This is a genomic window from Actinacidiphila sp. bgisy160, from assembly GCF_057707815.1.
The window spans coordinates 1-51,100 of the sequence record NZ_JBYIQW010000055.1; the positions used below are offsets into that span (position 1 = coordinate 1).

General features: G+C 73.3%; 45 protein-coding genes and 1 pseudogene. 26 read left to right on the forward strand and 20 right to left on the reverse strand.

Annotated features, from left to right (window positions below):
• Positions 1-68 precede the first annotated feature (68 nt).
• Complete coding sequence (locus AC3EUJ_RS30465) at positions 69-275, reverse strand: hypothetical protein (RefSeq protein ID WP_431967016.1); 207 nt, start codon at positions 273-275, stop codon at positions 69-71.
• Positions 276-344: 69 nt separating this feature from the next.
• Between AC3EUJ_RS30465 and AC3EUJ_RS30470 the strand changes: the two genes are divergently transcribed.
• The 8 genes from AC3EUJ_RS30470 (at position 345) to AC3EUJ_RS30505 (ending at position 11,424) form a co-directional block, all read left to right on the forward strand.
• Entirely contained in the window at positions 345-1,547 is a 1,203-nt protein-coding gene (locus AC3EUJ_RS30470; protein WP_431967018.1) for a bifunctional adenosylcobinamide kinase/adenosylcobinamide-phosphate guanylyltransferase, read from the forward strand.
• Between the two features lie 40 nt (positions 1,548-1,587).
• Positions 1,588-2,631 (forward strand): nicotinate-nucleotide--dimethylbenzimidazole phosphoribosyltransferase, encoded by a 1,044-nt coding sequence (gene cobT / locus AC3EUJ_RS30475; RefSeq protein WP_431967020.1) that lies wholly within the window; start codon positions 1,588-1,590, stop codon positions 2,629-2,631.
• A gap of 700 nt (positions 2,632-3,331) precedes the next feature.
• The gene (locus tag AC3EUJ_RS30480) at positions 3,332-4,144 is read left to right on the forward strand and encodes an adenosylcobinamide-GDP ribazoletransferase (protein WP_431967022.1); all 813 of its coding nucleotides are present in this window, start codon (positions 3,332-3,334) and stop codon (positions 4,142-4,144) included.
• A gap of 292 nt (positions 4,145-4,436) precedes the next feature.
• Positions 4,437-5,948, forward strand: a complete 1,512-nt coding sequence (locus tag AC3EUJ_RS30485; protein ID WP_431967024.1) for a leucyl aminopeptidase — start codon at positions 4,437-4,439, stop codon at positions 5,946-5,948.
• Between the two features lie 304 nt (positions 5,949-6,252).
• A complete protein-coding gene (lpdA, locus tag AC3EUJ_RS30490; RefSeq protein ID WP_431967026.1) occupies positions 6,253-7,641 on the forward strand; it encodes a dihydrolipoyl dehydrogenase in 1,389 nt (462 codons plus the stop codon).
• A gap of 51 nt (positions 7,642-7,692) precedes the next feature.
• The gene (gene sucB, locus AC3EUJ_RS30495; RefSeq protein ID WP_431967028.1) at positions 7,693-9,450 is read left to right on the forward strand and encodes a 2-oxoglutarate dehydrogenase, E2 component, dihydrolipoamide succinyltransferase; all 1,758 of its coding nucleotides are present in this window, start codon (positions 7,693-7,695) and stop codon (positions 9,448-9,450) included.
• 402 nt (positions 9,451-9,852) lie between these two features.
• Positions 9,853-10,818 (forward strand): helix-turn-helix transcriptional regulator, encoded by a 966-nt coding sequence (locus AC3EUJ_RS30500; protein ID WP_431967030.1) that lies wholly within the window; start codon positions 9,853-9,855, stop codon positions 10,816-10,818.
• A 90-nt stretch (positions 10,819-10,908) separates the two neighbouring features.
• A complete protein-coding gene (locus tag AC3EUJ_RS30505; RefSeq protein WP_431967032.1) occupies positions 10,909-11,424 on the forward strand; it encodes a DUF4240 domain-containing protein in 516 nt (171 codons plus the stop codon).
• A 46-nt stretch (positions 11,425-11,470) separates the two neighbouring features.
• On the opposite strand, the gene AC3EUJ_RS30510 is transcribed toward AC3EUJ_RS30505, so the two are convergent.
• The gene (locus AC3EUJ_RS30510) at positions 11,471-11,956 is read right to left on the reverse strand and encodes a GNAT family N-acetyltransferase (RefSeq protein WP_431967034.1); all 486 of its coding nucleotides are present in this window, start codon (positions 11,954-11,956) and stop codon (positions 11,471-11,473) included.
• A 50-nt stretch (positions 11,957-12,006) separates the two neighbouring features.
• Here AC3EUJ_RS30510 and AC3EUJ_RS30515 point away from each other — a divergent pair, with 50 nt between their 5' ends.
• Together AC3EUJ_RS30515 and AC3EUJ_RS30520 are read left to right on the forward strand one after the other, a co-directional pair.
• A complete protein-coding gene (locus AC3EUJ_RS30515) occupies positions 12,007-12,909 on the forward strand; it encodes a TIGR01777 family oxidoreductase (RefSeq protein WP_431967036.1) in 903 nt (300 codons plus the stop codon).
• Between the two features lie 109 nt (positions 12,910-13,018).
• The gene (locus tag AC3EUJ_RS30520) at positions 13,019-14,305 is read left to right on the forward strand and encodes an NAD(P)/FAD-dependent oxidoreductase (protein WP_431967038.1); all 1,287 of its coding nucleotides are present in this window, start codon (positions 13,019-13,021) and stop codon (positions 14,303-14,305) included.
• A 458-nt stretch (positions 14,306-14,763) separates the two neighbouring features.
• Here AC3EUJ_RS30520 and AC3EUJ_RS30525 read toward each other — a convergent pair whose 3' ends face one another.
• Positions 14,764-16,281, reverse strand: coding sequence for an NsdA family TPR-like regulatory protein (locus tag AC3EUJ_RS30525; protein WP_431967040.1), 1,518 nt, complete (start codon positions 16,279-16,281; stop codon positions 14,764-14,766).
• 347 nt (positions 16,282-16,628) lie between these two features.
• Here AC3EUJ_RS30525 and lipB point away from each other — a divergent pair, with 347 nt between their 5' ends.
• From lipB to AC3EUJ_RS30545, 4 genes are all read left to right on the forward strand, one after another.
• Positions 16,629-17,435 (forward strand): lipoyl(octanoyl) transferase LipB, encoded by an 807-nt coding sequence (lipB, locus tag AC3EUJ_RS30530; RefSeq protein ID WP_431967042.1) that lies wholly within the window; start codon positions 16,629-16,631, stop codon positions 17,433-17,435.
• Between the two features lie 39 nt (positions 17,436-17,474).
• Positions 17,475-18,449 carry a lipoyl synthase gene (gene lipA, locus AC3EUJ_RS30535; RefSeq protein WP_431967044.1) on the forward strand — a complete coding sequence of 325 codons (975 nt, stop codon included), beginning with the start codon at positions 17,475-17,477 and terminating at the stop codon, positions 18,447-18,449.
• A gap of 238 nt (positions 18,450-18,687) precedes the next feature.
• Complete coding sequence (locus AC3EUJ_RS30540; RefSeq protein ID WP_431967095.1) at positions 18,688-18,921, forward strand: hypothetical protein; 234 nt, start codon at positions 18,688-18,690, stop codon at positions 18,919-18,921.
• Positions 18,922-19,000: 79 nt separating this feature from the next.
• On the forward strand, positions 19,001-19,681 hold the full coding sequence (locus AC3EUJ_RS30545) for a DUF4191 domain-containing protein (RefSeq protein ID WP_431967046.1): 681 nt from the start codon (positions 19,001-19,003) through the stop codon (positions 19,679-19,681).
• A gap of 85 nt (positions 19,682-19,766) precedes the next feature.
• On the opposite strand, the gene AC3EUJ_RS30550 is transcribed toward AC3EUJ_RS30545, so the two are convergent.
• On the reverse strand, positions 19,767-20,234 hold the full coding sequence (locus tag AC3EUJ_RS30550) for an RDD family protein (protein ID WP_431967048.1): 468 nt from the start codon (positions 20,232-20,234) through the stop codon (positions 19,767-19,769).
• Between the two features lie 199 nt (positions 20,235-20,433).
• Between AC3EUJ_RS30550 and glnA the strand changes: the two genes are divergently transcribed.
• A complete protein-coding gene (glnA, locus tag AC3EUJ_RS30555) occupies positions 20,434-21,846 on the forward strand; it encodes a type I glutamate--ammonia ligase (protein WP_431967050.1) in 1,413 nt (470 codons plus the stop codon).
• Between the two features lie 253 nt (positions 21,847-22,099).
• Positions 22,100-22,558: an SRPBCC family protein gene (locus AC3EUJ_RS30560; protein WP_431967052.1), complete on the forward strand. Its 459-nt coding sequence runs from the start codon at positions 22,100-22,102 to the stop codon at positions 22,556-22,558.
• A 19-nt stretch (positions 22,559-22,577) separates the two neighbouring features.
• On the opposite strand, the gene AC3EUJ_RS30565 is transcribed toward AC3EUJ_RS30560, so the two are convergent.
• The 5 genes and pseudogenes from AC3EUJ_RS30565 to AC3EUJ_RS30585 form a co-directional block, all read right to left on the reverse strand.
• Positions 22,578-23,369, reverse strand: a complete 792-nt coding sequence (locus AC3EUJ_RS30565; RefSeq protein WP_431967097.1) for an SAM-dependent methyltransferase — start codon at positions 23,367-23,369, stop codon at positions 22,578-22,580.
• 302 nt (positions 23,370-23,671) lie between these two features.
• Complete coding sequence (locus AC3EUJ_RS30570) at positions 23,672-24,346, reverse strand: (2Fe-2S)-binding protein (RefSeq protein ID WP_431967099.1); 675 nt, start codon at positions 24,344-24,346, stop codon at positions 23,672-23,674.
• 23 nt (positions 24,347-24,369) lie between these two features.
• Positions 24,370-25,032, reverse strand: a complete 663-nt coding sequence (locus AC3EUJ_RS30575; RefSeq protein WP_431967054.1) for a GntR family transcriptional regulator — start codon at positions 25,030-25,032, stop codon at positions 24,370-24,372.
• A gap of 85 nt (positions 25,033-25,117) precedes the next feature.
• Positions 25,118-25,594: pseudogene (locus AC3EUJ_RS30580) on the reverse strand (FAD-dependent oxidoreductase); the annotation flags it as partial.
• Between the two features lie 26 nt (positions 25,595-25,620).
• Positions 25,621-26,715: a magnesium and cobalt transport protein CorA gene (locus AC3EUJ_RS30585; RefSeq protein WP_431967056.1), complete on the reverse strand. Its 1,095-nt coding sequence runs from the start codon at positions 26,713-26,715 to the stop codon at positions 25,621-25,623.
• A gap of 360 nt (positions 26,716-27,075) precedes the next feature.
• Here AC3EUJ_RS30585 and AC3EUJ_RS30590 point away from each other — a divergent pair, with 360 nt between their 5' ends.
• The 4 genes from AC3EUJ_RS30590 (at position 27,076) to AC3EUJ_RS30605 (ending at position 31,545) form a co-directional block, all read left to right on the forward strand.
• The gene (locus AC3EUJ_RS30590; RefSeq protein ID WP_431967058.1) at positions 27,076-27,618 is read left to right on the forward strand and encodes a PadR family transcriptional regulator; all 543 of its coding nucleotides are present in this window, start codon (positions 27,076-27,078) and stop codon (positions 27,616-27,618) included.
• Positions 27,615-28,427, forward strand: coding sequence for an ABC transporter ATP-binding protein (locus tag AC3EUJ_RS30595; protein WP_431967060.1), 813 nt, complete (start codon positions 27,615-27,617; stop codon positions 28,425-28,427). Before AC3EUJ_RS30590 ends, AC3EUJ_RS30595 begins: the two co-directional genes overlap by 4 nt.
• A gap of 2 nt (positions 28,428-28,429) precedes the next feature.
• The gene (locus tag AC3EUJ_RS30600) at positions 28,430-30,208 is read left to right on the forward strand and encodes an FtsX-like permease family protein (protein WP_431967062.1); all 1,779 of its coding nucleotides are present in this window, start codon (positions 28,430-28,432) and stop codon (positions 30,206-30,208) included.
• Between the two features lie 500 nt (positions 30,209-30,708).
• Entirely contained in the window at positions 30,709-31,545 is an 837-nt protein-coding gene (locus AC3EUJ_RS30605; protein WP_431967064.1) for an undecaprenyl-diphosphate phosphatase, read from the forward strand.
• Here AC3EUJ_RS30605 and AC3EUJ_RS30610 read toward each other — a convergent pair.
• Both AC3EUJ_RS30610 and AC3EUJ_RS30615 read right to left on the reverse strand, forming a co-directional pair.
• Positions 31,535-32,119, reverse strand: a complete 585-nt coding sequence (locus AC3EUJ_RS30610) for a TIGR03086 family metal-binding protein (RefSeq protein ID WP_431967065.1) — start codon at positions 32,117-32,119, stop codon at positions 31,535-31,537. The two genes, AC3EUJ_RS30605 and AC3EUJ_RS30610, sit on opposite strands and share 11 nt — an antisense overlap.
• A gap of 72 nt (positions 32,120-32,191) precedes the next feature.
• Positions 32,192-33,214: an NADPH:quinone reductase gene (locus tag AC3EUJ_RS30615; protein WP_431967067.1), complete on the reverse strand. Its 1,023-nt coding sequence runs from the start codon at positions 33,212-33,214 to the stop codon at positions 32,192-32,194.
• Positions 33,215-33,285: 71 nt separating this feature from the next.
• Between AC3EUJ_RS30615 and AC3EUJ_RS30620 the strand changes: the two genes are divergently transcribed.
• Entirely contained in the window at positions 33,286-33,462 is a 177-nt protein-coding gene (locus tag AC3EUJ_RS30620) for a hypothetical protein (protein WP_431967069.1), read from the forward strand.
• On the forward strand, positions 33,463-33,903 hold the full coding sequence (locus AC3EUJ_RS30625; RefSeq protein WP_431967071.1) for a hypothetical protein: 441 nt from the start codon (positions 33,463-33,465) through the stop codon (positions 33,901-33,903).
• Positions 33,904-33,909: 6 nt separating this feature from the next.
• Here the strand turns inward: AC3EUJ_RS30625 and AC3EUJ_RS30630 are convergent, their stop codons facing one another.
• The 3 genes from AC3EUJ_RS30630 to AC3EUJ_RS30640 are packed head-to-tail and all read right to left on the reverse strand — an operon-like array spanning position 33,910 to position 35,616.
• Positions 33,910-34,311: a hypothetical protein gene (locus AC3EUJ_RS30630; protein WP_431967073.1), complete on the reverse strand. Its 402-nt coding sequence runs from the start codon at positions 34,309-34,311 to the stop codon at positions 33,910-33,912.
• Between the two features lie 58 nt (positions 34,312-34,369).
• Positions 34,370-35,239, reverse strand: coding sequence for a Gfo/Idh/MocA family protein (locus AC3EUJ_RS30635; protein ID WP_431967075.1), 870 nt, complete (start codon positions 35,237-35,239; stop codon positions 34,370-34,372).
• A gap of 2 nt (positions 35,240-35,241) precedes the next feature.
• Complete coding sequence (locus tag AC3EUJ_RS30640) at positions 35,242-35,616, reverse strand: 5-carboxymethyl-2-hydroxymuconate Delta-isomerase (RefSeq protein WP_431967077.1); 375 nt, start codon at positions 35,614-35,616, stop codon at positions 35,242-35,244.
• A 299-nt stretch (positions 35,617-35,915) separates the two neighbouring features.
• Here AC3EUJ_RS30640 and glnII point away from each other — a divergent pair, with 299 nt between their 5' ends.
• Positions 35,916-36,935: a glutamine synthetase gene (gene glnII, locus AC3EUJ_RS30645; protein WP_431967079.1), complete on the forward strand. Its 1,020-nt coding sequence runs from the start codon at positions 35,916-35,918 to the stop codon at positions 36,933-36,935.
• 59 nt (positions 36,936-36,994) lie between these two features.
• On the opposite strand, the gene AC3EUJ_RS30650 is transcribed toward glnII, so the two are convergent.
• Positions 36,995-37,519, reverse strand: a complete 525-nt coding sequence (locus AC3EUJ_RS30650; RefSeq protein ID WP_431967081.1) for a DUF1203 domain-containing protein — start codon at positions 37,517-37,519, stop codon at positions 36,995-36,997.
• Positions 37,520-38,016: 497 nt separating this feature from the next.
• On the opposite strand from AC3EUJ_RS30650, the gene AC3EUJ_RS30655 reads away from it, so the two are divergent.
• Entirely contained in the window at positions 38,017-39,984 is a 1,968-nt protein-coding gene (locus AC3EUJ_RS30655) for a hypothetical protein (RefSeq protein WP_431967083.1), read from the forward strand.
• Between the two features lie 172 nt (positions 39,985-40,156).
• Entirely contained in the window at positions 40,157-40,663 is a 507-nt protein-coding gene (locus tag AC3EUJ_RS30660; RefSeq protein ID WP_431967085.1) for a GNAT family N-acetyltransferase, read from the forward strand.
• Positions 40,664-40,745: 82 nt separating this feature from the next.
• On the opposite strand, the gene AC3EUJ_RS30665 is transcribed toward AC3EUJ_RS30660, so the two are convergent.
• The 3 genes from AC3EUJ_RS30665 to pulA all read right to left on the reverse strand — a co-directional run bounded on the left by AC3EUJ_RS30665 (position 40,746) and on the right by pulA (position 47,529).
• Positions 40,746-41,096: a hypothetical protein gene (locus AC3EUJ_RS30665; protein ID WP_431967087.1), complete on the reverse strand. Its 351-nt coding sequence runs from the start codon at positions 41,094-41,096 to the stop codon at positions 40,746-40,748.
• 11 nt (positions 41,097-41,107) lie between these two features.
• Positions 41,108-41,884 (reverse strand): TNT domain-containing protein, encoded by a 777-nt coding sequence (locus tag AC3EUJ_RS30670; protein ID WP_431967089.1) that lies wholly within the window; start codon positions 41,882-41,884, stop codon positions 41,108-41,110.
• Positions 41,885-42,099: 215 nt separating this feature from the next.
• Positions 42,100-47,529 (reverse strand): pullulanase-type alpha-1,6-glucosidase, encoded by a 5,430-nt coding sequence (pulA, locus tag AC3EUJ_RS30675; protein ID WP_431967091.1) that lies wholly within the window; start codon positions 47,527-47,529, stop codon positions 42,100-42,102.
• Positions 47,530-47,976: 447 nt separating this feature from the next.
• On the opposite strand from pulA, the gene AC3EUJ_RS30680 reads away from it, so the two are divergent.
• Complete coding sequence (locus tag AC3EUJ_RS30680) at positions 47,977-48,126, forward strand: hypothetical protein (protein ID WP_431967101.1); 150 nt, start codon at positions 47,977-47,979, stop codon at positions 48,124-48,126.
• 225 nt (positions 48,127-48,351) lie between these two features.
• Here the strand turns inward: AC3EUJ_RS30680 and AC3EUJ_RS30685 are convergent, their stop codons facing one another.
• Both AC3EUJ_RS30685 and AC3EUJ_RS30690 read right to left on the reverse strand, forming a co-directional pair.
• The gene (locus AC3EUJ_RS30685) at positions 48,352-49,389 is read right to left on the reverse strand and encodes a LacI family DNA-binding transcriptional regulator (protein ID WP_431967093.1); all 1,038 of its coding nucleotides are present in this window, start codon (positions 49,387-49,389) and stop codon (positions 48,352-48,354) included.
• A gap of 31 nt (positions 49,390-49,420) precedes the next feature.
• Positions 49,421-51,052: a glycoside hydrolase family 13 protein gene (locus tag AC3EUJ_RS30690; protein WP_431967103.1), complete on the reverse strand. Its 1,632-nt coding sequence runs from the start codon at positions 51,050-51,052 to the stop codon at positions 49,421-49,423.
• Positions 51,053-51,100: the final 48 nt, after the last annotated feature.

Below are 51,100 nucleotides of genomic sequence, written 5' to 3' on the forward strand. Positions count from 1 at the left end.
GGGCCCCCCCCCCCCCCCGCCCCCCGCGGGGGGCGGCGGCCGGATCCCCCGGCCGCCCGGGCGCGCGGTCACTCGTCGGCGTGCAGGCTCATCGGGCCGTAGATCTTCGTGCCGTCCTCGAAGAGGTGTACCTGGTCGGCGCCTCCCTGGAGGAGGTCCTTCCAGACCTCGCCGATCCAGGACTCGGCGTCGCCTTGCGTGGTGAACTCCTCGGGCTCGACCGCGGGGGTGGCCTCCGTGCCGTCGGTCTTCTCGAAACGCCACGTCCACGCCATGTCCGTCTCCTCGTCCCTGGGGGTGCCTGCCCGGCAGCGTAGCGTGCGCGGACGCGAGAGGATCTGCACGTGGAACTGACTCTCCTCGGCACCGGCGGCCCCGGCGGCGTGCCCCTGACCGACTGCCCGTGCGCGGCGTGCGCGACGGCGGTGGGCGACCAGGCGCGGGCGGCGACCGCACTGCTCGTGGACGGGGTGCTGCTGCTCGACCTGACGCCGGGTCTCGCGCTGACCGCGGCCCGCTCCGGCCGTTCGCTCGCCGGGGTCCGCCAGGTGCTGCTGTCGCACCCGCACGACGGGCCGGCCCTGGAGATCCCGGCGGGACCGCCCGCGCCGGGCCGGGTGGCGCCCGGGCAGGAGATCACGCTGCGGACCGGGCACCGGGTCCTGGCGGTGCCGGTCGACGCGCCCGGCTCCGGGTACGAGGTGACGGGACCGGAGGGCGAACGGCTGCTGTACCTGCCGCCGGAGTGCGCCCCCGCGGGGTTGCCTGAGGCCGTGGAGCCGTACCGGATGGTGCTGCTGGACGCCGTGGGCCGGCCGGACGCGCTGGCGCGGCTGCGCGCGGCCGGCGCGGTCGGGAGCACCACCGACGTCCTCGCGGTCCACCTGGACCACCGCGTCCACCCGGGGCCGGAGTTGCGGCGCCGGCTGGCCGCGCTCGGCGTACGGGCGGTGCCGGACGGCACGACGCTGACGGTCGGCGACCTCCACGACGTGCCCGACGTGCCGCGGCGCACACTCGTCCTGGGCGGGGCACGGTCGGGCAAGTCGGTGGAGGCGGAGCGACGGCTGTCGGCCTTCCCCGACGTGGTCTACGTGGCCACCGGCGGGACGCCGGGCGGCGACCCGGAGTGGGCAGAGCGGGTGGCGCTGCACCGGGAGCGGCGCCCGCAGTCGTGGCGGACGGTGGAGACCTGCGACCTGCTGCCGCTGCTGGCCGACGGGGACGGGCCCGCGCTGCTGATCGACTGCCTGTCGCTGTGGCTGACGCACACCATGGACGCGCTCGGCGCGTGGGACGACGAACAGTGGGCGGAGGGCGCCGAGCGCGAACTGCGCCGCCGCGTCGGGGAGCTGGTGGCGGCCTGGCGCGCGACCCGCCGCACGGTCGTGGCGGTCAGCAACGAGGTCGGCTCCGGGGTCGTCCCGGCCACCGCCGCCGGACGCAGATTCCGCGACGAGCTGGGGCGGCTGAACGTCGCGCTGGCCGACGAGTCCGAACACGTGCTGCTGGTGGTCGCGGGACAGGCGGTGGCGCTGCGGGGCTGACCTCGGCGCGCGGCCCCCCGGACCGGTAGTGTTCGACCCCGTGAGCGGCCTGAACATTGATGACTTCGCGACCCTGGTGGAGCGTCCGGACGCCGGTGTGCGCCGTGACGCACGCGACCGCTGGCAGCGGCTGGTGCGCCCGGCCGGCGCGCTGGGCGGACTGGCCGAGCTCGCCGACTGGCTGTCGGCGGCCCAGGGCGTGGCGACCGTACGCCCGATCGAGCGGCCCAAGGCCGTGCTCTTCGCGGCGGACCACGGGGTGGCGGCGCTGAAGGTGTCGGCCCGTTCGGCGGGCACCGCGGTGGAGCTGGTGCGGCATGTCCTGGACGGGGCCTCGCCGGTCAATGTGCTGGCCCGTCAGTACGGAGCGGCGGTGCGGGTGGTGGACGTGGGCGTGGACGCCCCGGCCGAGGACCTGCCCGCCGACGTGACGGCGCACCGGGTACGGCGCGGCTCCGGCCGGATCGACGTGGAGGACGCGCTGACGGCCGAGGAGGCCGAGGCGGCCTTCCGGGCCGGGATGGCCGTCGCCGACGAGGAGGCCGACTCCGGCACGGACCTGGTGCTCCTCGGCGACCTGAGCGTGGGCGGCACCACGGTTGCCGGGGTGCTCATCGCGGCGCTGTGCGGTACGGACGCCTCGGTGGTGACCGGCCGCGGTTCGGGCATCGACGACATCGCGTGGATGCGCAAGTGCGCGGCGATCCGCGACGCGTTGCGCCGGGCCCGGCCCGTGCTGGGCGACCAGCTGGAGCTGCTGGCGGCGGTCGGCGGCGCGGACATGGCCGCGATCACCGGTTTCCTGCTGCAGGCCTCGGTGCGGAAGCTGCCGGTGGTGCTGGACGGTGTGGTGTCCGCGGCGTGCGCGCTGGTCGCGCAGCGGATCGCCTTCCGGGCGCCGGACTGGTGGCTGGCCGGGCAGGCCAGCGGTGAGCCCGGCCAGGTCAAGGCGCTGGACCGGCTGTCCATCGAACCGCTGCTGGACCAGAAGGTGACGGCGGGTGAGGGCACTGGTGCGCTGTTGGCACTACCCCTGCTCAAGGCGGCGGCGGCCCTGTCGGCGGAGCTGCCGGAACGTTTCTGACACGTCGCGAAACAGGCCGTTCCCCTGGGTTCCGGACCTATGGGAACGGCCTGTTTCGGTCTGGCCGAACGCGGCGCGGCGTCCACCGTCGGGTATCCGCGCATGGTCGGCCTGGCCGGCCTGCTGGGTGCCGGGCACCGCGCGAGCGCCGAGTACCGGCCGGTCCGGGAGCCGCGTCTCCTGCTCTGCGAGAAGGGCGGCGAACATCCCCGGCCGGACTGGCGAGCGCGTGGGCCGCGGGCTTCCCGGCCGCACCCCGGACGCCTCGCTGTGGCGGCGGGAGGCCGCCGGGTACGGCGAGGCCGCGACGGCCGCCGCGGTACCCGGCGGGTGCCCGCCCAGGTCCACGATGCCGTGCCGCGGACCCTGGACGAGGTGCGCGCCCGCCCCTCCGTGCGGCAGCCGGCCCTGATCACCGGGTTGCTCGGCGGCACGAAGACGATCGAGGGCCCGGAGCGGCCGACCGCCACCGCGAGCGCCGCGCCTCGACGGCCGAGGCGAGGCCTCGGCCGTCGAGGCGCAGACGCTCACCATCACCGTCCGGGGGACCGGCGCCAGCCGCCGCGCGCCCTGCCCCCAGCGGACGTGCCGGGGCCTGAGCGCCCGGTGAGGCCGCCGGTCCTGTGGCCGCCGCAACGGGCCTGGCCCGACCAGCGCGCGTCGTTCATACCGTTCCGGACCGGCCGTTACCCTGCACGCCATGACCGCCGACCCCGCCCCCGCTCCCGCACCCCCCGCCGCTTCGGCCGCCGACGGACTGCGCTTCGCCTTCGGCACGCTGACGGTGCTGCGGATCCGGGTCACCCGCTGGGACCGCCCGGCGGCCCGCGCCGGGATGCTCTGGGCGCCGCCGGCCGGACTGGTCGTGGGGCTGTGCGCGGCGGCGGCCGGCGGACTGCTGCTGCTCCTCGGCTCGGGGCCGCTGCCCGCCGCGGTCGCCGGCGCCGCCGTCCCCGCCGCCCTGACGCGGGGGCTGCACCTGGACGGGCTGGCCGACACCGCCGACGGGCTCGGCAGCGGCAAGCCCGCCGAGGACGCGCTGCGCATCATGAAGCAGTCCGACATCGGCCCCTTCGGCGTGCTCACCCTGGTCCTCGTCCTGCTGGCGCAGGTCGCCGCGCTCGCCGAACTGTACGGCCAGTCCTGGACCCGGGGCGCGGTGGCCGCCGCCCTGGCCGGGCTCACCGGCCGCGCGGCGATGACGCTGGCCTGCCGCGACGGCGTTCCCGCGGCCCGTCCCGGCGGCCTCGGCGCGGCCGTGGCGGGCGCCGTCCCCGCTCGTACCGCCTGGGCGCTCGCCGGGCTGACGGTTCTGGTGTGCGCCGCCTGCGGGGCCGCCCTCGGCCTGCCGGACGCGGTGCGCTGCGCGGTGGCCGCGGCGCTGGCGTTTGCCGCCGCGGAACTGCTGCTGCTGCGGTGCCGCCGACGCCTGGGCGGCGTCACCGGTGACGTCTTCGGCGCGTTGTGCGAGACCTCCGCGACGACCGCGCTCCTGGTGCTCACCCTGGGCTGAGCGCCCGGCGACGGCCTCACCAAGGGCGGGCGGATGCCCCAACTCCCGCCGAGCGGCGGCGGATCGGGACCCTGCCCGGGGTGCCGGGCGGGCGCGCTCCGCTAGGGAAAACCCGCGCCTTCGCCGCCATGGGAGCAGGTCGCGGTCGCAAGTGACAGGAGTGAGCGTAAGGTCGGTGCTGCACCCCCCCTGCCCGTGCCGCGAAGGACGCCCGGCGTCGGGACCCGAGGGGGAGCCGGACGGAGTCCGGCGTCAAGTATTGGACCCCCGAAGGAACAGGATCCGCATCACCGTGACTGCACTGACTCTCAGCACCTCCTCCGCGGCAGCGCTGCGCGCTGACGCCGTCGTCGTCGGTGTGACCAAGGGCGCCAAGGGCCCCGAGGTCGCCGCCGGGGCGGAGGCGGTGGACCAGGCCTTCGCCGGCCGGCTCGCCGCGACGCTCGAGACACTGGGCGCCTCGGGCGCTGAGGGTGAGGTGACCAAGCTCCCCTCCCCGGACGGCCTGAAGTCCCCGGTCGTGCTGGCGGTCGGGCTCGGTGAGGCCCCGGCCGACGGCGCCTCGTACGACACCGAGGCGCTGCGCAAGGCCGCCGGTGCCGCCGCCCGCGCGCTGGCCGGCTCGAAGAAGGCCGCCTACGCCCTCCCGGTGCAGGACGCGGACGCCGCGCAGGCGGTCGCCGAGGGCGCGCTGCTCGGCGCCTACGTGTACACCACGTACCAGTCGTCGGGCGGCAAGGCGCCGCTCGCCGAGGTCGCGCTGGTCGGCGCGAAGCCGCGGGACAAGGCGTTCAAGGCCGCCGCCGAGCGGGCCGCCGTCGTCGCGGCGGAGGTCAACCGGGCGCGCGACCTGATCAACATGCCGCCGAACGACCTCCACCCGAAGTCCTTCGCCGCGCTCGCGCAGGAGGCCGCCAAGGAGCACGGCCTCAAGATCGAGGTGCTGGACGAGAAGGCACTGGTCAAGGGCGGCTACGGCGGCATCATGGGCGTCGGCCAGGGCTCGGCGAACCCGCCCCGCCTGGTGAAGATCGCCTACACCGGCGCCAAGGGCCGCGACGCCAAGCACCTGGCGCTGGTCGGCAAGGGAATCACCTACGACTCGGGCGGCATCTCCCTGAAGCCGGCCGGTCACAACGAGACCATGAAGTGCGACATGAGCGGCGCCGCCGCCGTGCTGTCCACCGTGGTCGCCGCCGCGCGCCTCGGCCTGCCCGTCAACGTCACCGGCTGGCTGGCGCTCGCCGAGAACATGCCCTCGGGCAGCGCCGCCCGCCCCGGCGACGTGCTGAGGATGTACAGCGGCAAGACCGTCGAGGTGCTCAACACCGACGCCGAGGGCCGCCTGGTCATGGCCGACGCCCTCACCCGCGCCTCGGAGGAGAAGCCCGACGCGATCATCGACGTGGCGACCCTGACCGGCGCCATGGTGCTGGCCCTGGGCCACCGCATCTTCGGCGTCATGTCCAACGACGACGCCTTCCGCACCGCGGTGCACGAGGTCGCGACCGAGGTCGGCGAGCCGTCCTGGCCGATGCCGCTCCCGGCCGACCTGCGCAAGGCCATGGACTCCCCCACCGCGGACATCGCGAACATGGGCGAGCGCATGGGCGGCGGCCTGGCGGCCGGCCTGTTCCTGAAGGAGTTCGTCGGCGAGGGCATCACCTGGGCCCACCTGGACATCGCGGGCCCCGCCTTCAACGAGTCCGGCCCCTTCGGCTACACCCCCAAGGGCGGCACCGGCTCCGCCATCCGCACCCTGGTGCGCGTGGCCGAGAAGGCCGGCGAGGGCGAGCTGCTCTGACCGCGGTGTAAGCCTCGGCACATTCCGTACGGCCCCGGGTATGGCATCCGGGGCCGTACGCGTTCGCCAAGAGCGAGCAAAGAGCGCAACCGCTCCGTATTCCGTAGGGGGATACCGGCGAGTAGCCCCGGCCGGGGACGTTCCGTACGTCTCAGACACCGGCCCGGTGCCTCGTCCGCCCCGAACAAGTGCGAAGATGTTGTCTCGGCACGACAGGGCCCCGTTTAACAGAAGCGGCCGAACAAAAGCCGCCGCCCGGTCACGACGGACCGGCTCCGGCGTATCCATGCATGGAGGACGTGACGTGGCGAACGACGCCAGCACCGTTTTCGACCTAGTGATCCTCGGTGGCGGTAGCGGCGGCTACGCCGCGGCCCTGCGCGCGGCGCAGCTCGGTCTGGACGTCGCCCTGATCGAGAAGGACAAGCTCGGCGGCACCTGCCTGCACCGCGGCTGCATCCCCACGAAGGCTCTGCTGCACGCCGGTGAGATCGCGGACCAGGCCCGCGAGGCCGATCAGTTCGGTGTCAAGGCCACTTTCGAGGGCATCGACATCGCCGGGGTCCACAAGTACAAGGACGACGTGATCTCGGGCCTCTACAAGGGCCTGCAGGGCCTGGTGGCCTCCCGCAAGGTCACTTACGTGACCGGTGAGGGCCGGCTCTCCTCCCCCACGTCCGTGGACGTGAACGGCCAGCGCTACACCGGCCGGCACGTGCTGCTGGCGACGGGCTCCGTGCCGAAGTCGCTGCCGGGCCTGGCCATCGACGGCGACCGCATCATCTCCTCCGACCACGCGCTGGTCCTGGACCGCGTGCCGAAGTCGGCGATCATCCTCGGCGGCGGCGTCATCGGCGTCGAGTTCGCCTCGGCGTGGAAGTCCTTCGGCGCCGACGTCACCATCGTCGAGGGCCTGCCGCACCTCGTGCCGGCCGAGGACGAGAACAGCTCCAAGCTGCTGGAGCGCGCGTTCCGCAAGCGGGGCATCAAGTTCAACCTCGGCACCTTCTTCTCCAAGGCCGAGTACACCGCCGACGGCGTCAAGGTCACCCTGGCCGACGGCAAGGAGTTCGAGGCCGAGGTCCTGCTCGTGGCCGTCGGCCGCGGCCCGGTCTCCCAGGGCCTGGGCTACGAGGAGGCCGGGGTCGCCATGGACCGCGGCTACGTCCTCGTCGACGAGTACATGCGCACCAACGTGCCCACCATCTCCGCGGTCGGCGACCTCGTCCCGACCCTGCAGCTGGCCCACGTCGGCTTCGCCGAGGGCATCCTCGTCGCGGAGCGGCTGGCCGGCCTGAAGACCGTGCCGATCGACTACGACGGCGTGCCGCGCGTCACGTACTGCCACCCGGAGGTCGCCTCCGTGGGTATCTCCGAGGCCAAGGCCAAGGAGCTGTACGGCGCCGACAAGGTCGTCACGCTGAAGTACAACCTGGCCGGCAACGGCAAGAGCAAGATCCTCAAGACCGCGGGCGAGATCAAGCTCGTCCAGGTCCGCGACGGTGCGGTGGTCGGCGTCCACATGGTCGGTGACCGTATGGGCGAGCAGGTCGGCGAGGCCCAGCTGGTCTACAACTGGGAGGCCCTGCCCGCGGAGGTCGCGCAGCTCATCCACGCGCACCCGACGCAGAGCGAGGCCCTCGGCGAGGCCCACCTCGCGCTGGCCGGCAAGCCGCTGCACTCGCACGACTGACTCACGGACACGCAGAACCATCCGCACAGATCGTTAGGAGCAACCGAAACCATGGCGGTTTCCGTAACCCTGCCGGCGCTCGGCGAGAGCGTGTCCGAGGGCACCGTCACCCGCTGGCTCAAGGCCGAGGGTGAGCGCGTCGAGGCCGACGAGCCGCTGCTCGAGGTGTCGACCGACAAGGTCGACACCGAGATCCCGGCGCCCGCCTCCGGCATCCTCTCCTCCATCAAGGTGGCCGAGGACGAGACGGTGGAGGTCGGCGCCGAGCTGGCCGTCATCGACGACGGCACGGGCGCCCCCGCTGCCGCTCCCGCCCCGGCCGCCGCCGCGGCCCCCGCACCGGCTCCGGTGCAGGAGGCCCCTGCCCCGGCGCCCGCCGCCGCGGCCCCCGCTCCCGCTCCGGCTCCGGCCGCGGCCCCGGCCGGTGGCGCCGAGGGCACCCCGGTGCTGCTGCCGGCGCTGGGCGAGTCGGTGACCGAGGGCACCGTCACCCGCTGGCTGAAGTCGGTCGGCGAGAGCGTCGAGGCCGACGAGCCGCTGCTCGAGGTCTCCACCGACAAGGTCGACACCGAGATCCCGTCGCCGGCCGCCGGCACCCTGCTGGAGATCCTCGTCGGTGAGGACGAGACCGCCGAGGTCGGCGCCAAGCTCGCCGTCATCGGTGCCGCCGGCGCGGCCCCCGCCGCCGCTCCGGCCCCGGCCGCCGCGGCTCCGGCGCCCGCCCCGGTCGCGCCCCCGGCCCCCGCTCCGGTCGCCCCGGCCCCGGCCGCTCCGGCCCCGGCCCCCGCTCCGGTCGCCCCGGCCCCCGCCCCGGTCGCGGCTCCGGCTCCGGTCACCCCGGCCCCGGCCGCTCCGGCCGCCCCCTCGGCGACGGCGCCGACCGACGAGGGCGCGTACGTGACCCCGCTGGTGCGCAAGCTCGCCGCCGAGAACGGCGTGGACCTGGCGACGGTCAAGGGCACCGGTGTCGGTGGCCGCATCCGCAAGCAGGACGTCCTGGCCGCCGCCGAGGCCGCCAAGGCCGCCGCTGCCGCGCCGACCGCCCCGGCCCCGTCCGCGGGCGTCACGGTGCCGGCCGCCGCCGCCGCGCTGCGCGGGCAGACCGTCAAGATGACCCGCATCCGCAAGGTCATCGCCGAGAACATGATGAAGGCGCTGCACAGCCAGGCGCAGCTGTCGACCGTGGTCGAGGTGGACGTCACCAGGATCATGAGGCTGCGGGCCCGGGCCAAGGAGTCCTTCCTGGCCCGCGAGGGCGTCAAGCTCTCGCCGATGCCGTTCTTCGTGAAGGCGGCCGCCGAGGCGCTGAAGGCCCACCCGGTCATCAACGCCAAGATCAACGAGGACGGCACCGTCACCTACCACGACGTCGAGAACGTCGGCATCGCGGTGGACTCGGAGCAGGGCCTGATGGTCCCGGTCATCAAGGGCGCCGGCGACCTGAGCCTGGCCGGCATCGCCAAGAAGACGGCGGAGCTGGCCGGCAAGGTCCGCAACAAGAAGATCAGCCCGGACGACCTGTCCGGCGGCACGTTCACGATCAGCAACACCGGCTCGCGCGGTGCGCTGTTCGACACGATCATCGTGAACTACCCGCAGGTCGCCGAGCTCGGCATCGGCGCCACCGTGCGCCGCCCGATGGTCGTCAACCACCCGGACCTGGGTGAGACCATCGCGATCCGCGACGTGGCGTACCTGACCCTGTCGTACGACCACCAGCTGGTCGACGGCGCGGACGCCGCCCGCTACCTGAACGACGTCAAGGCCCGTCTCGAGGCCGGCGAGTTCGAGGGCGACCTCGGTCTGTAACCGACCGGAGTCCTCGCGGGACCGTACGACGGCCGAGGCCCCAGCCCCTTCCCGGGCTGGGGCCTCGGCCGTTCCCCGGGCCGGCCCCCGCCGCGTTGAACGGTCCGGGCCCGGCGGACGTACTCCGGGGGGCAGGGCCGGGCAGCCGGACACCGGCGAACCCGCCCTGCGGCAACGGCGGATCGACGAGCCGACGACCGCCCGGCGGTGGCCGGCGCGTCACCGTCACCGGCTCCCGCCGGGGCGCCACCGCCCCCACCGGCCCGGCTGCCCCGGCGGGTTGCGCGCTGCGGTGTCCTTCCCCCCGCGCTGATGCGCACGCAGCGGGCTCCGGCGGGGCCGGTCCGGACCTCCCGGACCGGCCCCGTCCCGGTGCCCAGGGCGACCGCATAGCCTCGGGGTATGCGTGCGGCACGACTGATCCACCTCGTCCTCCTGCTCCAGTCCCGCGAGTCGATGACGGCGGCCGAACTCGCCGGGGCCCTGGAGGTGTCCGAGCGCACCGTCGGCCGGGACGTGCTGGCCCTGTCCGAGGCGGGGGTGCCGGTCTACGCCGAGCGGGGACGCGCCGGCGGCTACCGGCTGGTCGACGGCTACCGCACCCGGCTGACCGGGCTGGCCCGTGCGGAGGCGGAGGCGCTGTTCCTGTCCGGGGTGCCCGCCGCGCTGCGGGCCATGGGCCTGCACGACGCGGGCTCCTCGGCCCGCCTGAAGGTCTCCGCCGCCCTGCAGCCCGAACTGCGGGACGCGCCGCGCTCGGCGGCACAACGCTTCCACCTGGACGCGCCGGGCTGGTGGCAGGAGCCGCAGACGCCGCGACTGCTGCCGGCGCTCGCCGAGGCGGTGTGGGGCGACCGGCGGCTGCGGGCCCGTTACCGGCGCGGGGAGGAGGAGGTGGCGCGCGAGCTGGATCCGTACGGCCTCGTGCTCAAGGGGGGCGTCTGGTACGCGGTGGCGCGCTGCGGCGCGGACGTCCGGGTCTACCGGGTGGACCGGTTCACCGCGGCGGAACCCACGGAGGATCGTTTCGGCAGGGACCCGGACTTCGACCTGCCCGCGTTCTGGGAGGCCCGCGCCGCCGAGTTCGCCCGCTCGATGCTCCGGGACGAGGTCGTCCTGCGCCTCACGCCCGACGGCGCCCGCCGCCTGCCGTACGTCACCGACCGCGCCGCCGCCCGCGAGGCGCTCACGGCCGCCGCGCCGCCGGACGCACGGGGGCGGGTGACCGTCACGCTCCCCGTCGAGAGCCGGGACGTCGCCTACGAACAGCTGCTGTCCCTCGGCCCCGACGCCGAGGTGCTCGGCCCGGCCGCCCTGCGCGAGCGGCTGGCCGAGGCGGTCCGCGCCATGGCCGCCGTCTACGGCTGAGGGCCGCTTTCGGCGGTCCCGGCGACACGGGGCCGCGCCTGCCGTGTTCCGCGTGCGTCGGAGGGCCGCAGCCAGGATGCTGGAGCGGTGATGGACGAGACGGAGTTCTGGGAGATCGTCGACAGCACGCGCGAGGCAGCGGGGGGCGACCCGGAGGAGCAGGCCGACCTGCTGGTGGAACGGCTGACCCAGCTCGACCCGGAGTCCGTCGTCGACTTCGCGCGGCACTTCGAGAGCCGTTTCAACCGGGCCTACCGCTGGGACGTGTGGGGCGCCGCCGACCTGATGCTGGGCGGCGCCGGTGACGACGCGTTCGACTTCTTCCGGTGCTGGCTCATCGGTCAGGGACGGCACGTCTTCGAGCAGGCCGTCCACGACCCCGACAGCCTCGCGGAGATGACCGGCTCCTTCGACCCGGAGGTGGACGGCGACGCGGAGGACCTCGGATACGCGGCGGACGAGGCGTACGAGCAGCTCACTGGTGTCCGGCTGCCCGATCTGGACCTGCCGGCGCAGCCCGCCGAGCCGGAGGGCGTCTACATCGACTTCGAGAACGCGGCCGCGGTGGCGGAACGATTCCCCCGGCTCTGGGAACGCTTCGGCTGAGCCCGGCCGCGCGTCGCGGAGCGCCGGGGCCCTACCGGGTGCGCCTTCAGACCCGGCGCCCCATGCACACGTCGTCCACGTACCCGCCGTCCAGCAGGAACTCCCCCGGCAGCACGCCCTCCACGGTGAACCCGGCCGCCTCGTACAGCCGCCGGGCCGGGGTGTTGTGACCCAGCACCCGCAGCGTGACGCGCACCGCGCCCTGCCGGCGGGCCTCCTCGACGGCCGCCAGGACGAGTTCCAGCCCCACCCCGCGGCCCCGCGCCCAGGTGTCGACCGCCAGGCCCCGGATCTGGCGCACATGGGCGTTGGAGGCCAGCGGCGTCGGCGGCGCCATCCCGACGAAACCCGCGAGGCGGCCATCGGTCTCCGCCACCAGGAACGCGTCCGGCCCCGAGGTCTCGCCGAAGAAGTCCTCGTTCTCCTCCAGCGGCGGCCGCACCGCGTGCAGGGTCGACCAGGTCGCCCGCTCCAGGCGGGCGAGCGCGGGGTCGTCGGAGAGCAGGGCCGGGCGCACACGGATGTCGGACATGAGCGTCACCTTCCCATACCCCCAGGGCCGTTCTGCGCCACGATTACCCCATGCGCATCGCCATCACCGGCTCGTCCGGCCTCATCGGCTCCGCCCTGGTCCGCTCCCTGCTCACCGACCGGCACGAGGTCCTACGCCTCGTCAGGCGGGAGCCGTCCGGGCCGGACGAGGTGCGCTGGGACCCGCGGGGCGGCACCGTCGACACCGCGGGGCTCGAGGGCGTGGAGGCCGTCGTCAACCTCGCCGGCGCCGGGGTCGGCGACCACCGCTGGACGGACGCCTACAAGCGGACCATCCGCGACAGCCGCGTGCAGGGCACCGCCACCCTCGCGCGGGCCCTCGCCTCCCTGGACACCCCGCCGCGGGTGCTCGTCAGCGGCTCCGGCATCACCGCGTACGGCGACACCGGCGACCGCCGGGTCGACGAGAGCTCACCGCTGGGCACCGGCTTCCTCCCCTCCGTGTGCCGCGACTGGGAGGCCGCCGCCGGCCCGGCCCGCGACGCGGGCGTCCGCACCGCGTTCGCCCGCACCGGGCTGGTCGTCTCCGGCAGGGGCGGCGCCTGGGGCCGGCTCTTCCCGCTCTTCAAGGCGGGCCTGGGCGGGCGGCTCGGCGACGGGCGCCAGTACTGGAGCTTCATCTCGCTGCACGACCAGATCGCGGCGCTGCGCCACATCGTCGACACCGAGTCAGTCTCCGGCCCGGTCAACCTGTGCGCGCCCGAGGCGCTGACCAACACCGAGGTGACCCGGGCGATGGGACGGGTGCTGCGGCGGCCCACGGTGTTCGCGGTCCCCGGGCCCGTACTGCGCAGCGTCGTCGGGGAGTTCGCCACCGAGATCCTCGGCAGCACCCGCGCGGTGCCACGGGTGCTGCTGGACTCCGGGTTCAGCCACGCCCACCCCGGGATCGACGAGGCGATCCGGGCCGCGCTGGCCGAAGAAAGGCACTGAATGCCACCCACAGCCGTTTTCCGGCATCAGTTGGCGCGGGAGTGGGCATGACGGTTCCAGCGCCAGCTGACGCGAGCGGGGAAACGTGCCGACCTCGGGGAGGGGCAACGTGCTCTCTACAGCACGCTCTACGGGTTCACAGACGGACGTGTGCGTGATCGGGGCCGGCCTCGCCGGGCTCTGCGCGGCGCATCACCTCACCGGTGCCGGGCTCACCGTCACCGTGCTGGAGGCAGAGGACCGGGTGGGTGGCCGCATGGCCACCGAGAAGGTCGACGGCTTCCTCCTCGACCGGGGTCCACAACTGCTCAACACCTCCTACCCGGAGCTGCGCCGCACCCCGGGCCTGCGGGACCTGCAGCTGCGGCCGCTCTTCCCGGGCGTACTGGTACGGGCCGCCGGCCGCGGCTACCGCGTCGGCGACCCGCGGGCCGCGCTGGCCGCGGCCCGCGCGCCCATCGGCTCGCCGCTGGACAAGGCCCGGCTGCGGACGGCCCTCAACCGCCTCGCCGGCTCCCCCGTCGAGCGCCTCCTGGACCGCCCCGAGACCACGGCCGCCGCCGCCCTCGCCTCGCGCGGCTTCGCGCCCCGCACGGTCGACGGGTACCTGCGGCCGCTGCTGTCCGCGCTGCTCTGCGACCCGGACCTGACGACGTCCAGCCGGGTCGCCGACCTGGTCCTGCGCGGCTTCGCCCTCGGCCGTACGTGTCTGCCGGCGGGCGGCGCCGCCACGGTGCCGCAGGCGCTGGCGGCCGCGCTGCCGACCGGGACGGTCCGCACCGGGGTGCGGGCGGTCGCGGCGGCGACCAACGGCGTCCGCACCGCGGGCGGGGACGAGATCCCGTGCCGGGCCGTGGTCGTCGCCACCGGGGCCCGCGCGGCGGCCGGACTGCTGCCCGGGCTGCGCGTCCCCGGCTTCCACGGCGTCACCGTCCTGCACCACGCCGCACCGGCGGCGCCGCTGAAGCAGCCCGCGCTCGTGCTCGACGCGGACCGGCGCGGCCCGGTCTCCCACACCTTTCCGGCCAGCCTCGTCGACCCCTCCCGCGCCCCCGTGGGCCGCGCCCTTGTCACGTCCGTACTGCTCGGCCCCGCGGCAGCCCCCGCGCCGGACGACATCGCCGTCCGGGCCCACCTGGCGGAGCTCTACGGAACGTCCACGGCGGGCTGGGAACTGCTCGCCGTCCACCACGACGCGGAGGCGCTGCCGGCGATGACGGCCCCGCACGACCTGCGGCGTCCGGTGCGGATCCTGCAGGGGCTCTATGTGTGCGGGGACCACCGGGACACCAGCACGGTGCAGGGGGCGCTGCTCTCCGGGCGACGCGCGGCCCAGCACCTCCTTCGTGACGTGGGCCTCGGCCAGGGCCCTGGCACGCAGCCACTCGCCGCGTAGGGCCCCTTCGTCGGGTCCCCCGGGTACTTCGGCTCTCCCCGCGTCTCGCGCCTTCGGCGCAAAGCGGCGGGCTGCGGAGGGGAGGATGGGGGCGTCGGGCCGTCGCCGCCGTGCGGGCCGGCGGTCGGCGGGGGTTCAGGCGCCGGAGCGGTGCAGGGGGCGCTGCTCTCCGGGCGACGCGCGGCCCAGCACCTCCTTCGTGACGTGGGCCTCGGCCAGGGCCCTGGCACGCAGCCACTCGCCGCGTAGGGCCCCTTCGTCGGGTCCCCCGGGTACTTCGGCTCTCCCCGCGTCTCGCGCCTTCGGCGCAAAGCGGCGGGCTGCGGAGGGGAGGATGGGGGCGTCGGGCCGTCGCCGCCGTGCGGGCCGGCGGTCGGCGGGGGTTCAGGCGCCGGAGCGGTGCCGGTTGCTCGCACGACCACCTCGACGGCACCGCTCTGTCCGGCGCCCGCCGGGCGTCACCCCACGGGCACGCCCAGGGCCGTCGCGCGGTCGTGGAAGGCGCGGACGGGGGCGGCGTCGCGATGGGTTTCGAGGCGGCGGCCGAAGTCGCGGACGTACTCGACGGCGCGGAGCGACCGCATCTCGACGGCGGCCTGCATGGCCTCCGCGCCGAGGGCGCATGCGGCGTCGACCTCGCCGAGGCCGAGCCGCGCGGCGGCCAGCACCGTGCGGCAGAAGACGCGGCTGCGCGCGTACGCCTGGCCGCGCAGTTGCAGCGAGCGTTCGGCGTGCTGCGAGGCCGCCCGGTACTGGCCGAGGTCGCGATGGCAGTGGCCGAACTCGTCCGCCAGCTGGGCCTCGTCGAAGAAGCGCGCCCAGGACGGCACGTCGTCGCCGTTCCTGACCGCCTCCAGGGCGCGTTCGGCCCGCACCAGTGCCGCCGTGCAGGCGCGGACCTCACCGAGCAGCCCGTGGCCACGTGCCTCCGCCGCGTGGAAGAGCGCCTGCACGACCGGCGGGGCGCCGCTGCCGACGCCCTGCTGGGCGACCCGGGCCAGCTGGACGGCCTCGCGGCCGTGCCCGAGGTAGACCGCCTGGCGGCTCATCGTGACGAGGACGTACCCCCCGTAGACGCGGTCCCCGGCGGCCTGCGCGAGCCGCAGGGCCTGCACGAAGTACCGCTGGGCGAGCCCGTGCGCGCCGATGTCGTACGAGGTCCAGCCGGCGAGCCGGGTGAGGTCGGCGACCGCGGCGAACAGGCGGCGTCCCATGGCCTCCCCGTAGGTGCCGCGCAGCATGGGTTCGGCCTCGTGCTCCAGGTAACGGACGAGGGCCTGCCGCGCGTGGCCGCCGCCGTAGGCGTTGTCGAGGGTGCGGAAGAGCTCGCCGACGGAGCGCAGGGCGGCGATGTCCCCCACGCCGACCCGCTGCCCGTTGCCGCCGAACACCGCGGGCGCGGCGACCGCGACCGGTGTGAGCGCCCCCCGTGAGCCGCCACCGGCGCGCTGCGCGGGCAGCCGCGCGGTCCCCGGACCGCCGCCGTGGCCCGGACCGGCCGGGCCCGTGCCGGGCTCGGGGCCGCGCCCCACCCGGTCGTCCGCCCGGCCGATCAGCCAGTCGCGGCTGGGGACGACCAGCCCCGCGGGGGTGAACGCGATCTTGCGGAGGTCGGCCTGGTTCCCGGTGTCCTTCCGCCACAGCCCGGAGACGATCTCCACGGCCTCCTCCGGGGAGGCGGCGTACTCCAGCCCCGCGTAGACCGGGGCGACGGCGTCGAGCCCGAGGTCGTGGGCGGACAGCCGGCGCCCGAGCCGCCGGGTGAAGACCTCGGCGATGAGGGCGGGCGTCGTGCCCCGGGGCTGCTGGCCGCGCAGCCACCGGGTGACGGAGGTCTTGTCGTACCGCAGGTCCAGACCGTGCTCGATGCCGAGTTGGTCCACCCGGCGGGCGAGCCCGGCGTTGGAGAACCCGGCTTCGGCGATCAGGGCGGCCAGTTGACGGTTCGGGGGGCGCTGCGAGGAACGGTCGGACATCAGTGGTGCGGTCCCCTGCCTTCCGGACGTGCGGGCGTGCTGGGTTGCGGGCGTTCGGGTGCGCGGCGTCCCGGGCGTCCGGCGCGGTGTTCACCGTCCGTGGGCCGCGGGTCCATCCGCAGAACGGCGCGAATGTAACGTTCTGTATCGACTCACTCACCACTCGAGCGCCCCGCATTCGCCGTATCGGGTGAATCCGCACCCACATATCGGCAGAACGCTTCCCTTGCCCATCGCCTGGTGCTAGGCCCCAGCCCCGTGCAGGACACCACCCCACCGGACGTACAGTTGCTGAGGCGCCCTTGACGCGTGGAGGGGCGCCGCAAAGGACCACAAAGGGAGCGGCCGTGAGTGACCTGCGCTTCGTCCACCTGGGCTTCGGCGAGGACGCGGTGGAGTACCGGGAGGCGTGGGAGGAGCAGCGCCGGGTGCACGCCGCGCGCTTCGCCGACGAGATCCCCGACACGTGCCTGCTGCTGGAACACCCGCCCGTCTACACCGCGGGCCGCCGCACCGAGGACAGCGAGCGTCCGCTGGACGGCACCCCCGTGGTGGACGTCGACCGCGGCGGCAAGATCACCTGGCACGGCCCGGGCCAGCTGGTCGGCTACCCCATCCTGAAGCTGCCGCGACCGGTGGACGTGGTCGCGCACGTGCGCCGCCTGGAGGAGGCGCTGATCAACGCGTGCGCCGAGTTCGGACTGGAGACCACGCGGGTGGAGGGCCGCAGCGGCGTGTGGGTGCTGGGCGACCCGATCGAGGACCGGCCGCCGGTGATCCCGGGGCTGACGCTGGACTTCGACCCGCGGCTGCAGGACGACGAGTTCGACCCGCGCCTGTCGGGCCCCGAGTACGCCCCGTCCAACGCCGGCCAGCGCCGTGAGGACCGCAAGCTCGCCGCGATCGGCATCCGGGTCGCGAAGGGCGTGACGATGCACGGCTTCGCGCTGAACGTGAACCCCGACAACACCTGGTTCGACCGGATCGTGCCGTGCGGCATCCGGGACGCGGGGGTGGCCTCGCTCAGCAACGAACTCGGCCGTGACATCACCGTCGCGGAAGTCGTGCCGGTGGTCGAGAAGCACCTGCGGGCGGTCTTGGAGTCGGCCGTGCCGCTCCCCCGGGTCGTCCAGGAATCCACAGGCGTACGCTGATGTTCACCAAGGAAACGAAGCCTCGAGAGGGAGTCGGACGTGTCCGCTGTAGCGCCTGAAGGCCGCAAGATGCTGCGTCTGGAGGTCCGCAACAGCCAGACCCCCATCGAGCGGAAGCCCGAGTGGATCAAAACGCGGGCCAAGATGGGCCCCGAGTACACCGAGCTGCACAGCCTCGTGAAGCGCGAGGGCCTGCACACGGTGTGCCAGGAGGCGGGCTGCCCCAACATCTTCGAGTGCTGGGAGGACCGCGAGGCCACCTTCCTCATCGGCGGCGACCAGTGCACCCGGCGCTGCGACTTCTGCCAGATCGACACCGGCAAGCCGCAGGCCCTCGACCGCGACGAGCCGCGTCGCGTCGGTGAGTCCGTCGTCACGATGGACCTCAACTACGCGACCATCACCGGCGTCGCCCGCGACGACCTGGAGGACGGCGGCGCCTGGCTGTACGCCGAGACCGTGCGGCAGATCCACGCCATGACCGCCGGCCGGGCCGCCGGCCGCACCAAGGTCGAGCTGCTGATCCCGGACTTCAACGCGGTGCCGGAGCAGCTCGCCGAGGTCTTCGGCGCCCGTCCCGAGGTGCTGGCCCACAACGTGGAGACCGTGCCGCGGATCTTCAAGCGCATCCGCCCCGGCTTCCGCTACGAGCGCTCGCTGGAGGTCATCACCAAGGCGCGCGAGGCCGGCCTGGTGACCAAGTCGAACCTCATCCTCGGCATGGGTGAGGAGCGCGAGGAGATCAGCCAGGCGCTGCAGGACCTGCACGACGCGGGCTGCGAGCTGATCACCATCACCCAGTACCTGCGCCCGAGCCTGCGGCACCACCCGGTGGAGCGCTGGGTGAAGCCCCAGGAGTTCGTGGAGCTGAAGGAGGAGGCCGAGGAGATCGGCTTCGCCGGTGTCATGTCGGGCCCGCTCGTGCGGTCCTCGTACCGGGCCGGCCGGCTCTTCCAGCAGGCCGTCGAGCGCCGCGGCGAGCGCGGCGAGGTCGTCGCCGCACAGGCGGTCTGATCACGCTGCGATGACCTTCGGGTCACCCCCGTAACGTGCGGTTCGTCACGCCAGGGGCCCTCGCGGGGGCTCCTGGCGCGTTCCTGACGTGCGGCGCGTCCGCGGAGAACGGCGCGAGGGCACCGCCGGGGTTTCACGACGGTTTGACCGACCGGTCACGGACTGGTAACACAATGTGGTGACTCTGGATGAGCGGAACATCCACCCGCGTCTGAGCCGTCCTGAGGGGGACACCACCATGCAGGCCGAGGCCGCACACCTCCACCGCCAGGGCACCACCCTCCCCGGTGCCGCCGCCGGCGCACTGCGCGCCGTGGAGTACTTCCTGTTCCGTGGCGCCGAGGAGACGGCCCGCCGCAACGCCTGGTCCGCCGTCCTGGAGGACCGCAAGCGCGCCAAGGACCGCCGCGACGCCCAGCACGTGATGGACGCCCTGGTCTCCTCGCGCGCCCCGCGCGGCGACGTTCTCTAGAGCCCCCGCGGGCCTCCGCGCGAAGGTCGGCCCCCCTCCGGTGGGGCCCGGGCCGCGCGGGCCACGTATCCTGTGCGGCATGGCGAGGGATACATCCGAGAGCAACCCTGGGCGCCTCAAGCAGATCGCCCAGACCTACAAGATGACCAGGCGAGTCGACTCCAAGGTCGGTCTCGTCCTCGCGGCTGTGGGAATCGTCACCTTCGGTGTCATCCTCGCCATCGGCTTCTTGATCGGTCACGAGATCTACGCGGGCATCCTGGGCTTCCTGCTGGCCCTGCTGGCGATGGCGATCGTCTTCGGGCGGCGTGCCGAGAAGGCCGCGTTCGGCCAGCTCGACGGACAGCCCGGCGCCGCGGCGGCGGTGCTGGACAACGTCGGCCGCGGCTGGTCGGTGACGCCCGCGGTGGCGATGACCCGCAGCCAGGACGTCGTGCACCGCGCGGTCGGCAAGGCCGGCATCGTCCTGGTCGGCGAGGGCAACCCGAACCGGGTGAAGGGCCTGCTGGCCTCCGAGAAGAAGAAGATGGCGCGCATCGTCGTCGACGTCCCGGTCACCGACCTCATCGTGGGCAACGGCGAGGGCCAGGTGCCGCTGAAGAAGATCCGCACCACGTTGCTGAAGCTGCCGCGGGTCCTGCCCGGCCCCAAGGTCACCGAGGTCAACGACCGGCTGCGGGCGCTGGGCGATCTGATGAGCAACATGCCGGTGCCGAAGGGCCCGCTCCCCAAGGGCATGCGCATGCCGAAGGGCCGCTGATCGCATACGAAACGGAACGCGAGGTGCCCCGGACGAATCGAATCGTCCGGGGCACCTCGCGTTTCGCGTCGTACGAGCGCCGCGCTCACATCCGGACCTGGACCGCCTTCACGGCCCGGTCGTGCATGCCGCGGGTGTCCCGGTCCCAGACCACCGCCGGGACGACCAGCAGGAGCAGCAGCGTCCGCAGCGCGGCCGCGCCCATGCCGAGCCGCCCGCCGTCCTGCCGGACCACGCGCAGCCCCAGCAGGCGCTTGCCCGGCGTGGTGCCGATGGTGCCCAGCAGCAGCACGCTCATGAGGCCGAAGACCACCGTGGTCCACGGATTGGCCGCGGCCGCGTCACGGTGCGCGATCAGCCCGTATGCGATCAGCGCGCACAGGCCCCAGTCGATGAAGAGGGCCGCGACGCGCCGCCCGACCGGGGCGATCGAGCCGGGGCCGTGCTCCGGCAGCCCCAGGCGCTGCCCGCGGTAGCCGAAGTCGACGCCCATCCGCTCCGCGGCGGCCTTCGGGCCCTCGATCCACGATCCGATGACATCCCTGTTGTCCACGGCTCCACGGTAACCCCCCGCTCCGGGGCGCCCGCGTCCGACCCGGCACCCGTGCGACGACTCGGTTAACCTGCAAGAAACAAATGGGTCACGAGGGGGAAATGCCCGATCTCTAAGGTCGGCACCAACGTGCGCCACCGCACTGGTCGCACCCATGAGCTGCAATCCGGCCTCCCGGGCCGGGCCAAGGAGGAGTTGGATGTCGTTCCAAAACGCCGACGAGGTGAAGAAGTTCATCTCGGACAACGACGTCAAGTTCGTGGACGTCCGGTTCTGCGACCTGCCCGGTGTGATGCAGCACTTCACGGTCCCGGTCGAGTCCTTCGACCCCGACGAGCAGCTCATGTTCGACGGGTCCTCGATCCGCGGCTTCCAGGCCATCCACGAGTCCGACATGGCGCTGGTGCCGGACCTCTCCACGGCCAAGCTGGACCCGTTCCGCAAGGACGCCACGCTCAACGTCAACTTCTTCATCCACGACCCGATCACCGGCGAGCAGTACAGCCGTGACCCGCGGAACGTGGCGAAGAAGGCCGAGGCCTACCTCGCCTCCTCCGGCATCGCCGACACCGCGTACTTCGGCCCCGAGGCCGAGTTCTACGTCTTCGACAGCGCCCGCTTCGAGACCAGCGCGAACCAGTCCTTCTACCACATCGACTCCGAGGCCGGCGCCTGGAACAGCGGTGCGGAGCAGGACAACCGCGGTTACAAGGTCAAGTACAAGGGCGGCTACTTCCCGGTCCCGCCGGTCGACCACTTCGCCGACCTGCGCGCGGAGATCACCCTGGAGCTGATCAAGTCCGGCCTGCAGGTCGAGCGCCAGCACCACGAGGTGGGCACCGCCGGCCAGGCCGAGATCAACTACAAGTTCAACACGCTGCTCGCCGCGGCCGACGACCTGATGCTCTTCAAGTACATCGTGAAGAACGTCGCCTGGCGCGCCGGCAAGACCGCGACCTTCATGCCCAAGCCGATCTTCGGTGACAACGGCTCCGGCATGCACGTCCACCAGTCCCTTTGGTCCGCCGGCGACCCGCTGTTCTACGACGAGCAGGGCTACGCGGGCCTGTCCGACACCGCCCGCTACTACATCGGCGGCATCCTCAAGCACGCCCCGGCGCTGCTGGCGTTCACCAACCCCACGGTGAACTCCTACCACCGCCTGGTGCCCGGTTTCGAGGCCCCGGTCAACCTGGTCTACTCGCAGCGCAACCGCTCCGCGGCCATCCGCATCCCGATCACGGGCGCGAACCCCAAGGCCAAGCGCATCGAGTTCCGCGCCCCGGACTCCTCCGGCAACCCGTACCTGGCCTTCTCGGCGCTGCTGCTCGCCGGCCTCGACGGCATCAAGAACAAGATCGAGCCGGCCGAGCCCGTCGACAAGGACCTCTACGAGCTCGCCCCCGAGGAGCACGCGGGCGTCCCGCAGGTCCCGACCTCGCTGTCGGCGGTCCTGGAGTCCCTCGAGGCGGACCACGAGTTCCTCCTCCAGGGCGGTGTCTTCACCTCCGACCTGATCGAGACCTGGATCGACTACAAGCGGACCAACGAGATCGCCCCGATCGCGCTGCGCCCGCACCCGCACGAGTTCGAGCTCTACTTCGACGTCTAAGAACGCCGCAGGTCACGGCACCTGCATCCCCTCTGGGGCCGTTCTGGGGCCGTCGCCCGTGTCCTTCCGTATCCGGAAGACGCGGTCGGCGGCCCCGTGCTTCCGGTACGCCGTTCACCGGCCCGGACAACTGGGTCAGCGTCACCCCGGGGGCGTGACGGCCGGCTGCCTCGAGAAGCACGAGCGGGGCGAGTACGGCGCGGGCGGTGGGAGGATCACCGTGCCACGCGCCGTCACGAGGGAGGGGTCCGAGATGCCGTCCGCCGAACTGGAGCACACCTTCCGGATAGCCGCGCCGCCGGAGGAGGTCTTCGCGCACCTGTCCGAGCCCGCGCACTACATCGGCCTGTCGCCGCTCGTCGTCGACGTCCGCGACGTGCGCCGCAGTGGCGGGACCGTGCGCTACACGGCGGTGGAGCGGTTCCGGTTCCTGGGGCTCCTGCGGCACGACAACGTCATCGACGTCACGCTCGTCGCCGTCCCGGACCGTCTTCCGCTCTCCGCCGAGATCTCCGGCGAGGTCCGCAGCCCCGCCCGGGTCCACATGGGCTACCGCTTCGCCATCGACCGCGACGGGGCCGGCAGCCTCGTCACCGACACCCTGCGCCTTCGCACGCCGCCCGGCCTGCTGCGCTTCGCCGCCTCCCAGGCCGGGGCGGTCCAGCGGGCCAGGGCCCGTGTCCTCAAGGACCGGCTGGACCGGCCCGCCTGACGGGCGGGGCGTCCGTCCGCTAGCCGCGGCGGGCGACGCCGCCGTAGAAGCCGATCTCGGCGGAGCGCGGCGGGACCGGGGCGTCGGGACGCCAGAAGGGGACCTGGACGAGGCCCGGCTCCTCCAGCTCGAAGCCGTCGAAGAACCGCTCGATCTCGGAGCGGGAGCGCAGGTTCAAGGTGGCGGTGGCGTTGTTGTAGACGGCCTGGGCGTCGCTGCGGTCGGCGAAGTCGCCGGTGGCGTGCGACAGCACCACGTAGCTGCCGGCCGGGAGCGCGTCTCGCAGGGTGGCGACCACCTCCGCGGGCTTCTCCGCCTCGGTGAGGAAGTGCAGGACGGCGACGAGGAGCAGGGCGACCGGCTGACCGAAGTCGATGACCCGGCGGACGTCGGGGTGGTCCAGCACGGCCCGGGGGTCGCGCAGGTCGGCGAGGACGACGCTGGTGGCACCCGAGCGGCTGAGCAGGGCGTTGGCGTGGGTGTTCACGATCGGGTCGTTGTCGACGTACGCGATGCGGACGTCCGGCGCCACTTCCTGGGCGATCTCGTGCACGTTGGGGGAGGTGGGCAGGCCGGTGCCGATGTCGAGGATCTGGCGGACGCCGCTGCCGACCACGTGCCGGACTGCGCGGCGCATGAAGGCCCGGTTGGCGCGGACGCCGATCCTCACCTCGGGCGCCGCGGTGGCGAGTGCGTCGGCGGCCTTGCGGTCCACCTCGTAGTTGTCCTTGCCGCCCAGCAGGTAGTCGTAGATCCGCGCGGGGTGCGGCCTGCCGGTGTCGATCTCCTCGGCGCGGAAGCCGTTCTCCATCACGCTGCGCTCCTCTCGGCGGCCGCCCGGGGGCCCTGACCCGGTGCCGACGACAGCCTTTCACATCATCAACTTCTGCACCTCCATGGATAGTTCCTGGTCACCGGAAGTCCGGCGCGGCGTCCCCGACGGTGAAGCGGGCCGATACGTCCGCCGGTCGACGAGGCTCAGAGCCCGTGACGCAGTCGGGGCGCACATTCCCGACATCGGGGTGGCGCCCCGGCCGACGCCGCCGTGGTGGTCGTAGGCCGGCTCGACGATCAGGCGCTCGCGGGTGATCGCCCTTCCGGCCGGGTCCGCCCTCAGCGCAGCGCGCAGTCCCCGCACAGCCCGCCGCCGGGCACGCGGTAGTACAGGCAGCAGCTGCGGCGGGCGTAGGCGGGCGCGCCGGGCCCGGTGAGCCGGAGGTCGCCGGCGTCGCGCAGCAGCGGATCCGCCATCAGTTCCTCCGCCAGCGCGGCGGCGCGGGCCGCGGCGTCGGACCGGCCGCCCTCCCCCAGGCACCAGGAGCGCAGCACCCGCAGGGTGCCGGCGAGGGCCGAGGCGGCGTTGCCCCACAGCAGTCCGGGCGCGACGCCCGACACCGCGTGCACGGACTCGCACAGGGGCACCAGGTGGCCCAGGAGTACGTCCTCGCGCAGCCGGCCGGCGGGCACGTCCGGGTCGTCCCGCCGCAGCCACAGCTCGTCCGGGGCGGACCGGCCGGGATGCCACCACAGGCGCCCGCCGGACAGGTCGGGCATACGGCCGGTCAGCGCCGCCGGGCCGAGCGCGACGGACCACAGCCGCGCGGCCAGCCCCTGCTGGGCCAGCGAGGCAGCGACGCGCCGCTCGGACGTGCCGAGCCGCCGTCCGACCTCCGCCACCCGGCCGGTGAGCGCGGGCGACGGCCGCCCGGCGTACACCTCGGCCAGCGGCACGAAGCCCTCGGCCCGAGGCTCCCCCGGCCCGGTGCGTACGGCGAAGAACGGTCCCATCCCGCTTCCGCCGGTCAGCGCGCTCACAGGCCCCTGACGTGGCCGAGGTGGCGGGTCATCACGGCCTGTACGCGGGCGCCGTCGCGGGCCAGCAGGGCGTCCAGCAGCTCCAGGTGCTCCTGCGCGGAGGCCCGTAGCAGGCCGCGCTCGGCGAGCGCCGTGAGGCCGTACAGCCGGGAGCGCTTGCGCAGGTCGCCGACGACCTCGACCAGGTGCTCGTTGCCGGCGAGCGCGAGCAGCCCGAGGTGGAATCGGCGGTCGGCCTCCACGTATGCGATGAGCTCGCCGGCCGCGGCGGCGGTGACGATCTGCTCGGCGGCCGGGCGCAGCGCCTCCAGCGCCGTGGCGTCGGCGGTGGAGGCGAGGCCGGTGACGGTCGGGATCTCGATGAGGGAGCGGAGGTGGGTGTACTCGTCCAGCTGCCGCCCGGAGACCGCGGTCACCCGGAAACCCTTGTTGGGCACCGGGTCGAGCAGCCCCTCCTTGGCCAGGTCCAGCAGCGCCTCGCGGACGGGCGTGGCCGAGATGCCGAAGCGGCCCGCCAGCGCGGGTACCGAGTGCACCTCGCCGGGGCGGAGCTCCCCGGCGACCAGCGCCGCGCGCAGGGCGTCCGCGACGAGCTCGCGGTAACTGCCGGTGCGCCGGCGGCCGAGGGCGGGCAGGGCGGGCCCGTCGTGCGCTGCCATGCAGTGGCTCCTCCTCGGCGACGTGGCATGTATGCGACCAGTATCGGTGTCCGGGCGGCTGGAGGACGAATCGCGGGAAGGGATCGGACGGGTCCAGCAGGTACTGGGCGGTGCCGGTGATCCAGGCGCGGCCCGTGACGGACGGCAGCACGGCGGGCAGGCCGGCCACCTCGGTGGTGCCGGTGAGCCGGCCGGTGCACTGCGTGCCGATGAAGAACTCGTTCACGAAGTCCTGGTGCGGGGCAGTTCGCCGCGGGCGTGCAGCTGCGCCATGCCCCCTGGACGCCTTCGGCCTGCCCTTCGACCGTCGTTCCCGCAGGTTGTGACGTTCCGTCAGTTCGCGCCACGACCGGGCCGAGCGCAGGACGAGTCCGAGCCCCGGACCCGGCACCTTGCCGGAGGCCGGCAGATTGCCCTCGCCGGCCCCGGTGGTGCCGCCGGCCACCGGCCCGCGGTCCACGAGGACGGCGCTGAGCCCGGCCGCCGCGGCGTGGAGGGCGCAGGCCGCGCCCACCATCCCGGCGCCGACGACCACGACATGGCAGCTCGTCGGCTTGCTCACGCCGGCAATACGTCACACAGCACTGCTCACAACCAGCCGTTGCGCCGGAATCCCCGGTGGATGACGAAGCAGGCGACGGCCATCACGCCGATGGCGAGCGGATAGCCGTAGGTCCAGCGCAACTCCGGCATGTGGTCGAAGTTCATGCCGTACAGGCCGCAGATCATGGTGGGGACGGCGAGGATGGCGACCCAGGCGCTGATCTTGCGCATGTCCTCGTTCTGGGCCATGGTCACCTGCGCGATGTTGGCCTGGAGGATCGAGTTGAGCAGTTCGTCGAAGGAGTTGACCTGCTCGGTGGCGCGAGCGAGGTGGTCGGCGGCGTCGCGGAAGTAGGTCCGCAGGTCTGCCTCGATGCCGGGCAGGGGCTCCTCGGCCAGCCGCTGGAGGGGCCGGCCGAGCGGGGCCACAGCCCGTTTGAGCTCCAGCAGTTCGCGCTTGAGCTGGTAGATCCGGCCGGCGTCGGTGCCGCGGCCGCGGTGGTCGGAGAAGACGTCCGTCTCGACCTGCTCGATGTCCGCGTGGACCGCGGAGGTGACGGCGAGGTACTGGTCGACGACGTGGTCGGTTATCGCGTGAAGCACGGCGGCCGGGCCCTTGGCGAGCTGGTCGGGGACGGTCTCCAACCCCTCCCGGAGGGGACCGAGGGAGCCGTTGCCGCCGTGGCGGACCGTGATGACGAAGTCGGGGCCGGTGAAGACCATCATGTCGCCGGTCTCCACGACCTCGCTGGTGGCGGTGAGCCGGTCGTGCTCCACGTAGCGGGCGGTCTTGAGGACGGTGAACAGGGTTTCGCCGTACAGCTCCAGCTTGGGCCGCTGGTGGGCGTGGACGGCGTCCTCGACGGCGAGCGGGTGCAGCCCGAACAGCGCCGCGACGCCGGCGAACTCCGCTTCCGAGGGCTCGTGGAGCCCGATCCACACGAATCCCCGGCCGGACTTGCGGACCCGGGCGATCGCCTCGTACGCGGCGCAGTCGTCCTGCCGCAGCCCGTCCATGTAGACAACGCAGTTCACCACCGAGCTGCCCAGCGGCGAACGCGCCGGGTGGCTGAGGTCCACGCGCCGTTGGCGTATGTGGGTGAGGCGAACGGCTTTGCGGAGATTGCTGATCATCGACATGAAAGGCTCCTACGCAGGCGTGCGGCCGCCAGTATTGCCCACCACCGGGCCTGTTCGAGCCTTCCGTCACACCGCGCTCGCACCGTACGGCTGCCTCGCGCAGCTCGGCGACCAGGTTGACGAGGTCCTGGAGGCTGCGGCCGTGGCGGTCGGGCGAGGGGACCACGAGCGTGTCGCCCGCGTCGAGGAACGCGTGGCTTTGAAGGCCCCGAGGGCACCGGGCACCCCTCCGGGAGGGATCTTCAGAAAACGAAGGTCTCTTGAAAGCGAGAGCGCGGTCAGATCGCGACCTGTGGACGTGATTTGACGGCCCTTTTAGTTAACCGCTATCTATTGGGAGGCGTTGAGGAGGGGGATTCAGTGCAGGACGTGGTGCTGGCGCTGCTGGTCAAGGAGCCGTCGCACGGTTACGACCTGCGCAGGCGTCTGGTGGCGGCACTCGGGCCGCTCGGGGAGACGCTGAATGCCGGACAGGTCTATGTGACGCTCACTCGGCTTGAAAAGGCAGGCCTGGTCGTCCAGGTTCGAGAGGAAGCGGCGGTGCGCGGCCCGAAGCGCAAGGTGTTCGCGCTGACCGCGGCCGGGCACGAGCGGGTGGCCGCGTGGATGGCCGAGAGCACCGGGCCCCGGGCGGACGTGACGGAGGTCCATCTGAAGCTGGTGGCCGCCCGCGAGTCCGGCACGGCCGATCCGCTCGCGCTCGTGGACGCGCGTCGGCGGGAGCTGATGAGCAGCCTCGCCGAAGCCCAGCATGCCGCCCTCGCTCACGACACAGGTTCGGAGGCCGGGCTGCTTCTGGAGGGCGTCACGCTCCGGCTGCAGGCCGATCTGCGCTGGTTGGAGGTGTGCGAGCGGGCCTGGTCCCGTCGCGCGCCGCGTGAGAAGGGCAGAGGAAACGGATGACGAGAGACGGTCAGCGGGGCCGGGGCCGGTCGCGGCGCGGCGGGGCGGACGGCAGCGCGGGAGCGAGCCGGCCGGCCGGGCCGGTGCTGCGCGCGGTTGGTCTGGTGCGCGTGTACGGCGAGGACGAGAGCGCGGTATGGGCCGTCGACGGGGTCGACCTCGATGTCCCCGCCGGGCAGACGCTCGCCGTGACCGGGCCCAGCGGCTGTGGCAAATCCACGCTGCTCCAGCTGCTGGGAGGGCTCGACCAGCCCACCGAGGGCCAGGTGTGGCTTGGCGGACAGCGCATCGACGACCTCGGCGAGCGTGCGCTCGCCCGGCTACGGCGCCGCTCCCTCGGTTTCGTCTTCCAGGCCTACCACCTGGTCGACGAGCTGACCGCGGCAGAGAACGTCGAACTGCCCGCGCTGCTCTCCGGCGCCTCGCCCCGCACCGCCCGCCACCGCGCCGCCGAACTCCTCGACCACGTCGGACTCGCCGACCGGTCCCGAAATCTGCCCTCACAGCTGTCCGGCGGGCAGCGGCAGCGGGTCGCCATCGCCCGCGCCCTGGTCAACAAGCCGCTGATCGTCCTCGCCGACGAGCCCACCGGAAACCTCGACAGTTCAGCGACCCAGGACATCCTCCGGCTCTTCGACGACCTGCGTGCCGCGGGCCAGACCCTGGTCGTGGTCACCCACGACGAGCGCGTCGCCGCCACCGCCGACCGCGTCGTCTCCCTGCGCGACGGCGCGCTGGCTGACGACACAGCCCTGGGGAGCGACACCGGCACCGCACGGCTCGCTGCTCTCTTGAACTGGGAGAACTGACCGTGGGACAGCTGTTCCTGATAGGGCGCCTGGTGCTGCGCGACATACGCCGTCGCCCCGGCGAGGCATTCGTCTACCTGCTCGCCGTCACCATCGCGAGTACGAGCCTGACCCTCGGCCTTGCGACCAGCAACGCCGTCGACACCGGGTACCAGAAGACGCGCGAGGCCACCGCGGGGCCCGACATCGTCGCCGTCACGACGTCCGCCGATCCGTCCGGCGTGGCCGCACGCCTCGCGGACACTCCCGGCGTGGCCGAACAGGCCGAGCCCGTCTTCGCGTTCGACACGTACATCAAGGCCCAGGGCAAGAGTGCGCACACCGCGGTCGAAGGGCGCGACCCCTCTCAAGATGCCGCGGTGGACCAGCCGCTGGTGACGTCCGGCACCTGGGTGCGGCCCGGCGGCGCAGTGCTCGAACGCGGCTTCGCGAAAGCACTCGGCGTAAGCGTCGGTGACCACGTCACCGTCAGTGGACGCGACTACCCGGTCCTCGGAACCGCGATCAGCGCGGCCACCTCGGTGTATCCGTGGAGCGACGACGCGCAGGGGCCCGGGACGTCCGACTTCGGGGGCAGGATGTGGCTCGCTTCCGCAGACACCCGTAGGGCGTCGGGCGAAGACGCCGGAGTCCACCTGATCTATCTGAAGCTGAACGATCCCACCGCGGCGGGGCACTGGATGGACACCGCGTCCGCCGGCAGGAGCGAGGCCGACGACTGGGTCAACACCCATGGCTGGCAGGACATCCTCCAGACCGACAAGGCCATGATCAGGAACATCCAGCCCGCCCTGGTCGTCGGCGGCTGGCTGCTCGCTGTCGCCGCGATCGTCACCCTCGCCGCACTCGCGACAGCACGCGCCGCCCGGGACAACCGGCGTGCCGCACTGCTCAAGGCCGTCGGCGCCGGACCTGCCACCGTCACCGCCGCCCTGCTCGCGCAGCACCTCCTGCTCACCCTCCTGGCAACCGCGATCGGCCTGACCTCCGGGACCCTTGCCGCGCCTTTCCTGGTCGACCCCAGCGCCGGGCTGCTCAACACAGTCGGCCCTCCGGACTTCAGTACCGTCTTCGCTGCAGTCCTCCTCGCTGTCGTCATCGCGGTGACGGGCGCGCTTCGTCCTGCCCTGCGCGCGGCCCGAACCAGTACCGTCAACGCCCTGACCGACCCAGCACATCTGCCCACGCGACGCCCATGCCTCAATGCCGTGACGGCCTATCTGCCCACGTCACTGCTGCTCGGCATCCGGTTGCTCGCACGTCGACCCGGCCCCGCCATCCTGGCCGGTGCCGGCACGGCCGCCACCATGCTCATGGTCACCGCCCTGCTCGCCTGGCACACCGAACTGGCCGCGCGGCCCGACTTCACCCACTTCGGTCCCATCGATGTACGGGCCGACCAGACCGGTCGGGTACTGCTGGCCGTGACGCTCGCGCTCGTGGCGATGTCCACGCTCAACACCGTGCTTCTCGGCCTGAGCACTGCCGTAAAGGCCCGGCGAGCCCTGTCCGTGGCCCGCACCCTGGGCGCCACACCCGGCCAGGTCGTCTCCGCGCTCTGCGTCGCCGGGCTCCTGCCCGCCGTACCGGGGGTGGCGGTGGGCATCCCGGCCGGCCTCGGCCTGTACTGGATCTTCGGTACCCAGGTCACGCCCCCGCGAGCCTGGCTGCTCGCCGCCGTGCTCGCCGTCCTGCTCGCCGCCGCGGCGCTGACCGCGCTGCCCGCGTGGGCGCACACCCGCGCCCCGGCCGGGCGCGTCCTCGACGCCGAGCCGGCCTGATGGCCCCTTCACCGGGGCCGCCGATCAGTACTCGTCCTCGTCGTGGCAGATCGCGCGGGCGAGCCGGTGGCGGGACTCCTGCGGCTGAGCCAACGCCGGCGCGAGGGCGGGATCGGCCCGCCGGGTCGCCCTCGCCCTGGCCACCGCACCGCTCCAGCTCCGGGTGCGTGGGCACCGCCGTGAACGTTCCGTACGCCTCGGCCTTTACCCGTACCCGGCCTTGAGGTGTCAGCGACGTGCGGCACGTGGCGCCCAGCGGGTATCGCCGAAGCCCAGCAACGCCACGGGATCGTGTGCCGGCCCAGCAAGCCCACCGGCACTTTCTGTACCTCAACTACTCGCACCCGTGATCGTGAGGTCTCCGCCCGCGGGGACGTGCGGCCGGGGCGTGCCGCCGGGGCGGACCTGGTTCGCGGGGGGCACGGGACTTCTCTTACACTCCGTAGGGCTCCGGCCGGTGCAGGCCCGGGCATGCCACGTACTCCGCAGAGATGGGTCCCATGAGCGCCATCAGTATCGGTCAGGCAGCTGTGCTCGGCGTCGTGGAGGGGGTCACCGAGTTCCTCCCGATCTCGTCCACCGGCCACCTGAAGATCACCGAGGGCCTGATGGGCATCCCGGTGGACGACAAGGCGGTCGTCGCCTTCTCCGCGGTCATCCAGTCCGGCGCCATCGCGGCCGTGCTGGTCTACTTCTTCAAGGACATCGTCCGGATCTGCAAGGCGTGGTTCACCGGCATCGTCAACCGCGAGGAGCGGTACCACCACGACTACAAGTTCGGCTGGTGGGTGATCTTCGCGACGATCCCGATCGTGATCGTCGGACTGGCGGCCAAGCCGCTCATCGAGGGCCCACTGGCCTCACTGTGGGTGGTCGCCGGCTCACTGATCGTCGGCAGCGGCGTGATGTGGGCGGCCGACCAGATGGGCCGCCACAAGCGCGGCGAGGACGACACCACCTTCAAGGACGCGATGCTCGTCGGCTCCTCGCAGATCCTCGCCCTGCTCTTCCCCGGCTTCTCCCGCTCCGGCGCGACGATGTCCACCGCGCTCATCCTCGACCTGGACCGGGTCGCCGCGACGCGGCTCTCCTTCTTCCTGGGCATCCCCGCGCTGACCGGCGCGGGTCTGTACGAGCTGAAGGACGCGCTCGGCGCCGGGGTGGACACGGCGCCGCTCGTCGTCGGGACGGTCGTCTCCTTCGTCGTCGCGTACGCGTCGATCGCCTGGCTGCTGAAGTTCGTGGCCAAGCACTCGTTCAACGCGTTCATCGTCTACCGGATCGTGATCGGCGTCCTGCTCTTCGGCCTGCTCGGCACGGACGTCATCACCGCGTAGGCGTACGGCCGGACAGGGCCAGGGCCCGCTCGAAGGCGCCGGCCGCGGCCGGGTCCGGGAGCGTGACGGGCGCGGCGAACCCCTCGTAGCGGCGGTAGACCTCGGCGTACCGGTCGACGACCTCCAGGACGAACGTGGCGAGGCCCTCGCCACAGCGGTACTCCTGGCCGGTGGCGCGGGCCACGTCCCAGCCGTGGACGGCGAGTTCCTTGATGATCATCGAGGCGACCTCGGCGGCCGGCATCTTCGCGTACCCCAGGTCGATCTCGCCCTCCCACACCTCCGGCACCGCCCACGCCGCGACGGCGTGGTCCAGCCGCTTCGCGTACGCCCCGGCCCAGTCCGGGGCGGCGGTGAAGTCGCGGGTGGTCAGCTCCTCGGGCAGTGGCTCGCGCAGCGCCCGGTGCTCCAGGCCGTGCGAGGTGTAGAGGATCCAGTGGTTGAGCAGCGTGCGGGTGTCCCACTCCCCGCACGGGGTCGGCGCGGACAGCCGGGCGGGGTCGCCGCCCACGCCGCGGGCGACCCGGGCGGCCTCGGCGGCGGCTTCGATCATGAACGCGTGCAGTTCGGTCATGCGTCCATCCTGCGGAGACGGGCGGCGGCCGGTCTTGAACAAACGCGACAGCCGCACCCCGGTCCCGCGTGGCTACGCGCCGGCCCGGACGTCCACGAGCACCTTGCCCACCGCCCCCTCCTCCACGGCCGCGTGGGCGTCGCCGGTCCGCTCCAGCGGGAAGCGGTGCAGCGGCAGCCCCGCGTCCTCGCCGACCCGCAGGGCCCCGTCGGCGAGCGCGGCCGTCAGGGCAGCGACGGCCTCCGCCTTGGCCGCGTCCGGCATGGTGTAGACGAGCACGCCCTGCCAGCGCAGGTTGCGCGCGAAGCTCTCCCGTACCGGCAGGGTGAACTCGGCGCCGCCGTTGTCCGCGTAGTAGGCGACGACGCCCCCGGGCGCCAGCACCGCCAGGTCGAGCGCGGTGTTCTGCGCGACGGACACCTCCACGACGATGTCGACGCCCCCGGGGGCGGCCTCGCGGATCTCCGCGGCGGCGTCGCTCCTGCGGTAGTCGACGACGTGGTGCGCGCCCGCGGCTCGGGCGAGGTCCGCCTTGTAGGGGCCGCTGACCGTGGTCACCACCGAGGCCCCGGCCCAGCGGGCGAGCTGGATCGCCGCGTGGCCGACCGCGCCCGCGCCTCCCGCGACCAGGACCGTCCGGCCGTCGAGGGCGCCCGGCGCGAGCCGCGTGGGGCCGTGCTCCGCCACGGTCAGCGCGCGGTGCGCGGTCATCGCGGGGATGCCGAGGGCGGCGCCCAGGTCGAAGGACGCGGAATCGGGCAACGGCACCGCGTGCGCCTCGGGGAGCGTCACGTACTCCTGGGCGGTGCCGTCCGCCCGCTGCCAGGCGGCCTCCCACAACCACACCCGCTCACCGGTCCGCCCGGGGTCGACGCCCTCCCCGACCGCGTCGACCACCCCGGCGCCGTCCTGGTCCGGCACCTGCTCCGCGACCATGGCGGGCGGACCGCCGCGCCGCGACTTCCAGTCCGTCGGGTTGACCCCCGACACCTCGACCCGTACCCGCACCTCGCCAGGACCCGGCTGCGGCACCGGCCGCTCGGTCAGGCGCAGCACCTCGGGGCCGCCGCCTTCCATGTACACGATGGCCTTCATTATCCGTACAAGGCCCCCACCGACGCGCATTCTTCCCGCCGCGCGGTGTCCGGTACGGGTAGGGTCGGCCGGTGTCCTCCGCGCCCGCTGATCCGCCGTCCCTGGAGGCCGCGTTCCCCGCGGCGCTCGGGCCGGACGTGCGCGCCGTCACCGCCCTGCTGCCGCCGGCGTCCTTGGGTCCCCGCTGGGAGGTCCGCGGCGGCGTGCGAATCCCCGTGCGCCTCCACCACGGCGAACCGGACCCCTGAGTGACGGCCGCGCTCACCCCCCGGCAGCGCCTCGTCCTGCACTGTCTGTCCGCGGTGCATCACGACGGGTACGTGCGGCAGCGGCACGCGGCGCACGTCGCCGGGGTGGCCGAGCCCTGGGCGGTGCCGTTCATGGTGCGGCTCGCCGGCGAGTACGTGTGGGAAATCGTCGCGGACATCCGTACGCGGCTCACGGAGGCCCTCGTCCCGGGGAGCGAGGCGCGCAGGGTCCACGGCGCTTTCGCCGCGGAGCACCCGGAGTTCCTCGCCGTCACCGAGCGCCGCGCCGTGAGCTACTGGAACGAGTACCACCGGTGGTGGTTCCCCGAGTTCGCCGGCCATCCCGCGGCCGCGGTGCTGGAGTTGCTGCGGGCCGCGGCCGTGGAGACGACGGGCCGCGCGTGGCCGCGGCAGACGAAGGCACGGAGGGGTGCGCGCTGAGCGGCGTCAGGCGCGCGCGGCCCGTTCGCACAGGACGGCCGCGCCGGGCGGTTCCGGCGCCGGCTCGGGGAGACCCACCGCGGCCGCGCCCGGCGACCGATGCGGGGCGCGGGGGACGAAGGCTCCGCTGGTGCCGCCGCGACCTCGGTGGACCAGGACGCCGGAGACCGGATCGGGGACGGCGTCGAGCGCCGCGCGAGTGCCGGGCAGGGCGCGCCACCCGAGCCAGTGCTCCTCTTCCCGGAAGCACAACTCGAAGACGACGCCCCACCTGTACGTGTGCCATTCCCACGCCAGTGCACGGTTGGTGACCGCCGACTCCACGAGCGTCGACGCGTACGCGTCACGCCATGCCGCGGCGGGTGTGCTGGCGTTGAGGACCTCGATGGACCACCAGTCCGCTGCCATACCCAAAACGATAGGCACTTCGCAAGTCGCCCGCCAGGGTCCTGTCCCTGACGGCGCGTCACGCGGGGTCGGCCGAGGCCAGCAACTCCGTCACTCGCGCCGCGAAGCGGGCGTCGCAGGGGTGGGGGACGCCGGTGCGCACGGCCGTGAGCAGGGCGTCGATGGCGTTGCCGAAGGCGGGCACGGGCCCGTCGGCGCGGCCGGGGAGCGAGGCGACCCCCGTGGTGCCGCGCAGTTCGACGGTCATGCCGGCCGCCGCCGGCGGGGCGGTGAGGCTGAGCGCCGACGTGCTGGAGGCGCCGCTGTCGTGCCGCAGCACCAGGTGCACGGTGTCGCCGGGCCCCTGGACGGCGGTGAGCGAGGTGACGTCCCCGAGGACCGGGAGGAGCACGGACAGCGCGTGCGGTCCGACGTCCCACAGCGCGCCCTTCTCGCGCCGCCAGGGGGAGTCGGCGAAGGGGCTGTCGCCGGAGGTGAACACCGAGCCGAGCCACTCCGCGCGGGCGGTGAACCAGCCGTCCAGGGAGGCCTGCTCGTCGATCCAGGCGGAACTCGTGGCGTCGAAGCGCAGGGTGAAGAAGACCACCGACGCGACCCCGGCCGCCTCGGCGGCGTCGGCGACGCGGCGGGCGTCGGCCACGGTCGTCGCGACCGGCTTGTCGAGCAGCAGGTGCCGGCCGGCCTCGGCGGCGCGCGCGGCCAGCGGGGCCTGCACGTCCGGGGGCAGGGCTATCGCGAGGGCGTCCACCTCGCCGATGAGCTCGTCCACGTCGGCGTAGGCGCGGGTGCCGAGGGTCGCGGCGAGCGCGGCCGCGGCCTCCGGGCGGCGGCCCCAGATCCCGGTGAACTCGACGTCGGGGTGGGCGGCGAGGGCGGGGCCGTGGGCGATCTCCGCCCAGGGGCCGGTGCCGAGCAGTCCGATGCGCATGGTCACCGCTCCCCGGCCGGCTCGGTGTGGCTGCGGTACCAGGTGCGGTCGAGGTCGACGACGTCGACGGCGGTCTGCACGCTCAGTCCCGGCGTCGGCGCGAGGTGCGCGCCCAGCAGTTCCAGGACGGCCTCGCTCAGCCGGGTCTTGGCCTCGGGCGTGCGCCCGGACAGGACGGCGAACTGGACGAGGACCAGCGCGTGCTCGGGCGCGCCGTCGGCCAGGACGTACTCGTCGGACCGGCGGAAGCGGGTCTTGCACGCCTCCACCCTGGTGTCGATGATCTTGGCGACGAGCGGGTGCAACGCGGTCGCGAAGCCGCGCCGGTCGAACGCGTCCGCGAGGTTGCCGGTGTAGTCCACGGTGATGTGAGGCATGGCACACACCCTACGTCCCTGGTCACGGCGGTCCGCGGGGGCCCGTCACCGGGGGGCCGGGCGGCGGGCGCGGATCGCCGACAACCTCGAACACACGGGGGTTTCGGCACTCGCCCCGAGAGCGGCCGGAGCCGCTGCGCGGGGCCTCCCGGACGCGGGGCCGGGGTGTCCGGCGGGTGAGACGGCGGCGCGTTCACATCGGGTTAACACACGGGCAATGGATGCGAAATCGCAAGTTGTGACGCTGCAGCGGCAACACCACCCGCCCCGCAAGGCCCACGCCAACAAGGATGACGCCCGTGAGCTACAAGGCCGAGTACATCTGGATCGACGGTACCGAGCCGACCGCGAAGCTGCGCTCGAAGACCAAGATCCTCGCCGACGGCGCGGAGCCCGGCGTGTGGGGCTTCGACGGCTCCAGCACCAACCAGGCCGAGGGCCACAGCTCGGACCGCGTGCTCAAGCCGGTCGCCACGTACCCGGACCCGATCCGCGGCGGCGACAACCTGCTGGTGCTGTGCGAGGTGTTCAACATCGACGACACCCCGCACGCCTCCAACACCCGCGCCCTGCTGCGCCCGGTCGCCGAGCGCTTCGCGGGCCAGGAGTCGCTGTTCGGCATCGAGCAGGAGTACACCTTCTTCCAGGGCTCCCGCCCGCTGGGCTTCCCCGAGGCCGGCTACCCGGCCCCGCAGGGCGGCTACTACTGCGGCGTCGGCGCCGACGAGATCTTCGGCCGCGAGATCGTCGAGAAGCACCTCGACAACTGCCTCGCCGCGGGCCTGGGCATCTCCGGCATCAACGCCGAGGTCATGCCCGGCCAGTGGGAGTTCCAGGTCGGCCCGCTCAGCCCGCTGGAGGTCGCCGACCAGCTGTGGGTCGCGCGCTGGCTGCTCTACCGCACCGCCGAGGAGTTCGGCGTCTCCGCCACCCTCGACCCCAAGCCGGCCAAGGGCGACTGGAACGGCGCGGGCGCGCACACCAACTTCTCCACCAAGGCCATGCGCGAGGGCTACGACGCGATCATCGAGGCCTGCGAGGCCCTCGGCCGCGACGACAAGCCGATGGAGCACATCAAGAACTACGGCTCCGGCGTCGAGGCCCGCCTGACCGGCGCCCACGAGACCGCCCCCTGGAGCGAGTACAGCTACGGCGTCTCCAACCGCGGCGCCTCGGTGCGCATCCCGTGGCAGGTCGAGGTCGACAAGAAGGGCTACATCGAGGACCGCCGGCCCAACGCCAACGTCGACCCCTACGTCGTCACCCGCCTCATCGTCGACACCTGCTGCTCGGCGCTGGAGAAGGCCGAGCTCGTCTGACGTTCCGCACCGTCCCCGAGGGCGCCCGTCCACACGCCGGGCGCCCTCGGCGTGTTCGGTCACGGTGTGCGGACGGCCTCGAAGAGGAAGCAGCCGTACTCCACGGCCCGTACGTGCACCAGGGCGACCCGCGGATCGGCGAACCGGGCCGCCAGCACGGCGTCGGCGGCGCCCGCGGCGACCTCGCGTGCGGTCAGCCGGACGAGGCGGCCGCCCAGGATGCGGCCCCGGGCGTCGTAGCAGCGGAAGACCCGCAGGTCGCCGTGGAGGGCGGCGGGATAACCGGGGGTGCCCGGCGGGCCGGGGCAGTCCGCGGCGGCGGCGTGCACGAAGACCGGCCCGGTCTCGGCGTACGGGCCGGGGTCCGCCCCGGTCGCCGCGGCCCATCGCCGCAGCGGCGCGTAGGCCGCGAGCGAGATCCGCTCCCCCGGTGCGGAGTGTCGCAGGCAGCAGCGGAGCGGGGCGCCCCCCTCCGGGTCCGGCTCGGGGCGGGGGACGAGACCTGCGTCGTCGGTGCCGCGCAACTCCTCCGCCACGGCCGGGTCGATGGCCCGGACCACGTACGCGATGCGGTGGGTTTCCATGCCGCCAGCCTCGCCGGTACCGGTCACGGGCTCCGGCGGGATTCGGACGTCGCGCTCACCGCCTGCCAGGCGGCGCGGTCGTCGGGCAGCCCCAGCCGGGCGAAGAGGGCGCCCCGGTTGCCGCCGCGCGGGTCCCAGAATGTGTCGTGGGCGGCCAGGGCGGCGGCGTAGGCCCGCTGGACCGGGGTGGCGGCCCGGGCCGCGGGGCCGTCGGGGCGGGCCAGGGCGTGCCCTGGTGCACGATCGCCCCGTTGAGGTGGTCCAGGGCGGCCCGGACGTCCGCCTCCGGTCCGGTGCGCAGGGCGGCCAGATGCCGCGGGGTGTCCGTGGCGGCTCCGTAGGCGTGGAACAGGTTTGACCAGTCCGTCTCATGCATGCGGCCATCGTGGTCCCGGGCACCGACAACGGCCTCCCCAAGGGCACTTGGCCGCTCCCGCGCCGCGTGCGGGACACGGGCGGCGGGGTGACCATCCCAGGATTCACTCGTTCTACGGAGGGTGAACGCCCAGCACGCGACCGCCACCCGTCCCCGGCACGGCGCACCCGTGATCGTGGACGTCGAGGAGGCGGAGGCCGCACTCGTCGAGAACTACCCGCACCTGGTCCGGCTGGCGTACCTGACGCTGCCGCCGTCGCTCGGCCGGCACCGGAGGGTGCTGACCGCCCACACCCTGACGCAGGGCGCGCTGCCGCGCTCACCGTGCGAACCTGACCCCGCCGTGGTGGACGTGCCCGGACCGCGGGGGACCGTGGACCCGGCGTACGCCCTGGTGCGGCAGGAAGTGCTGGACACGGCACTGGCGTTCGGGCGCGAGCGGGGATGGCGCGGCCGGCTGCGCAGGGCGCTGGTGGTCGGCCCGGCGCCGTACGTCTGGGGCCTGCGGCTGCACACCAAGGCGACGGGGACGGACGAGGCTGAGCTGGACCGGGCGCTGTCCGGGCTGAACGCCGCCGGGCGCGCGGCCTACGCGCTGCTGGAGCTGGAGCGGCCCCGGCACGCGGACGGCCGCGAGGTGCGCAGGCTGCTGGTGGCCTCCGGGGTGGCCGACCCGCGGGGCGCGCTGAAGGCCGCCAGGGCCGTACCGGAGGGGCTGCTGCTGGGCGGCAGCGGATTCGACCCGTGCACGGTGCAGGCCCGGCCGACGGATCTGCTGCGCAGGCGGCAGCACGTGCGGGTGGGCCTCGTCACGGCGGGCGCGATCGCCGTCACCGCGACCCTGGTCGCGGTGCTGACGGGAGGGCAGGACCCGTACGCGGCCGGCGGGTCGCCGGGCGCCTACGGGACCGCTGGGCTGCTGGACCCGGCGAAGCTGACACGGGTGAAGGACACCGCGTGGACCCGCGCCTCCCGGGTGGACTTCACGGCCTGGCCGACCCGCGGCGGGCGGGCCGGCGACCAGGCGCTGCTGGGCCGGGCGATGGCGGTGTGGGCGCACCCCTCCGCCCGGGTCGCCGTGTCGGCCACCAAGGGCACCGACGAGGGACTGCCCGCGCAGCAGCCGCAGTTGCTGTACGCGGGGGACGTGGACGGCGCCGCCGTGGTGCTGATGTACGACGGCCTGCGCCTGGTGCGCTACGCCGAGCCGCTCGACGGCGGGGGCTCGGCGGCCCTGGACTTCGCCCGGGTGGACGGCGCGGGCGTGACCACGGCGGCCGTGGTCCTCGGCCGGACGGACGGCAACACCCGTTTCCTGACCGCCCCCTGGATCGCCGGGGCGGCCTCCCGGGACCTGCGCGACCCCGGGCGCGCCGCGGCGAAGCTGGACCGCACGGCGGACGGGGTGACCGAACCGGTGCGGATGCCCGGTGCGGACAGCCGTCCCGGGGTGTGCGGGGACACCTGGCCGGCGCTGCAGTTCCGGGCCGCCGGGGGGCTCGGGGTGGACCGGCCGTTCCTCCTCACCGACCTCGGCGACCTCGTGCCGGCGCACCTGACGTACCAGCCGCCGGAGGGTGGCGCGCCGCTCGAGGCGACCGGCCCCACGGCGCTGGCCTACGTGGCCCGTACGGCCTGCAACCTCTCCTCCATGAGCGGCCTGGGCACCCGGTCGGTCAACGTCTGGCGGTACGCGACGCAGCGGCTGCCGGAGGACAACGGGCAGGCGTCGTGGGTCTGTGCCCGCGCCGACACCTGGCGTGGCACGGACGGCCGGGCGCTGGCGCTGTTCCTGCCCCCGGTGTCCGAGCCGGGCACCCCGGGCGCGCCGGTGGGCCAGAGCGGCCGGGACGGCGGGGCGTGCGGCCGGGCCGTGCCGCAGGTGCTGGCCGGGGCGCTGTGGAAGTCCACGGCCGGTCATTGGTACCTGCTGGCGGCGGGCAGCCGTGACGTTGCGCGGATCAAGGCCACGGGCGGCGTGACCGGCGCCTCGAAGGGCTCGACGATGGCGGTCCGGGCCGCACAGGGCGCCCGGGCCGAGCTGTCGGCGGTGCTCGACTCGGGCGCGGCGCTCACGACGCTGCGCTGAGCCCCCCGCCTCCCCCGTCCCGGTGGCCTGCTCCGCGGGAGGTGCGGCCGCCCGTGCCCTCGGTAGCCCTTTCCTGCGCGAAGGGTTCGGTTACGGGCGGGGCTGGGGCGGCCTGTCGTGCTCGGGGGTCGGCCCGGCGTTGTCCGGGAGGCGGGCCTGTGAAAATAGGGGCATGAACGACCTCTCCTTCCGTCTCGCGCTGCCCGACGACGCCGCCTTGCTGGTTCGCCTCCGCGACGACGCGGCCCGCTGGATGCAGGAGCACGGCATCGACCAGTGGAGGCCGGGTGAGATGGACGAGGAGCACTTCCGCACGCGTATGGCGGAGGGCGAGGTCTGGCTCTCGGAACACGGCGGCCGGGTGGTCGGCGCCTGGGAGCTGTGGTGGGCCGACGAGCACGCCTGGGGGGTACGCCCGCCGGACGCGGGCTACGTCCACCGCCTCATGGTGGACCGCACGACCGCGCCGCGCGGCGCCGGCCGGGCCATGCTCGACCGGGCGGAGCGCCGCATCGCCGAGCGGGGCCGCCCGTACGCGCGGCTGGACTGCGTGGCGCGCAACCCGCGGCTGCGGGCGTACTACGAGGGCGTGGGCTACACCGTCGTCGGCGAGCAGCCGCACAAGCAGGGCGGCAAGGGCAGTCCGTACGCGGTGACCCTGCTGGAGAAGAAGCTGTAGGCGCACGGCACGAAGCGCAGCGGCCCGCCCGGAGGTTCGGGGGCGGGCCGCTCCGCCGTCCGCGGCCGACGAGGTTCCCAAATCAGGTCTCCCGGCGCCGGGCCCGCTCAAAGGCGTCATGGGCCGCGCGCTGGATCTCCTCCCGGTCACGCACGACGGCCTCCATCTCCTCGTCGGAGCCGGGCCCCGGACCGGGCCCCGTGTCGGTGAGTCGGTCGTAGAGGTAGCGGCAGGCCGCGTCCTCGGTGTCGAAGTGCCGGTGCGGTTCGTACACACCCCGTTCGTAGTTGCCGACCACCCACGCGCCGCCCTCCTGCCGGAGGTACCTGAAGTCCGGGGGCCTCAGGTCGAACTCGTGGAAGCCGGGAATCTCGTACAGCCCGCCGGGTACCCGGGCGGAGGCGAGCGCCTCGCTCAGCTCGCGTCGGTCCATGGTCGGGCCCGTCAGTTCAGGCGGATCAGGTCACCGTTGGCGACGTGCTTGGCCACGGTGTCGCCCTGGAACAGTACGTACTGCAGTCCGTTGCCCGGCTGCCCGAACCAGGGCTCCGCGGGTCCCGCCTGGACGGTGAAGGGCTTGACGACCTTGTACAGGTGGTAGTTGAAGGGGTAACCCGCGTCGAAGGTGTTGAGGTTCGACGGGGGGATGGCGCGCTGGGAGAACGGCGAGCCCGCCGGTGAGAGGAACCTGCCGTTCTCGTTGCCGAAGCGGTCGATCTTCTGTCCGACGCTCAGGACCAGGTCGACGGGAGGGAAGTCCGTGCGGAAACCGTCGGGGTTGGTCCCGGCGGGCGGGAACTTGTATTCGTTCGTCGTGAAGTTCCACCAGGTGCCCAGGAAACCGTTGGCGTTCTGCCCGTCGAGGCGCCGGTAGCCGGCCAGGATCGTTCCGAGCAGGCCCTTGGTGGGCAGTTCACGCGGGCCGAGCCGGGGGTCACCGCAGAAGAACTTGGGACTGGTGAAGGTGGCACCGACGCAGATGCGGGGGTTCTCCGGGCCGCCGGGCAGACGCCCGGGGGAGCCCGCGACCTGGCCGGGTCCACCGCCCGCCACCGGGCCGGGTCCGTGGCCCGGCCCCGGGCGCTCGGCGGTGGCCGCGGGCTTTGCGCCCGGGCCCCAGTCCTCGGCGTGCGCGGGCGTGACCGCGCCGGTGAGGGTGCTGAGGAGCAGGACGAGCAGGGCGGGAAGGCTGGAAAGCGCTATTCGCTGGCGCCGCTTCAAGGGTCCTCCTGGGGACGACGGGAATGAGGCCTTCCGGGGCGTCAGTCACACTGCGTCACCGGAACCGCGCGAATACGTACCCCTACCGGTGCCTCGTCCGGAGCCGCCACGCCCTTGATTCATCCGGATGGCCACCTACTTCGCCCGTACGCAGCACCGCCCGGCCGGGGCCCGCGGTGAGCGGGGCGCCGGCCGGGCGGTGACGGAGCGTGTCGTTACTTCCCGACGAACACCGCGACCGTCCTGCCCGGGACGGTGAAGGTGCCGGAGGCCGCGTCGTAGGAGGCCTGCTTCACCACGGGGTCGGAGCCCGCGGCCTGCGCCGGGTGGAGGGCGTAGCCCTTCCCGGACAGGGCGGTGACCCGCTGGTCCTGGGCCTTCGGGGTCGCGTTGAAGACCACCACCAGCGAGCCGAGCCGCATGGTGATCACGCCCGGGGTCTCGTTCCTCCCCGACAGCGGGAACGAGAGCCGCTCCTGGACCTGCGCCGCCGAGGTCAGCCCGAAGGCCGGCTCGGTGGAGCGGATCCGCAGCAGGTCCCGGTACGCGGCCGAGGCCGAGGTGATCTGGGCGCAGCCGACCTTGAGCGTGTCCGCGGTCAACAGCGGTCTGGCGTAGGACCACTTGGACTCGTTGTCGGCCTTGGGCGGCAGGCCGCGGCCGAAGCCGTTGCCCGCCGAGCAGTCCCAGCGGATGGCGTTGAACCAGTCGCCGGAGTCGTACGAGTTGCGGTCCAGGGACTTGGACCGCAGCAGGTCCGAGCCCGCCTGGTAGAGCGCGGGCCCCTGGGAGAGGGCCGGGACGGCCTCGGCGAGCACCTGCATGCGCGCCCGGTCGGCGGGCGAGGTGCCCTTCGGCAGCTTGAAGGCGAGCGCGTCGTACAGGGCCTCGTTGTCGTGGGCGTCGACGTAGGCGAGGGCGTCGCCGGGGGCGTCCGCGTAGCCGGCGGGCGAGCCGTTGTAGTCGACCTCGGCGCCGGTGACCTCCTTGCCGCTGCTGTCGGTGAAGGAGAAGGACTTCAGGTTGCCGGTGAGGCCGACCTTGATGAGGTCCTGGTAGTGCAGCAGGCGGGCGCGCTGTTCGGCCTCGCTGCCGTTGGCGGCGGAGCCGCCCGGCTCGTTGAACAGGCCGGAGGCGAAGCCCTGGACGCCGGGGTCGGAGTCGAAGGGACCGCCGCCGCGGACCGCGTCGCGGGCCCGGTCGGAGAAGGTGGCGACACCGGTGCCGGCCATGTTCTTCTGGGTGGCCTGCACGAAGCGGGCGTCGTCGGCGACCTCGCCGAAGTTCCAGCCCTCGCCGTAGAGGATGATCTTCTTGCCGTCGACGCCGTCCTCGGCGGGGGTGAGCTCGTCCAGGGCCTTGCGGACGGCCAGGATGTTCGCCTTGGGGTGGTGGCCCATCAGGTCGAAGCGGAAGCCGTCGACCTTGTACTCCTTGGCCCAGGTGACGATCGAGTCGACGACCAGCTTGCCCATCATCGCGTTCTCGGGCGCGGTGTTGGAGCAGCAGGTGGAGTTGGCGACGGTGCCGTCGTCCAGCAGGCGCTGGTAGTAGCCGGGCACGATCCTGTCGAGGACGGACTTGTCGTCCTGGCCGCTCGCGGCGGTGTGGTTGTAGACCACGTCCATGACGACCCGCAGTCCGGCCTTGTTGAGCCCCTGCACCATCTTCCGGAACTCGACGGTGCGCTTGGTGCCGTCGGGGTCGGTGGCGTAGGAGCCCTCGGGGACGGTGTAGTGGAAGGGGTCGTAGCCCCAGTTGTAGGCGTCCTTGGCGGCGACCGCGGCCACGCATTCCTGCTGCTTGTCGGAGTCGGCCGGGTAGGCGGCCAGGTCGCAGTCGACGGTGGCCTGGTCGGCGCTCCTCTCGGCGACGGTGGCGAAGTCGAAGGCCGGCAGCAGGTGCACGTAGGAGACCCCGGCCTTCGCGAGTTCCCTCAGGTGCGTCATGCCCGCCGACCCGGTGTCGGTGAAGGCGGTGTACCTGCCCTTGTCCTTCGCGGGGACGGTGGTGTCCGCGACGGAGAAGTCCCGGATGTGGAGTTCCTGGATCTGCGCGTTGTTGAGACCGACGGCCTTGGGCTTGGCCAGGCCGGACCAGCCGCTCGGGGCGAGGGACGCCTCGTCGAGGTCGACGACCAGGCTCTGCTTCGAGTCGGCGGTCAGGGCGACCGAGTAGGGGTCGGTGACCTTGTTGGTGACCACCTTCTGCACGCTGGGTGCCCAGACCTTCACCAGGTAGCGGTACGGCTTGCCGGTCCAGGCGCGTTCGCCGTGCACGCTCCACACACCGGTGGACGCGTCGCGCCGCATCGGGACGGTACGCCCGTCGAGGTCCAGGGCGACGGACTGCGCGGTCGGGGCCCACACGGACAGGGTGGGCTTGCCGTAGGTGAAGACCGGCCCGAGCACTGCCTTGGTCGCCTTGGCGGCGTACAGGTCGTCCAGGACGCCCTGGATCTGCACGCCGGTGGCGGAGAGCAGCGCCCCGTTGGCGAGCCGCTGGGTGGCGACGACCTGGCCGGTGAGGGCGGCGCGGACGCGGTCGCGGTCGCGCGGGTCGATCGTGAAGGCGGCGTAGTCCTTCAGGTGCGGGAAGCGGGCCTTCTGGGTCTCGGTCAGGCCGCCCGCGACGCGCTGCAGACGGAGCCAGTGGCCCTCACCGGTGAGGGCGCCGTCCTTGATCGCCAGGCCGCCGTCCGGGGCGTACACCAGCTGGACGCTGGCCGCGGTGTCGCCGGTCTTCCAGGCGACGGTGTCGGCGTCGATCCACTGGGCCTTGGCCGAGGACGGGTCGAGGTCGGCGGAGGAGCCGGCGGTGGCGGGCAGCAGGTACTTCTCGGTGCCGTTCAGCAGCCACACCTCGTGTCCGCTGGCGGTGAGGTCGAGCGACTGGTCGGCGGGCAGGTCCTTGGTGTCGCCCTTGTGGATGATGTAGCTGAGCGACGTGGCACCCGCGGCGAGCGGCACCTCGAAGACGGCGCCGTAGGCGTCGGTCCGCACCGGCTGCAGCGGGGCGGTCCAGTCGGTGGGGTTCGCGGCGCCGGTCCAGGTGTGCAGGCCCCAGCCCGCGTAGTCCTTGTCCGCGCGGTGGTAGTGCAGGACCGCCTTGGTCTTGTCCTGGCCGGGCTCGGAGCCGGGCGGGGCCTCGGTGAGGACGGCCTCCTTGCCCTGCTCGGCCCAGATCTCACCGGTCTTGGTGACGTCGATGAAGCGGTCGGCGGCGACGTCCTTGTTGCCGTCCTTGTCGATGACGAGGTAACCGACGCTGGACGCGCCCGGCTTGAGCTTGACGTAGGCGAAGGCGCCGTAGGCGTCGCGGCCGATGAAGTCGTGGCCGGCCGGCCAGGTGGTGCCCTCGCCGTCGGCGATGTCGCCCCAGGCGTACAGGCGCCAGTCGGTGTAGTCGTCGTCCGCCCGCTTGTAGTGGACGACCGCGTAGTCGCGGCTGCTCGCCACCGGGGTCTGCGGCGGGGCCGGGGTCCCGCTGGTGGTCTCGGCGGTGGCGGCGGCGGTCCGGCCGGCGGAATCGATCACGACGGCCTTGTACCGCAGCGCGGTGCCGGGCGTCACGCCGTCGCCGACCGTCTGGGTGACCCGGTACGGCGCGTGGTCCGCGGAGCCGAGGACCTTCCACGGCCCGTTGCCGGTCTGCGCGGCGAAGACGACCCGGTTCAGCTGCCCGCCGTCGACGTCGGCGGAGAGCTCGACGGTGCCGGTGGCACCCGCGGCGGGGGCGTTCAGGGTGAGGGCCGGCCGGGCGGCGGGGGCGCCGAGCGGCTTCGCCGCCTTGTAGACCACGGCGGACAGGGCCGGGACGGTGACACCGATCTTCCGGTCGGAGCCGCTGGTGACGGAGCCGTCCGTGCCGTAGACGGCGGTGAAGGCGGTGTTCGCGGAGCCGGTGGGAACGTCGGCGGTACGCGCCTGCGCCGCGTTGTTGACGGCGACCACGTACTCGGTGCGGGTCTTCGCATCGGTGCGCGAGAAGGCGTAGATCCCGGCGCCGTCGGCGGCGTAACGCTCGGTCTGGACACCGTCGGCGAGCGCCGGGTGGGCCTTGCGGAGCGCGGCGAGCTTCGCGATCGCCTTGTAGAGCGGGGCGACGGTGTCGTAGGCGTCGCTCGCGTGGGTGCGGTCGGTGCCCAGTTCGTCGTCGTCGAGGTAGTCGGCGACCTTGGACGCGAACATCGTCTGGCGGGCGTCCTTGTCGCCGCCGGCGCCGGTGAAGCCCTGCTCGTCGCCGTAGTAGACGACCGGGTTGCCTCGCGAGAGGAACATCAGCTCGTTGGCGAGCCGGTCCCGCTTGACGAGCTCGGCGTCGCCGGCCGCCGGGTTGTCCTGCTTGAGGAACGTGCCGATGCGGCCCATGTCGTGGTTGCCGAGGAAGGTGACCTGCTCGTACGCGTTGGCCTTGTCGGTCGTGTACCGGTAGTCGTCACCGAAGACCGAGGCGAGCCTGCCTGCGGAGCCGCCCTGGGAGGCGTACTGGCGGGCGGCGTCCTGGAAGGGGAAGTCGAGTGTCGAGTCGAGGCGGCCCTGGGTGACGTACGGGGAGGTGATGGATGTGTCGGCGGAGTAGACCTCGCCGAACATGAAGAAGTCGTCGCGGCCGTGCTTCGCGGCGTAGGCGTCCAGCGCCGTGGCCCACTGCGTCCAGAAGGGCAGGTCGACGTGTTTGACGGTGTCGATGCGGAAGCCGTCGACGGCGAAGTCGCGGACCCACTTCTCGTAGATCTCCTCCATGCCCTTCACGACCTCGGGACGCTCGGTCCACAGGTCGTCCAGGCCGGAGAAGTCGCCCTGGTCGGAGCTCTCGCCGGCGAACGTGGAGTCGCCCCGGTTGTGGTACATCGCCGGGTCGTTGAGCCAGGCCGGGACCTTGCTCTTCGCGGTGACGACGGGGGTGCGGGGGAAGGAGTCGCGGTCGACCGGGGGGAAGGCCTTGCCGCCCTTCGCGTAGTCGCTGTCGTCGAAGGGCACACCGTCCTTCGTCAGGTAGGGGAAGGCGCCCTTGGAGAGGTAGCCGTAGGACTTCTCGTCGTAGTCGACGACGTCGGCGGTGTGGTTGGTGATGACGTCGAAGAAGACCTTCATGCCCTTGGCGTGGGCCTTGGATATCAGCGCCTTGAGGTCGGCGTTGGTGCCGAAGTGCGGGTCGACCTGGGTGAAGTCGGTGATCCAGTAGCCGTGGTAGCCGGCCGAGGCCTGATCCCCCGTCCCCTGCACGGGCCGGTTCTTGAAGATCGGCGCCATCCATATCGCGGTGGTGCCGAGGCCCTTGATGTAGTCGAGCCGCCGGGTGAGCCCCTTGAGGTCACCGCCCTGGTAGAAGCCCTTGTCGGTGGGGTCGTAACCGGTGCTGAGCCGGGTGCCGGTCAGACCGCCCCTGTCGTTGGACGCGTCACCGTTGGCGAAACGGTCCGGCAGCACGAAGTAGAACTGCTCCCGCGTGAGGTCGTGACGCGCGGGCTGCGCGGCGAGGGCCGCGTCGGAGGGCGGTGGAGGCGGGGCCGCCGCCGAGGCGGCGGGGGCCGAGGCGGGGACGGCGAGGGCGGCGGCGAGGGCCGCCACCGCGACGGCTGCGGCGCCGCGTCTGCGCGCGCGTGGGCGCGCGGACGCGGGCAGCCCGGTGTGCTGGGCCACGGGGTGTTCTCCTTGCGGAATCCGTGTGCGGACGGTTGTACCTCTGGGAGCCCACGCGCCATGAGCCTTCGCCCGGCAGCGGTGCCGGACCGTGACCGGGACCGTACCCCTCGCGAAGGCCTTACAGCAAGATGTCGCAAGGATTTCCAACGGCACGACGGCGACCTCCCGGCGCCCTGAAGGACGCCCACCGCGGGCGGCTGCTGGTGCGGAACTTCACGCGGGAGAGCGAGCACGGCGAGCCGAGCTCCTTGGAGTACGCCGCCGCGACGCGGTCCCCGGCGGCCTGGGTACGGACCGGCCACAAGCCCGCGCCCGCCACGGTCGCGGCACGGCCTCCTGCCCGGCGTTCGACGCCGGGGTGCGTCCCGCGGCGCTACGCCTCCCGGGTGTACCCGCGGCCCGGGGCCGGCACTGGCCGGCGCTGTCCGCCGCGCGGGAGCGCGCCTGGAACCGTCTGGACGGCGTGGGCATCGCGCCCTGAGCCGACCCCTTCACGACCGCAATGTGGCCTCCCACCTGCGGTCACGCCCTTTCGAAAGGCCCCTGCAGAATCTTGCAGAAAGTTTCTGCAGGGGCCTTCCGTCCTGGCCGTAACGGCTGTTACGTTCCTCTTCGGCCCGGTTCGGCCGGCCGGGGGTCCGCCCCTGAACGGCGGGTCCCACGCGCCCGGCCGGCCGGACCGGTCGCCACCGAGACGGAGACGGGCCCAGGACCGACGAAGCCACCCCGCTGCGCCCCGCCCGGGGCAGGTCCAGGGCCCGCCTCAACACCCGCACGCGGCACGCGTGAGGCCGGCCGGCCCCGCCGTGGGGAACGCTCTCAGGAACGCCGTCCGGCGCCGGGCGCCTGGCCCGTCGAGCCGCGGACGACCAGCTCCGTCTGGAAGACGAACTCCGAGCGCTGCACCGGGTTGCCGCCGATCTCCTCCAGCAGCGTGTTCACGGCGGCCGCGCCCATCGCCTCGACCGGCTGGCGGACCGTCGTCAGCGGCGGGTCGGTGAAGGCGATCAGCGGCGAGTCGTCGTAGCCGACCACCGAGACGTCCCCGGGGACGGCCAGCCCCCGCTCCCGCACCGCGCGCACCGCGCCCAGCGCCATCAGGTCGCTGCCGCAGACGATTCCCGTGCAGCCCTTGTCCAGCAGCGCCCCGGCGGCCGCGTGGCCGCCCTCCACGGAGAAGAGGGTGTGCTGGACGTACTCCGCGGCCTGCTCCTCGCCGAGCCCGAGCAGGGTGCCGAGGGCCTCGACGAAGCCCTCGACCTTGCGGTGCACGGGCACGAAGCGGTTGGGTCCGACGGCCAGGCCGATCCGCTGGTGGCCGAGCTCCACCAGGTGCTGGACGGCGATGCGCGCCGAGGCGCGCTCGTCCGGCGAGATGTACGGCCCGGCGATCGCCGGGTTGTAGCCGTTGACCAGGACGTAGGGCACGCCCTGACCGAGGAGGCGGGCGTAGCGCTCGGGGTCGGCGGTGACGTCGGCGTGCAGACCGGACAGGAAGACGATGCCGCGCACCCCGCGCTCCACCAGCGCCTCCACCAGTTCGTCCTCGGTGGAGCCGCCGGGGTGCTGGGTGCACAGCACCGCGGTGTAGCCGTATCCGGTCAGGTTCTGCTCGATGACCTGGGCGAAGGCGGGGAAGATCGGGTTGTTGAGCTCGGGGGTGATCAGCCCGATCTGGCCGGCGCTGCGCTGGCGCAGCCGCACCGGACGCTCGTAGCCGAGCACGTCCAGTGCGGCCAGCACCTTCTGCCGGGTGGCGGGGGCGACCCCCGCCTTCCCGTTCAGCACGCGGCTGGCGGTGGCCTCGCTGACCCCCGCCTGGGCCGCGATGTCGGCAAGTCGGGCTGTGGTGTTCACAACTCCAGACCCTATGCGACCGCGACGCACGTCAAACGGCCCACCAGACGGTCGTGTCGGCCGGGACGACGACCCCGCCCGCCGTGACCTCCACCGGCGAGCTGGCCAGCAGCACCGCGCCCGGCACGGGCAGCGTCACCGGCGCGTCGGTGGTGTTGACGGTGCACGCGAACCCGGGCCGGCGGAAGGACAGCACGCCCTCCGGGGCGTCCTGCCACTGGACCGACTCGCCCGCGCCCAGCCCCTGCTGGTCGTGGCGCAGCCGCAGGGCGGAGCGGTACAGCTCCAGGGTGGAGCCGGGGTCGCCGGTCTGCGTGGCGACGCTGAGGCCCGCCCACTCCTCGGGCTGCGGCAGCCAGCTGCCGCCGCTGCCGAACCCGTGGCTGGTGCCTTCGGCGGTCCACGGGATGGGCACGCGGCAGCCGTCGCGGAAGCCGTCCTGGCCGGCGGCGCGGAAGAACGCCGGGTCCTGGCGGGCCTCGTCGGGCAGGTCGATGACCTCGGGCAGGCCCAGTTCCTCACCCTGGTAGACGTACGCGGAGCCGGGCAGGGCCAGCATCAGCAGCGAGGCGGCGCGGGCGCGGCGCAGGTCGTAGGTCCTGCCGTCGGAGGACAGCCGGGTGGCGTGGCGGACCACGTCGTGGTTGGACAGCACCCAGGTGGTGGGCGCGGCGACCGGGCGCATGGCGTCGAGTGAGCGGTCGATGACCTCGCGCAGCTCGGCGGCGTTCCACTTGGTGCCGAGGTACTGGAAGTTGAAGGCCTGGTGCAGTTCGTCGGCGCGGACGTAGTTGGCGGTGCGCTCGACGGTGGGGGTCCATGCCTCGGCGACCGCGATGCGCTCGCCGTCGTACTCGTCGAGGATGCGCCGCCAGGAGCGGTAGATCTCGTGGACGCCGTCCTGGTCGAAGAAGGGCAGGACATCGTTGCCAAGGAGCTTGAGCTGCTCGTGGGCGCCGATGTCGGGCAGGCCGTCGGCCTTGACCAGGCCGTGCGCGACGTCGATGCGGAAGCCGTCGACGCCCATGTCCAGCCAGAAGCGCAGGATCGAGCGGAACTCGTCCTGGACGGCCGGGTGCTCCCAGTTGAAGTCGGGCTGCTCGGGGGCGAACAGGTGCAGGTACCACTCGCCGTCGGCGGCGCGGGTCCAGGCGGGGCCGCCGAAGACTGACTCCCAGTCGTTGGGGGGAAGTTCGCCGTTCTCGCCCTTGCCGGGGCGGAAGTGGTAGCGCGCCCGCAGCGGGGACCCGGGGCCCTCCCGCAGCGCCTGCTTGAACCACTCGTGCTGGTCGGAGGAGTGGTTGGGGACGAGGTCCACGATGATCCGCAGGCCCAGCCGGTGGGCGTCGCGGATCAGGCCGTCGGCGTCGTGGAGGGTGCCGAACATCGGGTCGATGGCCCGGTAGTCGGCGACGTCGTAGCCGGCGTCGGCCTGGGGGGAGGCGTAGAAGGGGCTCAGCCAGACGGCGTCGACGCCGAGGTCGCGCAGATAGGGGAGCCGCTCGCGGATGCCGGGGATGTCACCCATGCCGTCGCCGTTCCCGTCGGCGAAGCTGCGGGGGTAGACCTGGTAGATGACCGCGTCTCTCCACCAGTCCGTGGCGGCCACGGGCTGGTCGGAGGTGTGGGGGTGACGGGTGGTGTCCGCCAGGTACTGGGTCATGGTGATCCCTTGGAGGATGGAAGGCTCGGTACGGCGATGAGGCAGGGG

Bases quoted from the DNA above. Each gene is read 5' to 3' on its own strand.
- AC3EUJ_RS30465 (WP_431967016.1), bottom strand. From the start codon at position 275: ATGGCGTGGACGTGGCGTTTCGAGAAGACCGACGGCACGGAGGCCACC.
- AC3EUJ_RS30480 (WP_431967022.1), top strand. From the start codon at position 3,332: ATGACCGCCGACCCCGCCCCCGCTCCCGCACCCCCCGCCGCTTCGGCC.
- sucB (WP_431967028.1), top strand. From the start codon at position 7,693: ATGGCGGTTTCCGTAACCCTGCCGGCGCTCGGCGAGAGCGTGTCCGAG.
- AC3EUJ_RS30500 (WP_431967030.1), top strand. From the start codon at position 9,853: ATGCGTGCGGCACGACTGATCCACCTCGTCCTCCTGCTCCAGTCCCGC.
- AC3EUJ_RS30505 (WP_431967032.1), top strand. From the start codon at position 10,909: ATGGACGAGACGGAGTTCTGGGAGATCGTCGACAGCACGCGCGAGGCA.
- AC3EUJ_RS30510 (WP_431967034.1), bottom strand. From the start codon at position 11,956: ATGTCCGACATCCGTGTGCGCCCGGCCCTGCTCTCCGACGACCCCGCG.
- AC3EUJ_RS30515 (WP_431967036.1), top strand. From the start codon at position 12,007: ATGCGCATCGCCATCACCGGCTCGTCCGGCCTCATCGGCTCCGCCCTG.
- AC3EUJ_RS30525 (WP_431967040.1), bottom strand. From the start codon at position 16,281: ATGTCCGACCGTTCCTCGCAGCGCCCCCCGAACCGTCAACTGGCCGCC.
- AC3EUJ_RS30540 (WP_431967095.1), top strand. From the start codon at position 18,688: ATGCAGGCCGAGGCCGCACACCTCCACCGCCAGGGCACCACCCTCCCC.
- AC3EUJ_RS30545 (WP_431967046.1), top strand. From the start codon at position 19,001: ATGGCGAGGGATACATCCGAGAGCAACCCTGGGCGCCTCAAGCAGATC.
- glnA (WP_431967050.1), top strand. From the start codon at position 20,434: ATGTCGTTCCAAAACGCCGACGAGGTGAAGAAGTTCATCTCGGACAAC.
- AC3EUJ_RS30560 (WP_431967052.1), top strand. From the start codon at position 22,100: ATGCCGTCCGCCGAACTGGAGCACACCTTCCGGATAGCCGCGCCGCCG.
- AC3EUJ_RS30565 (WP_431967097.1), bottom strand. From the start codon at position 23,369: ATGGAGAACGGCTTCCGCGCCGAGGAGATCGACACCGGCAGGCCGCAC.
- AC3EUJ_RS30570 (WP_431967099.1), bottom strand. From the start codon at position 24,346: ATGGGACCGTTCTTCGCCGTACGCACCGGGCCGGGGGAGCCTCGGGCC.
- AC3EUJ_RS30575 (WP_431967054.1), bottom strand. From the start codon at position 25,032: ATGGCAGCGCACGACGGGCCCGCCCTGCCCGCCCTCGGCCGCCGGCGC.
- AC3EUJ_RS30585 (WP_431967056.1), bottom strand. From the start codon at position 26,715: ATGTCGATGATCAGCAATCTCCGCAAAGCCGTTCGCCTCACCCACATA.
- AC3EUJ_RS30595 (WP_431967060.1), top strand. From the start codon at position 27,615: ATGACGAGAGACGGTCAGCGGGGCCGGGGCCGGTCGCGGCGCGGCGGG.
- AC3EUJ_RS30605 (WP_431967064.1), top strand. From the start codon at position 30,709: ATGAGCGCCATCAGTATCGGTCAGGCAGCTGTGCTCGGCGTCGTGGAG.
- AC3EUJ_RS30610 (WP_431967065.1), bottom strand. From the start codon at position 32,119: ATGACCGAACTGCACGCGTTCATGATCGAAGCCGCCGCCGAGGCCGCC.
- AC3EUJ_RS30615 (WP_431967067.1), bottom strand. From the start codon at position 33,214: ATGAAGGCCATCGTGTACATGGAAGGCGGCGGCCCCGAGGTGCTGCGC.
- AC3EUJ_RS30630 (WP_431967073.1), bottom strand. From the start codon at position 34,311: ATGGCAGCGGACTGGTGGTCCATCGAGGTCCTCAACGCCAGCACACCC.
- AC3EUJ_RS30635 (WP_431967075.1), bottom strand. From the start codon at position 35,239: ATGCGCATCGGACTGCTCGGCACCGGCCCCTGGGCGGAGATCGCCCAC.
- AC3EUJ_RS30640 (WP_431967077.1), bottom strand. From the start codon at position 35,616: ATGCCTCACATCACCGTGGACTACACCGGCAACCTCGCGGACGCGTTC.
- AC3EUJ_RS30650 (WP_431967081.1), bottom strand. From the start codon at position 37,519: ATGGAAACCCACCGCATCGCGTACGTGGTCCGGGCCATCGACCCGGCC.
- AC3EUJ_RS30660 (WP_431967085.1), top strand. From the start codon at position 40,157: ATGAACGACCTCTCCTTCCGTCTCGCGCTGCCCGACGACGCCGCCTTG.
- AC3EUJ_RS30665 (WP_431967087.1), bottom strand. From the start codon at position 41,096: ATGGACCGACGCGAGCTGAGCGAGGCGCTCGCCTCCGCCCGGGTACCC.
- AC3EUJ_RS30690 (WP_431967103.1), bottom strand. From the start codon at position 51,052: ATGACCCAGTACCTGGCGGACACCACCCGTCACCCCCACACCTCCGAC.